The 57671-nt window shown below is 34.0% G+C and carries 60 protein-coding genes and 4 pseudogenes (1 of these 64 running past the window's edge); 48 read left to right on the plus strand and 16 right to left on the minus strand.

Annotation, left to right across the window (positions count from 1 at the left end; genetic code table 11):
* Both ACFQZ1_RS20785 and ACFQZ1_RS20790 read right to left on the minus strand, forming a co-directional pair.
* Positions 1 to 1209 (minus strand): collagen-like repeat preface domain-containing protein (locus ACFQZ1_RS20785; RefSeq protein ID WP_377884054.1); only part of this gene is annotated, 1209 nt, incomplete at its 3' end.
* A 114-nt stretch (positions 1210 to 1323) separates the two neighbouring features.
* Positions 1324 to 2286: a tyrosine-type recombinase/integrase gene (locus ACFQZ1_RS20790; RefSeq protein WP_377884055.1), complete on the minus strand. Its 963-nt coding sequence runs from the start codon at positions 2284 to 2286 to the stop codon at positions 1324 to 1326.
* A 119-nt stretch (positions 2287 to 2405) separates the two neighbouring features.
* Between ACFQZ1_RS20790 and spoVK the strand changes: the two genes are divergently transcribed.
* Entirely contained in the window at positions 2406 to 3353 is a 948-nt protein-coding gene (spoVK, locus tag ACFQZ1_RS20795) for a stage V sporulation protein K (protein WP_377884056.1), read from the plus strand.
* 44 nt (positions 3354 to 3397) lie between these two features.
* Here the strand turns inward: spoVK and sspL are convergent, their stop codons facing one another.
* The 3 genes from sspL to ACFQZ1_RS20810 form a co-directional block, all read right to left on the minus strand.
* Positions 3398 to 3532 carry a small, acid-soluble spore protein L gene (gene sspL, locus ACFQZ1_RS20800; protein ID WP_377884057.1) on the minus strand — a complete coding sequence of 45 codons (135 nt, stop codon included), beginning with the start codon at positions 3530 to 3532 and terminating at the stop codon, positions 3398 to 3400.
* Between the two features lie 12 nt (positions 3533 to 3544).
* Complete coding sequence (locus ACFQZ1_RS20805; RefSeq protein ID WP_176524747.1) at positions 3545 to 3682, minus strand: hypothetical protein; 138 nt, start codon at positions 3680 to 3682, stop codon at positions 3545 to 3547.
* Between the two features lie 229 nt (positions 3683 to 3911).
* Complete coding sequence (locus tag ACFQZ1_RS20810; RefSeq protein ID WP_377884058.1) at positions 3912 to 4544, minus strand: trimeric intracellular cation channel family protein; 633 nt, start codon at positions 4542 to 4544, stop codon at positions 3912 to 3914.
* 91 nt (positions 4545 to 4635) lie between these two features.
* On the opposite strand from ACFQZ1_RS20810, the gene hflX reads away from it, so the two are divergent.
* The 6 genes and pseudogenes from hflX to ACFQZ1_RS20840 all read left to right on the plus strand — a co-directional run.
* On the plus strand, positions 4636 to 5913 hold the full coding sequence (hflX, locus tag ACFQZ1_RS20815; RefSeq protein ID WP_377884164.1) for a GTPase HflX: 1278 nt from the start codon (positions 4636 to 4638) through the stop codon (positions 5911 to 5913).
* Positions 5906 to 7177: a methionine gamma-lyase family protein gene (locus tag ACFQZ1_RS20820; protein WP_377884059.1), complete on the plus strand. Its 1272-nt coding sequence runs from the start codon at positions 5906 to 5908 to the stop codon at positions 7175 to 7177. Before hflX ends, ACFQZ1_RS20820 begins: the two co-directional genes overlap by 8 nt.
* A gap of 171 nt (positions 7178 to 7348) precedes the next feature.
* Positions 7349 to 7741, plus strand: coding sequence for a MerR family transcriptional regulator (locus ACFQZ1_RS20825; protein WP_377884060.1), 393 nt, complete (start codon positions 7349 to 7351; stop codon positions 7739 to 7741).
* A 48-nt stretch (positions 7742 to 7789) separates the two neighbouring features.
* A complete protein-coding gene (gene glnA / locus ACFQZ1_RS20830; RefSeq protein ID WP_377884061.1) occupies positions 7790 to 9124 on the plus strand; it encodes a type I glutamate--ammonia ligase in 1335 nt (444 codons plus the stop codon).
* Positions 9125 to 9293: 169 nt separating this feature from the next.
* Complete coding sequence (locus ACFQZ1_RS20835; protein ID WP_377884062.1) at positions 9294 to 9422, plus strand: hypothetical protein; 129 nt, start codon at positions 9294 to 9296, stop codon at positions 9420 to 9422.
* A 62-nt stretch (positions 9423 to 9484) separates the two neighbouring features.
* Positions 9485 to 9589, plus strand: a pseudogene (locus ACFQZ1_RS20840) (dUTP diphosphatase); the annotation flags it as partial.
* Between the two features lie 101 nt (positions 9590 to 9690).
* Here ACFQZ1_RS20840 and ACFQZ1_RS20845 read toward each other — a convergent pair.
* The gene (locus tag ACFQZ1_RS20845) at positions 9691 to 9885 is read right to left on the minus strand and encodes a hypothetical protein (RefSeq protein WP_377884063.1); all 195 of its coding nucleotides are present in this window, start codon (positions 9883 to 9885) and stop codon (positions 9691 to 9693) included.
* Positions 9886 to 10092: 207 nt separating this feature from the next.
* A complete protein-coding gene (locus tag ACFQZ1_RS20850; protein WP_377884064.1) occupies positions 10093 to 10548 on the minus strand; it encodes a MarR family winged helix-turn-helix transcriptional regulator in 456 nt (151 codons plus the stop codon).
* An 898-nt stretch (positions 10549 to 11446) separates the two neighbouring features.
* On the opposite strand from ACFQZ1_RS20850, the gene ACFQZ1_RS20855 reads away from it, so the two are divergent.
* The 23 genes from ACFQZ1_RS20855 to ACFQZ1_RS20965 all read left to right on the plus strand — a co-directional run bounded on the left by ACFQZ1_RS20855 (position 11447) and on the right by ACFQZ1_RS20965 (position 36748).
* A complete protein-coding gene (locus tag ACFQZ1_RS20855) occupies positions 11447 to 11644 on the plus strand; it encodes a hypothetical protein (protein WP_377884065.1) in 198 nt (65 codons plus the stop codon).
* A 537-nt stretch (positions 11645 to 12181) separates the two neighbouring features.
* Complete coding sequence (locus ACFQZ1_RS20860; protein ID WP_377884066.1) at positions 12182 to 12922, plus strand: YveK family protein; 741 nt, start codon at positions 12182 to 12184, stop codon at positions 12920 to 12922.
* On the plus strand, positions 12871 to 13533 hold the full coding sequence (locus ACFQZ1_RS20865) for a CpsD/CapB family tyrosine-protein kinase (protein WP_377884067.1): 663 nt from the start codon (positions 12871 to 12873) through the stop codon (positions 13531 to 13533). Before ACFQZ1_RS20860 ends, ACFQZ1_RS20865 begins: the two co-directional genes overlap by 52 nt.
* A 365-nt stretch (positions 13534 to 13898) precedes the next feature.
* The gene (locus ACFQZ1_RS20870) at positions 13899 to 15725 is read left to right on the plus strand and encodes a polysaccharide biosynthesis protein (RefSeq protein WP_377884068.1); all 1827 of its coding nucleotides are present in this window, start codon (positions 13899 to 13901) and stop codon (positions 15723 to 15725) included.
* 57 nt (positions 15726 to 15782) lie between these two features.
* Entirely contained in the window at positions 15783 to 16937 is a 1155-nt protein-coding gene (locus tag ACFQZ1_RS20875) for a glycosyltransferase family 4 protein (RefSeq protein WP_377884069.1), read from the plus strand.
* Positions 16922 to 18031 carry a glycosyltransferase family 1 protein gene (locus tag ACFQZ1_RS20880; protein WP_377884070.1) on the plus strand — a complete coding sequence of 370 codons (1110 nt, stop codon included), beginning with the start codon at positions 16922 to 16924 and terminating at the stop codon, positions 18029 to 18031. Before ACFQZ1_RS20875 ends, ACFQZ1_RS20880 begins: the two co-directional genes overlap by 16 nt.
* A 5-nt stretch (positions 18032 to 18036) precedes the next feature.
* Positions 18037 to 18930, plus strand: coding sequence for a glycosyltransferase family 2 protein (locus ACFQZ1_RS20885; RefSeq protein ID WP_377884071.1), 894 nt, complete (start codon positions 18037 to 18039; stop codon positions 18928 to 18930).
* Positions 18931 to 18962: 32 nt separating this feature from the next.
* Positions 18963 to 20027: an EpsG family protein gene (locus tag ACFQZ1_RS20890; RefSeq protein ID WP_377884072.1), complete on the plus strand. Its 1065-nt coding sequence runs from the start codon at positions 18963 to 18965 to the stop codon at positions 20025 to 20027.
* A 47-nt stretch (positions 20028 to 20074) separates the two neighbouring features.
* On the plus strand, positions 20075 to 21232 hold the full coding sequence (locus ACFQZ1_RS20895; RefSeq protein WP_377884073.1) for a glycosyltransferase family 1 protein: 1158 nt from the start codon (positions 20075 to 20077) through the stop codon (positions 21230 to 21232).
* A 115-nt stretch (positions 21233 to 21347) separates the two neighbouring features.
* Positions 21348 to 22547, plus strand: a complete 1200-nt coding sequence (locus ACFQZ1_RS20900) for a glycosyltransferase (protein WP_377884165.1) — start codon at positions 21348 to 21350, stop codon at positions 22545 to 22547.
* A gap of 68 nt (positions 22548 to 22615) precedes the next feature.
* A complete protein-coding gene (locus tag ACFQZ1_RS20905; protein WP_377884074.1) occupies positions 22616 to 23584 on the plus strand; it encodes a polysaccharide pyruvyl transferase family protein in 969 nt (322 codons plus the stop codon).
* Positions 23585 to 23628: 44 nt separating this feature from the next.
* Complete coding sequence (locus ACFQZ1_RS20910; RefSeq protein ID WP_377884075.1) at positions 23629 to 24897, plus strand: peptidase; 1269 nt, start codon at positions 23629 to 23631, stop codon at positions 24895 to 24897.
* Positions 24898 to 24914: 17 nt separating this feature from the next.
* Complete coding sequence (locus ACFQZ1_RS20915) at positions 24915 to 26480, plus strand: lipopolysaccharide biosynthesis protein (RefSeq protein ID WP_377884076.1); 1566 nt, start codon at positions 24915 to 24917, stop codon at positions 26478 to 26480.
* Between the two features lie 699 nt (positions 26481 to 27179).
* Positions 27180 to 29723: a right-handed parallel beta-helix repeat-containing protein gene (locus ACFQZ1_RS20920; RefSeq protein WP_377884077.1), complete on the plus strand. Its 2544-nt coding sequence runs from the start codon at positions 27180 to 27182 to the stop codon at positions 29721 to 29723.
* Between the two features lie 569 nt (positions 29724 to 30292).
* Positions 30293 to 31342 (plus strand): UDP-glucose 4-epimerase GalE, encoded by a 1050-nt coding sequence (galE, locus tag ACFQZ1_RS20925; RefSeq protein ID WP_377884078.1) that lies wholly within the window; start codon positions 30293 to 30295, stop codon positions 31340 to 31342.
* Positions 31343 to 31404: 62 nt separating this feature from the next.
* Positions 31405 to 31713 carry a hypothetical protein gene (locus ACFQZ1_RS20930; protein WP_377884079.1) on the plus strand — a complete coding sequence of 103 codons (309 nt, stop codon included), beginning with the start codon at positions 31405 to 31407 and terminating at the stop codon, positions 31711 to 31713.
* A 43-nt stretch (positions 31714 to 31756) separates the two neighbouring features.
* A complete protein-coding gene (locus tag ACFQZ1_RS20935) occupies positions 31757 to 31993 on the plus strand; it encodes a serine O-acetyltransferase (protein ID WP_377884080.1) in 237 nt (78 codons plus the stop codon).
* A gap of 119 nt (positions 31994 to 32112) precedes the next feature.
* The gene (locus ACFQZ1_RS20940; protein ID WP_377884081.1) at positions 32113 to 32286 is read left to right on the plus strand and encodes a YwzD family small protein; all 174 of its coding nucleotides are present in this window, start codon (positions 32113 to 32115) and stop codon (positions 32284 to 32286) included.
* 127 nt (positions 32287 to 32413) lie between these two features.
* The gene (locus ACFQZ1_RS20945) at positions 32414 to 33019 is read left to right on the plus strand and encodes a sugar transferase (RefSeq protein WP_377884082.1); all 606 of its coding nucleotides are present in this window, start codon (positions 32414 to 32416) and stop codon (positions 33017 to 33019) included.
* A complete protein-coding gene (locus tag ACFQZ1_RS20950; protein WP_377884083.1) occupies positions 33006 to 33995 on the plus strand; it encodes an ATP-grasp domain-containing protein in 990 nt (329 codons plus the stop codon). Before ACFQZ1_RS20945 ends, ACFQZ1_RS20950 begins: the two co-directional genes overlap by 14 nt.
* A complete protein-coding gene (locus ACFQZ1_RS20955) occupies positions 33985 to 34680 on the plus strand; it encodes an HAD family hydrolase (protein ID WP_377884084.1) in 696 nt (231 codons plus the stop codon). Before ACFQZ1_RS20950 ends, ACFQZ1_RS20955 begins: the two co-directional genes overlap by 11 nt.
* A 31-nt stretch (positions 34681 to 34711) precedes the next feature.
* Positions 34712 to 35863 (plus strand): aminotransferase class I/II-fold pyridoxal phosphate-dependent enzyme, encoded by a 1152-nt coding sequence (locus tag ACFQZ1_RS20960; RefSeq protein ID WP_377884085.1) that lies wholly within the window; start codon positions 34712 to 34714, stop codon positions 35861 to 35863.
* A gap of 540 nt (positions 35864 to 36403) precedes the next feature.
* Entirely contained in the window at positions 36404 to 36748 is a 345-nt protein-coding gene (locus tag ACFQZ1_RS20965) for a helix-turn-helix domain-containing protein (RefSeq protein WP_377884086.1), read from the plus strand.
* A 408-nt stretch (positions 36749 to 37156) separates the two neighbouring features.
* Here the strand turns inward: ACFQZ1_RS20965 and ACFQZ1_RS20970 are convergent, their stop codons facing one another.
* The 3 genes from ACFQZ1_RS20970 to ACFQZ1_RS20980 all read right to left on the minus strand — a co-directional run bounded on the left by ACFQZ1_RS20970 (position 37157) and on the right by ACFQZ1_RS20980 (position 40499).
* Entirely contained in the window at positions 37157 to 38284 is a 1128-nt protein-coding gene (locus tag ACFQZ1_RS20970) for a nucleotidyltransferase domain-containing protein (RefSeq protein WP_377884087.1), read from the minus strand.
* A gap of 37 nt (positions 38285 to 38321) precedes the next feature.
* Positions 38322 to 40148, minus strand: coding sequence for an ABC transporter ATP-binding protein (locus ACFQZ1_RS20975; protein ID WP_377884088.1), 1827 nt, complete (start codon positions 40146 to 40148; stop codon positions 38322 to 38324).
* Between the two features lie 132 nt (positions 40149 to 40280).
* Entirely contained in the window at positions 40281 to 40499 is a 219-nt protein-coding gene (locus ACFQZ1_RS20980) for a hypothetical protein (RefSeq protein ID WP_377884089.1), read from the minus strand.
* A 491-nt stretch (positions 40500 to 40990) separates the two neighbouring features.
* On the opposite strand from ACFQZ1_RS20980, the gene ACFQZ1_RS20985 reads away from it, so the two are divergent.
* The 11 genes and pseudogenes from ACFQZ1_RS20985 to ACFQZ1_RS21035 form a co-directional block, all read left to right on the plus strand.
* A complete protein-coding gene (locus tag ACFQZ1_RS20985; protein ID WP_377884090.1) occupies positions 40991 to 41785 on the plus strand; it encodes a hypothetical protein in 795 nt (264 codons plus the stop codon).
* Entirely contained in the window at positions 41782 to 42054 is a 273-nt protein-coding gene (locus ACFQZ1_RS20990) for a PqqD family protein (RefSeq protein WP_377884091.1), read from the plus strand. Before ACFQZ1_RS20985 ends, ACFQZ1_RS20990 begins: the two co-directional genes overlap by 4 nt.
* Complete coding sequence (locus ACFQZ1_RS20995) at positions 42041 to 42514, plus strand: S24/S26 family peptidase (protein WP_377884092.1); 474 nt, start codon at positions 42041 to 42043, stop codon at positions 42512 to 42514. Before ACFQZ1_RS20990 ends, ACFQZ1_RS20995 begins: the two co-directional genes overlap by 14 nt.
* 363 nt (positions 42515 to 42877) lie before the next feature.
* Positions 42878 to 44815, plus strand: coding sequence for a lasso peptide isopeptide bond-forming cyclase (locus tag ACFQZ1_RS21000; protein ID WP_377884093.1), 1938 nt, complete (start codon positions 42878 to 42880; stop codon positions 44813 to 44815).
* Between the two features lie 14 nt (positions 44816 to 44829).
* Complete coding sequence (locus ACFQZ1_RS21005) at positions 44830 to 44955, plus strand: paeninodin family lasso peptide (RefSeq protein ID WP_377884094.1); 126 nt, start codon at positions 44830 to 44832, stop codon at positions 44953 to 44955.
* 89 nt (positions 44956 to 45044) lie between these two features.
* Entirely contained in the window at positions 45045 to 45977 is a 933-nt protein-coding gene (locus ACFQZ1_RS21010; protein ID WP_377884095.1) for a phosphoenolpyruvate carboxykinase (ATP), read from the plus strand.
* On the plus strand, positions 45978 to 46271 hold the full coding sequence (locus ACFQZ1_RS21015) for a lasso peptide biosynthesis PqqD family chaperone (RefSeq protein ID WP_377884096.1): 294 nt from the start codon (positions 45978 to 45980) through the stop codon (positions 46269 to 46271).
* 37 nt (positions 46272 to 46308) lie between these two features.
* A complete protein-coding gene (locus tag ACFQZ1_RS21020) occupies positions 46309 to 46791 on the plus strand; it encodes a lasso peptide biosynthesis B2 protein (RefSeq protein ID WP_377884097.1) in 483 nt (160 codons plus the stop codon).
* The gene (locus tag ACFQZ1_RS21025; RefSeq protein WP_377884098.1) at positions 46784 to 47971 is read left to right on the plus strand and encodes a nucleotidyltransferase domain-containing protein; all 1188 of its coding nucleotides are present in this window, start codon (positions 46784 to 46786) and stop codon (positions 47969 to 47971) included. Before ACFQZ1_RS21020 ends, ACFQZ1_RS21025 begins: the two co-directional genes overlap by 8 nt.
* An 11-nt stretch (positions 47972 to 47982) precedes the next feature.
* Positions 47983 to 49785 (plus strand): ABC transporter ATP-binding protein, encoded by a 1803-nt coding sequence (locus ACFQZ1_RS21030; protein WP_377884099.1) that lies wholly within the window; start codon positions 47983 to 47985, stop codon positions 49783 to 49785.
* A 22-nt stretch (positions 49786 to 49807) separates the two neighbouring features.
* Positions 49808 to 50021: pseudogene (locus ACFQZ1_RS21035) on the plus strand (type I glutamate--ammonia ligase); the annotation flags it as partial.
* A gap of 141 nt (positions 50022 to 50162) precedes the next feature.
* Here the strand turns inward: ACFQZ1_RS21035 and ACFQZ1_RS21040 are convergent.
* A complete protein-coding gene (locus ACFQZ1_RS21040) occupies positions 50163 to 51020 on the minus strand; it encodes a peptidoglycan-N-acetylglucosamine deacetylase (RefSeq protein ID WP_377884100.1) in 858 nt (285 codons plus the stop codon).
* 297 nt (positions 51021 to 51317) lie between these two features.
* Between ACFQZ1_RS21040 and ACFQZ1_RS21045 the strand changes: the two genes are divergently transcribed.
* The 4 genes from ACFQZ1_RS21045 to ACFQZ1_RS21060 all read left to right on the plus strand — a co-directional run bounded on the left by ACFQZ1_RS21045 (position 51318) and on the right by ACFQZ1_RS21060 (position 53001).
* Positions 51318 to 51629, plus strand: coding sequence for a PadR family transcriptional regulator (locus ACFQZ1_RS21045; RefSeq protein ID WP_377884101.1), 312 nt, complete (start codon positions 51318 to 51320; stop codon positions 51627 to 51629).
* 3 nt (positions 51630 to 51632) lie between these two features.
* Positions 51633 to 52178, plus strand: coding sequence for an HAAS signaling domain-containing protein (locus ACFQZ1_RS21050; protein ID WP_377884102.1), 546 nt, complete (start codon positions 51633 to 51635; stop codon positions 52176 to 52178).
* Between the two features lie 5 nt (positions 52179 to 52183).
* A complete protein-coding gene (locus tag ACFQZ1_RS21055; protein WP_377884103.1) occupies positions 52184 to 52543 on the plus strand; it encodes a DUF4097 family beta strand repeat-containing protein in 360 nt (119 codons plus the stop codon).
* A 65-nt stretch (positions 52544 to 52608) separates the two neighbouring features.
* Positions 52609 to 53001 carry a DUF4097 family beta strand repeat-containing protein gene (locus ACFQZ1_RS21060; RefSeq protein WP_377884104.1) on the plus strand — a complete coding sequence of 131 codons (393 nt, stop codon included), beginning with the start codon at positions 52609 to 52611 and terminating at the stop codon, positions 52999 to 53001.
* Positions 53002 to 53046: 45 nt separating this feature from the next.
* Here ACFQZ1_RS21060 and ACFQZ1_RS21065 read toward each other — a convergent pair.
* From ACFQZ1_RS21065 to lexA, 4 genes and pseudogenes are all read right to left on the minus strand, one after another.
* Positions 53047 to 53337: pseudogene (locus ACFQZ1_RS21065) on the minus strand (IS3 family transposase); the annotation flags it as partial.
* Between the two features lie 37 nt (positions 53338 to 53374).
* The gene (locus tag ACFQZ1_RS21070; protein WP_377884105.1) at positions 53375 to 53533 is read right to left on the minus strand and encodes a hypothetical protein; all 159 of its coding nucleotides are present in this window, start codon (positions 53531 to 53533) and stop codon (positions 53375 to 53377) included.
* Between the two features lie 66 nt (positions 53534 to 53599).
* A complete protein-coding gene (locus ACFQZ1_RS21075; RefSeq protein WP_377884106.1) occupies positions 53600 to 53884 on the minus strand; it encodes a helix-turn-helix domain-containing protein in 285 nt (94 codons plus the stop codon).
* 69 nt (positions 53885 to 53953) lie between these two features.
* Positions 53954 to 54574 (minus strand): transcriptional repressor LexA, encoded by a 621-nt coding sequence (gene lexA / locus ACFQZ1_RS21080; RefSeq protein WP_377884107.1) that lies wholly within the window; start codon positions 54572 to 54574, stop codon positions 53954 to 53956.
* Between the two features lie 141 nt (positions 54575 to 54715).
* On the opposite strand from lexA, the gene ACFQZ1_RS21085 reads away from it, so the two are divergent.
* Positions 54716 to 55372: a YneB family resolvase-like protein gene (locus ACFQZ1_RS21085; protein WP_377884108.1), complete on the plus strand. Its 657-nt coding sequence runs from the start codon at positions 54716 to 54718 to the stop codon at positions 55370 to 55372.
* Positions 55373 to 55417: 45 nt separating this feature from the next.
* Positions 55418 to 55657, plus strand: coding sequence for a DUF896 domain-containing protein (locus ACFQZ1_RS21090; RefSeq protein ID WP_377884109.1), 240 nt, complete (start codon positions 55418 to 55420; stop codon positions 55655 to 55657).
* Positions 55658 to 55701: 44 nt separating this feature from the next.
* Here ACFQZ1_RS21090 and ACFQZ1_RS21095 read toward each other — a convergent pair whose 3' ends face one another.
* Positions 55702 to 57291 (minus strand): bifunctional metallophosphatase/5'-nucleotidase, encoded by a 1590-nt coding sequence (locus tag ACFQZ1_RS21095; RefSeq protein ID WP_377884110.1) that lies wholly within the window; start codon positions 57289 to 57291, stop codon positions 55702 to 55704.
* A 161-nt stretch (positions 57292 to 57452) separates the two neighbouring features.
* On the opposite strand from ACFQZ1_RS21095, the pseudogene ACFQZ1_RS21100 reads away from it, so the two are divergent.
* Positions 57453 to 57671, plus strand: a pseudogene (locus tag ACFQZ1_RS21100) (PhnE/PtxC family ABC transporter permease) (its annotated part continues 406 nt past the right edge of the window); the annotation flags it as partial.

Raw genomic sequence — 57671 nt, forward strand, 5'->3', positions numbered from 1 at the left:
TTCGAGAGTATCTGATTGAGCTAGAAGCTCAGATTGCTCGAGAGTATCAGGTTGAGTTAGAAGTTCAGGTTGTTTGAGAGTATCTGATTGAGCTAGAAGCTCAGATTGATCGAGAATATCGGGTTGAGCTAGAAGTTCAGGTTGCTCGAGAATATCAGGTTGCTCGAGAATATCAGGTTGCTCGAGAACATCGGGTTGAGCTAGAAGTTCAGGTTGCTCGAGAATATCGGGTTGAGCTAGAAGTTCAGGTTGCTCGAGAATATCGGGTTGAGCTAGAAGTTCAGGTTGCTCGAGAATATCAGATTGAGTTAGAAGTTCAGGTTGCTCGAGAATATCAGGTTGAGTTAGAAGTTCAGGTTGTTCGAGAGTATCAGGTTGATTTAGAAGTTCAGGTTGCTCGAGAATATCAGGTTGAGTTAGAAGTTCAGGTTGATCGAGAATATCAGGTTGAGTTAGAAGTTCAGGTTGTTCGAGAATATCAGGTTGAGTTAGAAGTTCAGGTTGTTCGAGAGTATCAGGTTGAGTTAGAAGTTCAGGTTGTTCGAGAGTATCAGGTTGAGCTAGAAGATCAGGTTGAACTGGAGGTTCTGAATGCTCGAAAAGCTCAGGTTGTTCGAGAACATCTGATTGAATTAGAGGTTCTGAATGCTCGAGAAGCTCTGGTTGGTCAAGAATATTTGATTGAACTAGAGGTTCCGGTTGGTCTAGAAGAACCTGTTTGTTTTGAAATTGGCCATTCATTCCGATTGGCGTAATTTGCAGTAAAGCTATTTGTAATTCTTTTGTTTGCTCAATGATATTTTTAAATCTAGGATGATTTATGTTGGATAATTTTGTGATATTAAGTGAGAAGTTAAGTAAATTTTGTAATTCAATATATGCTTCACTTGCTGCAAAGGGTTTTTTGTTCAAAATAGTAATTAAATTTCCGACAATCGCAATGCCAGTTTCTCGTTGTGTAAGTGTTAAGTTTAAGCGTTTCAGCCCCCTTTTTATTGTTTCCGATATGTTTATGAGCTTCTTCGTGTTAGATTGTGATGGGTTTGAAAATACTGATGGAATTATATTAGTTAAGTCGCTTAGGACTTTCGGAAAAAGGTTGCTGTACCATCCTAGAGCAGGGGTATAATGAACAGCTGGAAGTCGGTAAGATTGTTTTGGAAAATAAGGTTTCGGGATTTTTTTCTGATTATCTTTAAAATAAGACATTGAAAGTCTCCTTTCTGATTGAGATAGTGAAAAACCTATCATAGTAGATGCAAGTAGTGTATAAAAAGGAATAGGAGAACGAGCAGTTTCTATAAAAAATGACAAAAACGCCTATTACGAGGCGTTTTCTTTTTGTTTTGCATAGTTATAATATCTTTTTAATGAAATCTTTGATTTAAAACCAATTCGTTTTATAATTTCTTGTTCTGGAACATGGTTTTGGATGAGGCGTAAAATAAATGTATTTCGTAAATGTTGACCAGAGATTCCTTTTCGCAGTCCAGCGCGTGCTACTTCAAGCCGAATCATTTTTTGTACAGCGATTTCCGTTAATGCTTTTGGAGCGTCATTTTCGTATACCCAGCGGAATGTATTTCGGTTAAAATCAAAAGCTACAAATAATGGATCTGCGCTATGGTATCTTGGGCGTACTGGTTCAGGAATTTTTTTATAGTAATGATATAATTTTTTTTTATCTTCTTCTGTTAAGGTAATGGTTCGTTCCATTCCAGATACAGCAGGAATAGATAATGTATTATTTTCAAAATGAACGTGATGCATATTTAGTGAAACGAGCTCTTGTAGTGATAAACCGTAATCAAGCAAAAGCATAATAATACATACATTTCGATCCATGAGTAATGGGCGTACAGGACGTTGTTTATCTGACAACCCTTCTAAAGAAGTTAAAATATATTTTAAACGTTGTTCCTCTTGTGGTGATATGAAATCTTCATCTCGTAATGCTCGATTTGGCTGTATAACAAGTTCCATATTTTTTAGTGGGCTAGGTAGGTTTAAAAAATCATACAGTCGATTTAACACAATGAAAACGCGGTGCATTGTTTTTTCAGAGTAATGACGTTTCATTTTTAAGTCTGAAAAATAATCTTCATAGTCTTTTGTACAAAGAGTCCCCCATATATTATTAGAAGAGATTTTTTTGTTCTTTTGTAACCAATGAACAAAATCTTCAATGTCGTAGACGTATCGCTTAATAGTTGAAGACTTCCGTCCCTTGTTGAATAAATACGCGGAGAAAGCTTGTACTGTATCATCAAGTTCTTTTGTTGTCATAGTCCCACCACCCTAGTTTTCTTACATTATACCAAAAATTTTCAGAAAAAGTTTATTTCTTGGGAAAGCGCAAATTTTGACAATAATCGTCAGTGAAATGATAAAGGTGAGGTGATTGTATGGAACAGTCGATGCGAAAGAAGAATAACAATCAAATTAACATTGTGCTAAATCACCGAAAAAAAATTTCTGTTTCTCCATCAGAACAAAAGCCGAATCTTTCAAGCGAAACTGTTACAAAGCATGAAATGTTGCAGCGAATTGAAGAAGAAATGAGCAAGCTTGTCGGAATGGAGGAAATTAAAAAAATTATAAAGGAAATTTACGCATGGATTTATGTAAATAAAAAACGGCAAGAAATGGGATTGAAATCAGAGAAACAAGTTCTTCATATGTTGTTTAAAGGTAACCCAGGAACAGGGAAAACAACAGTTGCTAGAATGATTGGAAAATTATTGTTTGAAATGAATGTTTTATCAAAAGGACATTTAGTTGAAGCGGAACGAGCGGACCTGGTTGGTGAATATATTGGGCATACTGCACAAAAAACACGTGATCTTATTCGAAAAGCAATGGGAGGAATCTTGTTTATTGATGAAGCCTATTCGCTTGCGCGTGGCGGTGAAAAAGATTTTGGGAAAGAAGCGATTGATACGCTCGTTAAACATATGGAAGATAAGCAGCATGCTTTTGTGCTCATTTTAGCAGGGTACTCACGTGAGATGAACCATTTTCTATCGTTAAATCCTGGTCTACAGTCTCGTTTTCCTTTCATTATCGAATTTTCTGATTACACAGTTAATCAACTGTTAGAAATAGGGAAACGTATGTACGACGAACGAGAGTATCAGTTATCAAAAGAAGCAGAGTGGAATCTTCGTGATCATTTAAATGCGGTAAAATATTCATCACATATTACTTCTTTTAGCAATGGACGTTATGTTCGTAATATTGTGGAAAAGTCCATTCGTACACAAGCGATGAGATTACTTCAGGAAGAAGCGTATGACAAATATGATTTAATTACAATTTCAAGTAGCGATTTAACACTTGCGGAAGAAACCTAAAGTTTTTAAATAGCTAAAAAACACGAAGCATAGTGCTTCGTGTTTTATTTTGTATTCTTTGTTTTTGCGCGTTGTTCTAATTGACTTTTTGGGCTTTGATCTGCTGTATCTGATGCAAGTCCTTGTGGATTAACGCTACTGTGTTTTCCTCGGTTGCTTTTGTTATTTCCTTTTGCCATCCTATATCACTCCTATTCTTCTTTGACTTTTTGTTGGTACTCTCTATGATATTTCTCCATTTTTTTGCTTTTTTCGTAAGCGGAATTTAAATCATGTCCAGATTGATCTACGGAGCTTCTTTGTGCACCTTTATTTACGTGTTTTGTCATTTATCTCACCTCTCTTTAAGAAATAGTATTTGCGGATAAGTACAAAAAACATGCAATAAAGTACAACTTCTATCAGTGGTATTTTTTTGTCTCTATGGATGGTCAGCACTGTTAATTAAGATTTCACATGTCGTTAGGGCGAAGTTAAATAGAAAAACCCTTTAGTTTAACTAAAGGGTTGATTTGTTATTTACCCCGTTATTCGTTGGGAGTAAGACTACTTCGCTGATTAAAGTTTCGCTTTATCACTGAAATGTTCTATCTTTTCTGCACTGCGATGTGGCAGATGCCATTTGTAATGAATAGAAATCATACGGAAACATACAATAAGAACGAATAAAACATAGAATGCCCAGTCGCTTGTAACAATTTTAGCTCCAATTAAAAATCCAGCTAAAATCGTCCAAAATGCATAAACTTCAGCTCGTAGTACGAGTGGTTTACGACGTGCTAATAAATCACGAATAATACCGCCGCCAATTCCTGTTAGTACAGCTGCGACAATCGTTGCACTAATTGGTAGATTTAGTTTTTTTGCATATAATGCACCTTGAATTGCGAAAGCAGATAAACCGATTGCGTCGGTAATATTTTCCCAGCGTTTCCAATGTTTGATGAGTTTGTTTGGGAATAAAAATATAATAGTCATTGATAAGATTGCGATTTCAAATAACATATCTTGTTTCCAAAACGCATCAATTGGATAGCCGATTAATAAATTACGTAGTGCTCCTCCCCCGAATGCGGTTGCCATTCCTAAAATATAAACCCCGAAAATATCGTATTCCTCTTCCATTGCGATGATTGCTCCGCTTAAAGCGAATGCAATTGTACCAATGATGCTAAATAAATCCCATGCCATGAAATTCTCCCTCACTAACTAGATGAAATGTTCTTACTCTGCTATTATATTAGAAGGTTTGATTTTCGAAAAGGATGAGTGAGTATATTTGATAGAAGAAAAAGAAAAAGTGATACTAGTTGGCTGTCAATTGCCGCAAGATGATGATGAACGTTTCGAACAATCGATGGAAGAATTAGCATCATTAGCGAAAACAGCACAAGCAGAAGTGTTGGTTTCAACGATGCAAAAGCGTTCTAAGTTTCATCCGGCAACGTATGTTGGGAAGGGAAAGTTAGAAGAACTTTCTCTACTTGCAGAAGAACTAGAACCAGATGTTATCATCTTTAATAATGAATTAACACCAAGTCAAATTCGAAATTTATCAGCACAGTTAGACGCGAGAGTCATTGATCGTACACAGCTTATATTAGATATTTTTGCTCAGCGCGCGAAGTCAAGAGAAGGTAAATTACAGGTGGAACTTGCGCAGCTTCAATATGCGTTGCCTCGTCTTGTGGGACAAGGACAAGCTTTATCTCGCCTTGGCGGTGGGATTGGTACAAGAGGTCCAGGGGAAACGAAGTTAGAAACAGATCGTCGTCATATTCGCTCTCGTATCGATGAGATTAAAAGGCAACTTTCAGGTGTGGTAGAGCACCGTAAGAGATATCGTGAACGCCGTAAAGAAAATCAGGTTTTTCAAGTTTCTTTAGTTGGATACACAAATGCTGGGAAATCTACATTATTTAACAGGTTAACGGCTGCCAATACATTTGAGGAAGATTTACTGTTCGCCACACTTGATCCGACGACGCGTAAAATGCAGTTGCCGTGTGGGTATACAGTGTTATTAACAGATACAGTTGGATTTATTCAAGATTTACCGACATCGTTAGTCGCGGCGTTTCGTTCCACATTAGAAGAAGTAAACGAAGCGGATGTTATTTTGCATGTTATCGATTCAGCTGATCCAAATTACATTGGGCATGAGGAGACAGTGAAAAAATTACTGCAAGATCTTGAGTTTGACCAAATTCCGGTGATTACAGTGTACAATAAAAAAGATAAGTTACATCCGAACTTCATCCCATTCCCAAAGAATGATTTTATTATGACGAGTGCTTTTGATGCGGCGGATTTAGAGAAATTAAAAAAAGTTGTAGAAATAGAAATGATGAAACGGATGGATTCATATGAATTAATGATTCCGGTAAGTGAAGGTAGATTGTTGACGCTTTTAAGAACAGAAACAGTATTAACAGAAATGGCGTTTCAAGAAGAAAAGCAAGCATACGAATGTACAGGGTATATTTTTGCTCACTCTCCGCTAAACGGACAAATCAATAGATATTCAGCAAGAAAAGGAGAAGAGAAAGAAGATGTTTAATCGATTGAAGAATGGGGAAAAGATTGCTCCAATTGTAAAAGAAGTTGAAATGCAAATTACAGACATACATAAACGTATTGATGAAGTAATTGAAAGTAATCAATTTCGTGTGTTAGAAAGTTTTCGTAGTCATAAAATTAGTGATTCACACTTTATTCCGACAACAGGATACGGCTATGATGATATCGGTCGTGATACGTTAGAAAAAGTGTATGCTGATGTGTTTGGAGCAGAAGCAGGTCTTGTGCGGCCGCAAATTATTTCTGGAACTCATGCAATTTCTACAGCGTTATTTGGAATTTTACGCCCTGGTGACGAATTGTTGTATATAACTGGGAAGCCGTATGATACGTTAGAAGAAATTGTTGGTGTTCGCGGGAAAGGTGTTGGCTCATTTAAAGAGTATAACATCGGTTACCAAGCAGTTTCTCTAACGGAAGAGGGGCGTGTGGATTTTGCTGCAGTGCAAGCGGCGATTCATGAAAATACAAAAATGATTGGTATTCAACGTTCGAAGGGATATGCAACTCGCCCATCATTTACAATTGCCGAAATTAAAGAAATGATTGCATTTGTAAAAGAAATTAAGCCGGATGTCGTTGTGTTCGTAGACAACTGTTACGGAGAATTTGTAGAAGAACTTGAACCATGTCATGTCGGTGCAGATTTAATGGCGGGTTCACTTATTAAAAATCCAGGCGGCGGCATCGTGAAAACGGGCGGTTACATTGTTGGGAAAGAACAATATGTAGAAGCGTGTGCATATCGTTTAACATCTCCGGGAATCGGAGCAGAGGCTGGTGCATCTTTATATAGTTTACAAGAGATGTATCAAGGATTTTTCTTAGCGCCTCATGTTGCTGGTCAAGCGTTAAAAGGTGCAATCTTTACAGCGGCCTTTTTAGAAAAGCTTGGTATGAATACATCGCCAACTTGGAATGCACCGCGAACAGATTTAATACAATCTGTTCAATTTGATGATAAAGAGCGAATGATTGCATTTTGCCAAGCAATTCAATATGCATCACCAATCAATTCGCATTTTACGCCGTATCCGAATTATATGCCAGGATATGAAGATGATGTGATTATGGCTGCAGGTACATTTATTCAAGGTGCGAGTATTGAATTATCAGCAGATGGTCCAATTCGTCCGCCTTATGTTGCATATGTACAGGGAGGCTTAACGTATTCGCATGTAAAGATTGCGATTTGTTCTGCTATTGATGCGCTTATTGAAAAAAATCTATTAGTAATTTCTTAAATGAAAGCTACCAATTTTGGTAGCTTTTTTGTATATAAGTAGGTAATTGAGACATTTTAATAAGGGTGAAAAAAATTTTAAAAAAATCATGTAAGAAAAGCTAACATCTGTTGACATGATACATAACATGATATAAAATGAGAATCAAGTTAAGGCGAAGGAGGAACTGAAATGACACAACATGATCGACGTTCTGCCCCGCTGTTTCCAATAAGTATAGTTATGGATTTAACTCAATTATCTGCACGTCAAATTCGTTACTATGAAGAACATAAATTGATTTCCCCAACCCGTACAAAAGGAAATCGTAGATTATTTTCATTTAACGATGTAGATAAATTGTTAGAGATTAAAGATTTGTTAGATCAAGGTTTAAACATGGCTGGTATTAAGCAAGTACTACAAATGAAGGAAAATCAATCAGAAGTGGTACAAGTAAGAGAAGAAGTGAAAGAAATTTCGAAATCTGAGCTTCGTAAAATTCTTCGAGATGAACTGCAGCATACAGGCAGGTTTAATCGAACGTCTTTACGACAAGGTGATATTTCAAGGTTTTTTCATTAATGATTGATAATTTCGAAAATGTTTAGAGGGACTAAGGAGGAATTTAAAATGGCAAAGTACACAAAAGAAGATATTTTCCGCTTGGCGAAAGAAGAGAATGTAAAGTATATCCGTCTACAATTTACGGATCTTTTAGGAAGTATTAAAAACGTAGAAATTCCAGTTAGTCAGTTAACAAAAGCTCTAGATAACAAAATGATGTTTGACGGATCGTCTATTGAAGGATTTGTTCGTATCGAAGAATCTGACATGTACTTATATCCAGACCTAGATACATGGGTAGTATTCCCATGGACTGCTGAAAAAGGAAAAGTAGCGCGACTAATTTGTGACATTTACAATGCAGATGGTACACCGTTTGATGGTGATCCACGTAACAACTTAAAACGTATGCTAAAAGAGATGGAAGAATTAGGATTTACTGATTTCAATCTTGGACCAGAACCAGAATTCTTCTTATTCAAAGTTGATGAAAAAGGAAATCCAACATTAGAATTAAATGATAACGGTGGATACTTCGACCTTGCACCAATGGATTTAGGAGAAAACTGCCGTCGTGATATCGTTCTTGAACTTGAAGAAATGGGCTTTGAAATCGAGGCATCTCACCATGAAGTTGCACCAGGACAACACGAAATTGACTTCAAATATGCAAGTGCAATTAAAGCGTGTGACGATATCCAAACATTTAAACTTGTTGTAAAAACAATCGCACGTAAACATGGTTTACACGCAACATTCATGCCAAAACCGCTATTTGGTGTAAACGGCTCTGGTATGCACTGTAACTTATCACTATTCAAAAGTGGTGAGAACGTATTCTATGATCAAAACGGTGATTTACAATTAAGCGACGATGCTCGTCACTTCATCGCAGGTATTTTGAAACATGCATCAAGCTTTACAGCGGTAACAAACCCAACTGTAAACTCTTATAAACGTTTAGTACCTGGATATGAAGCGCCTTGTTACGTAGCATGGTCTGCGCAAAACCGTAGCCCATTAATCCGTATCCCTGCATCTCGCGGCGTAAGTACACGTGTGGAAGTACGTAGCGTTGATCCAGCTGCAAACCCATACTTAGCAATGGCTGTATTATTAGCAGCAGGTCTTGACGGAATTAAAAATAAACTAGCGGTACCACCTGCAGTAGATCGCAATATTTATGTGATGACACCAGAAGAACGTGAACAAGCAGGTATCATTGACTTACCAGCTACATTAGCACAAGCATTAAAGGAATTAAAATCAAATGAAATTATTTGCGGTGCATTAGGTGAACATTTACTTGAGCATTTCATCGAAGCAAAAGAAATTGAGTGGGATATGTTCCGCACACAAGTTCACCAATGGGAACGCGATCAATATATGACTCTTTACTAAGAGTGAGAGGCCTTGATACTACTCGTATCGGGGCTTTTTTCTTTTTGTGGCTAAATCGATGTTTGAGATGTAGGAAGAAAAACAGCCACAAAAAAATCGGGAAAAATTTTTAACCTAAAACATCATGTGGAACGATATCGAAGTTTTAAACATTGAAGGGAAATACAAAGTGTATTTGAGTTCTGCAGCAAAACAATCCTTCCAAATCAATGATTTAGATCACTTTCATATTGAAGTTACACGAAACGATACGAGTGTAATTTCACAAGTAATCTGGACTGATGTTGGATTAGAATAAAGTTTGATTAAAAATGTATAGTGGTTATCAGTATTTTAAAATATTCTAGAGATTTTTAGTGTTTTTTTCGTTTATGTTACCTGTATAGGTACAAATACGATGATATTGTGCGGTCTTATAAAGAGAAGAATGCTGAGAGCTTTGAAAGACAGGATAATGGATATTAATTCAATTTGAATTTTGTATAAAAGCGTTATTTGAATAGAAAATGCCAGCTAAAACGTTCAGTAGATATTAGCATTTCAGCTAGTATTAAATGTTTTAAGTTTTAGAAACCTATTTTTTTAAACATCTTCCAATATGTTATTCCAATGACAGCTTGTGCAATTATGAATAGTGAACCGGTGAATAATTTTAGGTTATGATCTAATACACCTAATATTGCCATAATTAATCCGATTAAGATAAAAAGTACGCTTAGGAAAGGTGTAATTTTCATTAATATCTTAAGTCTTTTATTCATATACTGACCTCCTATTTTCAATGTATTTTAACTATTAAATTTATTTTACTATGTTTGACTTTCAAAATATAGAGGAGAAGCAAAGGGTTAACAGTATGAAAATAAACAAAACCGCTATTTTAAACACAAGAACAGCTAGCGTATGCTAACTGCTCAATTACTTGGAAAATAAAAATTAGATTTGGTTTTCAAAATGATTCGTACGAATTAATGAAACTGCTGTAGAGAAACTAATAAATCTTTATGGATGCGTAATAATGTTTGAATATCTTCTTCCTGAAGTTGTTCTAGTGCTAGTGCCATCGCTTTATAGGAAGTAGAGTTTTCGATGGATTTTTTTGATGTCTCTTGACCTTTTGTTGTTACTTTTAATTTTATTTCTCTACGATCTTCTTGTGATTGTTTTCGCTCGATTAATCCTAGATTAACTAACTCATCTACATTTACACTCACCGTACTTTTAGGAGCTGAAAGACGTTCTGAAATGTCTTTAAGGGTAATATTAGGAATTGCATAAATTGTGTTTAAGATACCAATTTGTTGTACAGTTAATCCTAAACTGGAGGCGTTTTGATGTGTGAACTTTATAATTTCTTTGTTTATTGTTACAAATGACTGGACAACTTCTCCTGCTTGTTTGAAACGTTGATTTTTTACACTCATATTATTAACTTCCTTTCTTTTTAACAATGTTCATAACGGAATGATTCACACTTGAACTATTTTAGTGTGAATCAATTTGAAGGAGAAGTCAATAAATGCTATTGATAGAAAACTTAATAAAAATTTCAATCGTAAAACTCCCTAGTCCTGCAGTATTAGGGAGTGAGTGAAAAGCTTGATGGAAGCTTAAATAAAAAAGAGCAAAAGATTTAGTTCCAATCACTAAGTGAATGTTTCCAATTATAAAAGAGCAGCTAGCAAAAGCTAACTGCTCATCTCCAAGGGGGATGGAGAATATTGTATTTACATTATTGACGGAATATTGAGATTTATTCAAGAGGAACAGAATTAGTTTATGTATAGATTGTAAGATGAATTAGATAAAAAATAATATAGTTGAAGCAAAGCAAGATAAAACCGTGATGATATGAAACATGTTTTTAAGTTTTCGGCGCTTCTTTTCATCTTCGGCAGCAAAAGAAATATATTTTTTTATCCCATATGTTAATATCCAAATCCCAAATGTTAATCCGAATATACCAACAAAAATCTGAAGAATTGGGAATGTAGTGGCATTCGAGACAATTGAAAGTAAAGTTCTAATTGATAAATAACACAATGTTATTAAAAGGGAAGCGTATATGATTGCGATGATCCATTTATTCATTTTAATCACCTCATTTTTGGGGGAGTAAATTTATGTAACAAAAGACATTATATCATGGTTTACATTTGATTGTATGCATGATTAAAACTCAACAAAATAATCCTTTTGTACACCATGTGTCAAGTATGATGTTAAGAAGGTAAGATAACACGTTCATTGATTGGAAATCTTTCCTAGGATATTCTAAATATAGAAATGCATGGGGACTGTCTAAAGGAGCGTGATTACTTCATGTTAGGAAAATGGATGAACAAAGTAAAAGAACCTAAATGTATACACAAATATAAATTCATTAAAACTCAGGACAGTGAAAATTTTAAAACAGGACAGATGGGGATAGCTAATTTTTATAAGTGTGAAAAGTGTGGAAAAGAAAAAATTGAATATAAATATAACAGTGATATAAATGGTGACTTTTGGGATTTATAAAATAATTTGTTTAAAGAAACGAGGATATAATAATGCGAAAGAGTCAACGAGACAAAGGAGTAAGAAGTAAACGAGAAATTGCTAGTTTGATAGGAGAGACTTGTGTATATCTCTCTGGGGCGGTGGATAGGTACTCTAATGATGTGAATGGAAAGGAAAGGTGGATTTAAGACTTTGCATAAATAGAAGGCAAATATAGAGGATTATTAGAAAATTTAGGAGAAGAATAAGGTAGAAGAAATAAAGTTTCTCAACATTTTGATAAAAAACGGGAGAATAACGAAGGAGAAAATGTTATATTATGAGGAGAAAAGAAAGAATTTGCAGAATAATTTATATTGACTTGTTCGTTATAAAGAACTAAACTTTATTTTAAATAGAACAAATTGTGTTTCATTTAATGAAGTGATGTTTTTATGCAAAAAAACTTTATCAAAATTTTCTTAAACATCTGAACATAAATCGTTTTATAAAGGTGTATAATTTAAAATTTAGTAATGCTTAGTTATCTTTATAAAAATGTTGCGGGGGGAAACTATGGAGAAGGAAATAAATGTTAGGAATTTATTTGCTGTTATACGAAGACGACTATGGATAGGTGTCGTGCTTACAATAATCATTACGTCAGTAGGAGCGGCTTATAGCATTTTCTTAAAAACCCCATTATACTCATCTTCTGCAAGAATACTCATTCAAACAAATAATGAGGTAATGAACACATTTACAGTAATGATAAATGAACCGGCTGTGATAGAGAAAGTAGCCGCAAAATTGGATATTAACAGATCAGCAAGCGCACTAAGCGGACAAATAAGTGCAGAAAGTATACAAGGTTCGCAGATAGTGAAAATTACTGTGGTTGATAAGAATTCCGAACTTGCAGCTGAAATTGCGAATACTACAGCAGCTGTTTATAAGCAAGAGGCTGCAAGCATATTAAAATTTAATGATGTTAGCATTTTATCGGAAGCAAAAGCAATGAAACACTCTGTACCAATAAACATCAATCATACTAAAACGATAATGATTGCCTTCTTTGTTGGTCTGGTATTAAGCATCGGCTTCATTTTCTTACTAGATTCACTGGATGATACGATTAAATCAGAGCGCACTATTGAAAAATTATTAGATATCCCTACTTTAGGGAGTATTTCTAAAATGAATAAGAGAAACATAGTAGGCAAACAGAGTAAAAGGGAACCTGTATCATTAAGGGGGCGAGACAATTGGTTTACAAAAGTAGAAGAAAAAGAGACAAAATCAAGGAAGAAAGCCTAGTTACTTATAATGCGCCGAATTCCAAAGTTGCTGAAGAGTATCGTACACTTCGTACGAATCTTCAGCTTTCATCTGTTACTCGTAAAGACAAGACCATCGTTATCACCTCCTCGAGATTTGGGGAAGGAAAATCAACTACTGTGTCTAACCTTGCTGTGTCTATAGCTCAACAAGGTGAAAAAGTATTGGTAATTGATGCTGATTTACGAAACCCGACAATTCACGAAATGTTCAGAATCGAAAACACGGTTGGACTGACAAATGTCTTGAGCGGTAAAGCAACAATGGAGGGAGCTGTTATGCAAACTGAAATTGGAAGGCTTAATGTACTGCCAAGCGGACCGATTCCGTTTAATCCAGCTGAGCTGCTGAATTCCATGGCAATGGAAATCCTAATTCAAAAAGCAATGGAGCAATACGATATCATATTATTTGATTCTCCGCCAATTTTAGAGGTAACAGATACAACCATTTTAGCTGACCGGTGCGATGGAGTATTATTAGTAATAAGCTGTAATCATTCTGTGAATGAGGACGCATTGGAAGCTAAAAGAATATTAAGTTTCACAAGAGGAAAATTAGTAGGGGCTATTTTAAATAATAAGGTTTAGGGATTTAATGCATATCTGAATTAAATAGCGTAAACATTTCATTACATTTATTTATAGGGCTATTACAATGAATTTTATGTTTAACAAGATAATCATTCTTTTAAATTATTTTGTTCTTTATAAAGAACCTGATGATCCTTTTTGGAGATTGGATGTGGTGATGTCTCCTTACCGATATCAATGGAGGCACTCGGTCATACTGTGGGTTAGAATAAACCTTAGATGCTAGTCATCAAGAGTGTGATGTGAGGACGGGTTAGATGCCCGAATTTTATTAAAGCTTTTAACTATGAGTTTTTGAAAAGATCTCATAGTTAAAAGCTTTAATTTTTTTCGAAGTAATAATTAAAAAGGAGGGAAAGTTTATGACATATCGGCAGAGGCTATCGTTATTGCTTTTAGTAGATTCATTTATTGTATTAAGTGCAATTTACCTTAGCTATTTTTTTGTAAATGCTAGTCTCCATGTTATTACATTATCATCAGTCATTAGTTCAATAACTTTGCTGCTTAGCCATCATTTTTTTGCTTTTATTTATAAGTTGTATAAAAAGGCATGGGAATATGCAAGTATAGGGGAATTATTAATTATTTTTAAAGCTATTACATTCTCTATCATTACTACAGCCTTTGTACAGCAAGTAACGATACATAAGATTTACTTTCGTTTGCTCGTTGTAACTTGGATGATTCATATTTTATTAATTGGCGGATCGCGTTTTCTTTGGCGAATGTATAGAGATGCATATTTTAAAAAGGATGACACAAAAAGGAGAACCTTAATTATTGGCGCTGGTTCTGCAGGAACAATGATAACAAGACAATTGTTAAAGAACAATGATACAGAATTATTACCTGTTGCATTTATTGATGATAATGTGAAAAAACATAATCTTGATATTCTGGGGATTCCAGTAATCGGTGGAGTGAATCAAATTGAGAGTGCTGTTCAAGACCTAAATATCGAGAGCATTATAATAGCAATTCCTTCGCTAAGTAAAAAAAGTTTGAATGCTATTTTTAAAGAATGTTCAAAGACGAAAGCGAAAACTCAAATTCTTCCTATGCTAGAAGATTTAGTAACAGGAAAAGTTTCAGTTAATGAATTCCGTGATGTTCAAGTGGAGGATTTGCTAGGGCGAGATCCAGTTGAATTAGATATGAATAGCATTTCAGAATACATAACCGACAAAGTTATTTTAGTGACTGGTGCTGGCGGTTCAATCGGTTCAGAGATTTGTAGACAAGTCTCAAAATTTAATCCGGAGCAATTAATTTTATTAGGTCATGGAGAAAACAGCATTTACTCCATTGAAATGGAATTGAAAGAGTTATATGGTAACACAAAAATTACATTTATTTCAGAAATTGCGGATATACAAGATAATAAGAAAATGATGTCGGTGATGAACAAATATCGTCCGCATGTTGTCTATCATGCTGCTGCTCATAAACATGTACCGTTAATGGAACACAATCCAGAAGAAGCTGTAAAAAACAATTTAATTGGAACGATGAATATTGCAGAAGCAGCAAGCTGGCATGATGTAGAGACATTTGTCATGATTTCCTCTGACAAAGCAGTGAATCCAACTAGTGTCATGGGAGCGACGAAAAGGCTGGCTGAAATGATTATTCAACAGAAAGATAAAATGAGCCATACAAAGTTTGTTGCTGTTCGTTTCGGAAACGTATTAGGAAGCCGTGGGAGTGTGATTCCGCTATTCAAAAAACAAATTCAAAACGGCGGACCAGTTACAGTTACTCATCCAGATATGGTTCGTTACTTTATGACGATTCCAGAAGCATCAAGACTCGTGATACAGGCTGGAGCTTTAGCTAAAGGTGGCGAAATTTTTGTATTAGATATGGGTGAACCAGTAAAAATCATTGATCTCGCTAAAAATTTAATCAAACTATCAGGAAACTCTATAGAAGAAATTGGGATAAAATTTACTGGAATGAGACCGGGCGAAAAGCTTTTTGAAGAGTTATTAAAAGATGATGAAATCAATGAACAGCAAATTTATCCGAGAATTTATGTGGGAAAAGAAACGAATATTTATATAGAAGAAATTGAAAAAGTTATTTCTACATATTCTGACTTGGATAAAGAGGAGTTACGAACAAAGCTACTATATTTAGCTAATAATCATGATATCTCAAAAATACCAATATCTATCTTTGGTTAAAGGACTGCGAAAACTGTAGTTTAATTGAAAATATAGTTGAATGGGTGTGTGATCTAAGTGTCTAAGAAAGTGTTGTTTTGTGCAACAGTAGACTATCATTTCAAAGCATTTCATTTGCCGTATATGAAATGGTTTACAGAGCAGGGGTGGGAGGTGCATGTTGTTGCAAATGGCAATATAGAACTTCCCTATGTAGCTAAAAAATATGACATTCCTATTCAAAGATCACCTTTTAAACTCCAAAACTTTCATGCATATAAGGAGCTTGCATCAATCATTAATAAAAATAAGTACAGCATCATTCATTGTCATACACCTCTCGGAGGAGTGCTTGCCCGCTTAGCTGCAAGAAAAGCAAGAAGACAGGGAACAAAGGTGATGTATACAGCTCATGGATTTCATTTTTATAAGGGATCCCCGCTTATAAACTGGCTTATATATTATCCAATTGAAAAAGTACTAGCTTCTTATACAGATTGTCTCATAACAATCAATAAAGAAGATTACAATCTTGCTGTGGATCATCACTTTAAAGCAGAGTGTATTGAGCACGTTCATGGGGTAGGAGTAGATATAGAACAATTTAGCCCGATAAAAGAAATGTATAAACGTAATTTAAAGATACAATTTGGTTATAAACCAGACGATTTTTTAATGTTTTATGCTGCGGAATTTAATAAAAATAAAAATCAGCAATTCTTGATTCGTTCGTTAGCTTTACTAAAAAGTGAAATTCCGAATGCAAAGCTTTTACTTGCAGGGACTGGCTTATTAATGGAAAGTTGTAAGACACTAGCTGCTCAGTTAGGAGTTACCGAAATGGTTCATTTTCTCGGTTATCGTACTGATATTGCTTCATTATTACCGATGTGTGATATTGCTGTTGCATCCAGTCTCCGAGAAGGTTTGCCGGTTAATATTATGGAGGCTATGGCTTGTGGTCTTCCGGTTGTAGCTACTGATAATAGAGGACATAGGGAACTTATTCTCAATAATGAAAATGGTTGGATTATAAGTCATAACAATATAGAGGAGATGTCCGATAAGATAAAATACCTTGCTCAAAATCCCAATTTGAGTATTCAGTTTGGGAATACCGGGCGTATTATGATTGAAAATAAATATGCCATTAATGAGGTATTAGAAGAAAAGAAAGACCTTTATGCTATGTACACGGGTGAAACGGAGGAGTTACAGTGGGCTGTCCATTAAGGATATTACACGTAGTTGTAAATATGAATCGAGGCGGGGCTGAAACTCTAATTATGAATTTATATCGAAATTTAGATCGATCTAAGGTCCAATTCGATTTTCTGACCTGCAAAGAAGGCGTGTTCGATGAAGAAATAGTAGAGCTAGGTGGAAAAGTCCATAGAGTTCCGTATATTACAGATGTCGGGCATATGAGATACATGAAAGCCTTAAACACTTTCTTTGCATCTCATCAAGAATATAGGATTGTACACTCACACATGGATAAAATGAGTGGGTTTGTACTCCGTTCGGCTAAAAAAGCAGGTATACCTATTCGAATTGCTCACAGTCATAATACGAGTAGCGAGGGCGGCGTTGCAGCCAAAATGTATAAATGGTACGCTGGGAAATTTATTTTATCATGTGCAACACATTTGCTAGCATGTTCAAATGCTGCTGCTCAGTGGTTATTCGCAGATAAAGCAACTGCAGCTAAACTCGTAAAGAATGGGATTGAATGTGATAGATTTTCATTTTCTCCTAATATTAGAAAACAAGTGAGAGAGGAATTACAACTCCACCAAGATACTTTCGTAGTTGGACATGTCGGAAGATTCGCGCATCAAAAAAATCATTCTTTTCTTATAGACATATTTGCTCAATTAATCAAGTTGAAACCGAATTCTATTCTTCTATTAGCGGGGGATGGTCCACTTCGCTTAGAGATTGAAAAAAAAGTAGAAGAGTTAAATTTAGGGAATAATGTAAAGTTTCTTGGGGTAAGAAGCGATATAGAAAAGCTACTTCAGGCGTTTGATGTGTTTGTATTTCCGTCTATTCATGAGGGTTTACCGGTTACCCTTATAGAGGCACAAGGGGCTGGATTACCTTGTATGATATCGGATGCTATTACACAAGAAGTTGATATGGGAATGAATTTAGTTGAATATATCTCTTTGACTGACAAAGAGATATGGATAGAAAAATTAAAAGGTATATCAGTTAGAAATTTACCAAGGGATATATTAGATCAAGCATTATCTAAAAAAGGGTACGATATAAAAAATACTGCGGGATTAACGCAAGAATTTTATTTAGCAGTGTCGAGGTGAATTATTTGAAGAAGTTAACTATTTTTACACCTACTTACAATAGGGCATACTGTCTTCACAATTGTTATAAGAGTCTAAAGCGTCAAACATGCAAGGAGTTTGTATGGTTAATTATAGACGATGGGTCCAGTGATGGCACAAAAGAGTTAGTGAGCAGCTGGATTGCTGAAAATCGTATAGAAATAAAATACCATTGGCAACAAAACCAAGGCATGCATGGTGCTCATAATACAGCATATGAGATGATCGACACAGAACTAAATGTATGTATTGATTCTGATGATTATATGCCCGATGATGCCGTAGAAAAAATTCTTTCTTTTTGGGAGAGACACGGAAGTGATGAAGTCAGTGGCATAATTGGACTTGACTCGTATACAGATGGACAAGTCATTGGTTCGAGATTACCAGAGAATATGAAACACTCAACACTTTTTGATCTCTATAATAAGCATGGTGTAACAGGTGATAAGAAACTTGTATATCGTACGGAATTGACGAAAAAGTATCCTTATCCAGTTTTTAAGGATGAAAAGTATGTAGGATTAGCATATAAGTATTATATGCTTGATCGGCAGTACGAGATGTTACTGATAAATGAAGTCCTTTGCTGTGTTGAATATCTGCCTGATGGTTCATCCATGAACATGCTAAATCAATATCGTAGAAACCCAAAAGGCTTTGCTTTTTATCGGAAGGAGCTTATGAAATTGTCATTTGTAAGCCAATCGTTTAAATATAGACAGGCTATCCACTATGTATCTAGCAGTCTTATATCAAAAAATAGAAGGTTCATGAGTGAGACACCGTGTAAAACTCTTACACTTTTCGCTATTCCGTTTGGGATTATGCTGTATTGTTACATCACAACAAAAACAAGAGTATCAGAAATAACATAGGATTTTAGTATTAAGTTGAAAGGAAATTACAAATGACTATACTTTGGATGAATCTTGCTATAGTATTTATGTTCTCTTTTTTTGCAAGATATTTTGCTATGCCTTTGACCACGGAGCCAGCATGGATAAAGCCGAATCAGTTTTTGACTTTGGTGACAGTTCTATCTCTTGTATTGGTATCGGGCCTTCGAAACAATATTGGAGATACATACTTTTATATGCATGGCTATACTGTTACTGATTTCACTTGGGAATATATTAAAAACAATAAAGACATCGGATTTAATATTTTTCAAATGATTTTACAAAAGTATACCGATGATCCTCAGGTCATGGTTTTTATTACAGCATTGATAACAAATGTACTAATCGTATTCATTCTATATAAGTATTCAAGGTTAATTGACTTAAGTTTATATGTCTATATCACGTCTGGGATGTACTTAACATCAATGAATGGGATTAGGCAATATTTAGCTGCTGCTATTGTTTTTGCTGCGACCAAATATATTCTTGATGGTAACTGGAAAAAATACATTCTCATTGTTCTGCTTGCATCAACATTTCATCAGAGTGCGCTTGTTCTCATACCAATATATTTTTTAATTCGAAGAAAAGCTTGGTCAACAACAACGTTTATCCTTCTTTTTTTAGCAGTGCTTATCGTTATAGGATTTAATCAATTTTCTGAGATTTTTTTCGCTGCGATAGGGGATACTCAGTATGGTCATTACAAGGATTTTCATGAAGGTGGTGCCAATATCCTTAGGGTTGCTGTTGAGGCTGCACCACTCATACTTGCGTTCTATGGTAGAGAAAGACTTAGAGAATTGTTTCCAAAGAGTGATTATATTGTAAATATGGCATTGCTAGGCATGGTTTTTATGCTTATTTCAACACAAAACTGGATTTTTGCAAGGTTTGCTATTTATTTTGGATTATACCAATTAATATTAATTTCTTGGGTTGTAAAGCTGTTCACTGAAAAGGATCAGAAGTTTGTCTATTATGCAATTTTAGTATGTTACTTTGTTTATTTTGTATATGAGCATGTCATTACTTTGAGGATTATCTATAAGAGTAACTTTTTGGGATAATAAAGATTCAATATATGGAATTGATTATAAGATTGGGGTAGGTTTCAATGGTTAAGGCCAAAAAGACCATAAGAGTTTTGCACATTGTCAGTGCTATGAATCGAGGTGGTGCTGAAACGCTGTTAATGAATATATACAGAAATATAGACAAATCACAAGTTCAATTTGATTTTGTTTCACACAGAACTGAGAAGTGTGATTATGATGAAGAAATAGCACTATTAGGTGGTAAAGTCTATAGAATTCCAAGTCTAGGACAAGTAGGGCCTTTTGCGTATATTAAAGAACTTACAAAGATAATGTCTGATAATCGATATGTAGCCGTACATGCACATACCGATTATCAAGGTGGCTTTGCCGCGGTGGCTGCGAAAATGGCAGGTATAAAAAAAAGGGTTTGTCATTCTCACAGTAATAATTGGCCTCAAGGATTTGGAATTAAAGCGAAAATTACCCTAAAGGTTTTGCAATCTATTATTAAATATGCTGGAACAGATTATTGTGCGTGTAGTATTGAAGCTGCACGTTTTTTATTTGGTAAAAGAATAATTAACGATAATAGGTTAGAATTGATCAAAAATGGAATAGATATTAGCCAATTTACTGATGTGGACATAAGAGATGTTGCCAGCGTGAGAAAAGAGCTTAATATACCAGATGAGGCGAAAATAATAGGTCATATTGGTCGTTTTTCAGAATCAAAGAATCATATTTTTATCCTACAAGTTCTAAAAGAAATTTTAAAGAGAGATGTAAATTTTATCGCTGTTTTAGTGGGCGATGGTCCGTTAAAAAGCTCTATTGAATTGAAGGCAAAAGAACTGGGTATTTACAACAATATAAGATTTTTAGGCGTGAGAACGGATATACCAAGATTGTTGAAAGCATTCGATGTTTTCTTATTTCCTTCTTTATTCGAGGGTTTTGGGATTGTAACGTTAGAAGCACAATGTTCAGGTACACCTTGTATTGTTGCGGATACGATACCTAGAAATACTGATATGGGCTTAGGAATAATGTCATTTATTAGTTTAGACGAAAAGCTTGAGGTATGGTCCGAAGAAATTAATCAAGCTTTATTAAAAGAAAAACCTGAAAGATCAAAGATAATTAACAATATATCAAAATTAGGTTTTGATATTAATAGTAATATTCCCGATTGGTTATCCTTATATGGAATAGAGTATGAGGAATGTATTGGATAATTTTGTTTTATCACCATTTTACATAACCCAATCTTGATTATATTTGCTAGGGAAAATAGGGAGCTACCATAAGGAATAATAGAAGTTAACAATTGATTTTGTGAGGTATTTGATGATGAAAAAGAAAAAAATACTAATCACTTCTTTTGATATGGCAATCGGTGGTGTAGAACGAAGCCTGATTGGATTACTAAATAAAATTGATTACAGTAGATATGACGTAGATTTAATGTTATTTAAACACGAGGGAGAATTTTTCTCTTTATTACCAAAAGAACCTAATTTATTACCGGAAATACCTCAATACACTACTTTTAGAAAATCCATTAAACAAATACTACAAGAGGGTAATACATCTATTGGTATAACAAGATTGATAGCGAGAGTAATGGGTACTTTACATGGTAAGTGTATACATAGTCAAGAACCTGGATACTTGATTATTCAATACGGATGGAAAATGTCTCTGTCATCTCTGCCGAGATTGGAGGAAGAATATGATGCTGCAATTAGCTTTTTGTGGCCGCATTATTTCATAGGCGATAAGGTCCGAGCGAAAAGGAAGATTGGTTGGATTCATACAGACTACTCAAACATACCGCTGAATAAACGGATGGAGTATCGAATGTGGAGACAAATGGATAATATCGTGGCGGTTTCTGAAAGTTGTAAGGATTCATTTCTTAGCGTCTTTCCTCATGTTAATAAAAAAGTAGAGGTTATCGAAAATATAATATCTCCTGAGTTTGTCCGTGAGGAATCTAATCAAGACGTCACACATGAAATATCAGTAAATCCTGGTCGTATAAAGCTGGTTACTGTAGGTAGACTTTCTCATGCTAAGGGGATTGATGATGCTGTGCATGCCTGCCGAAAATTATTGAATCAGGGGTATGATATTGAATGGTACATTGTTGGGTATGGTCCCCAAGAGACTGAACTTAAAATGTTGATAGATAAACTAGAACTTCAGGATAGATTCTTTCTACTGGGGAAGAAGACTAATCCTTATCCGTACATAAAAGCGTGTGATATATATGTACAACCATCTAGATATGAAGGAAAGGCTGTGACAGTTCGTGAAGCGCAAATTCTTGGAAAGCCTGTGCTTATAACTAATTTTTCAACTGCTAAAAGTCAGCTAGAGGATGGTGTAGATGGATGTATTTGTTCAATGGGTGTTGATGGAATTATTGAAGGTATAAAAAAACTGATTGATGATGTCGAATTCAGAAATAAAATTGTCAACAATACTAGCCAACGGAATTATGGTAATGAAGAGGAAGTAGAAAAGATATATAGGCTAATTCAGTGATAATGGATTAAATCATAAATCAAAAAAATTTTATTGGTTCATAATATATACTTGGAGGTGCTATTTTCATGGATAATGTTTTAGTGTTAGATACGTCGGTAGGTTCCCTTAACAAGGGAGACGACATAATAATGAAGTGTGTAAGGTATCAGCTGTCTGATATAACTAAAAATGCATATGTTTTAACATTACCGACTCATGTTTCACCATTTCATTGGTATCAAGTAGCAAGAGGATCACATAGGGTAAAAATTTATAGTAGTGCTAAATATAAATTTGTAGGTGGTTCAAATTTACTAACGATGGACATGCTTACTCATTTCCCACAGTGGAATATTAATATGTTTAATTATGGTCCTTTAAAAGGTAGTATTCTAGTTGGTGTTGGCGCAGGAAAAGGTAATAAGATAAATACATATACGAAAATGTTATATAAAAAAGTTTTATCACATGAATATATACATAGTGTTAGAGACGAAAGAACAAAAAAATTTTTAGAAGAAATGGGGTTTAAGGCTTTAAATACAGGCTGTGCAACATTGTGGTCCCTTACACCTGAATTCTGTACAGAGATTCCAACTAAAAAATCAGATTCAGTTATTTTTACACTTACTCATCATTCAAAAGATCCAGTAAATGATCAATTACTAATAGATGTACTGAACAAAAATTATAAGAATATTTATTTTTGGATACAGGACGCGAGTGATCTTTTGTATTTTGAAAATTTAAATAATACAGAAAATATAAAGGTTGTTCCACCTACTATAGAAGCATACGAAAAAGTACTCAATACAGATGTTGATTATATTGGAACACGATTACACGGAGGGATATTTGCAATGCGACATAAAAAGCGTGCAATCATTATCTCAATAGATGAAAGAGCTAAAGGAATGAGTGAGACATATAATCTAAATTTAATCGATAGAACCGATTTTGATAATCTTGAAAAAATGATTAACTCAGAAATTATAACAGATGTTAAGGTGAATTTTGAAGTGGTAAATCAATGGTTAAAACAATTCTCGAGTTAATGAATATTCAAGAATTTGAAGGGGTAACTTATTAGGAGGCTAAAATGAATAGTATAATTCTTGATAAAATCGTTGTAAAGAATAATAGAGTTGATTACTTTTTTAACATTAAAGGGAATTTACAAAAATATTTTAAAACAAATAATCATATGTTTCTCGAATATAACTATGATATATCTGATATTCCAAATAGTATTTTAGCTATTCCGTTTGTTTCTAATGTAATTCCTCTTGTGTGGATTACCGATTCAACAATACTGATAAATGAATTAGATGAATCCTTTTATGTATGTCTCAATAATATAAAAACTGCATATCAAAATATGTTTCCCAATGTTAGGTTTAAGGGTTCTATTGTTGTAGATAAAATTGTTGATAATACCTATACTCCTGAACTCGAAGCAGCATCCTTATTTAGTGGAGGTCTTGATGCACTTACTACATTTATAAGAATAAAGGATCAAAATCCATTACTAATTACTGAATATGGATGGTATGAAGAGGATATAGAGAACAGTGATGTGTGGGAGGCGGATAAAGAAAATGCTATAAATTTTGCAAAAGGTCAAGGATTAGAAAACATCCTTATACAATCTAATTACGGTACTTTTATAATTGCAGGGAACATTGACCATGACTTTAGGAATAAATTAGAGGATACATGGTGGCATGGATTACACCATGGCTTAGCAATCATATCTGCAGCTATTCCTATGGCTTTCAAGTTTAAGATCAAATGCATATACATTGCAAGCTCTAATTCTCCTCTATATGAAGTTACTTGCGCATCTGACCCAACAGTGGACAATGAAATAAGGTATGCATCGGGTGAGGTTTTTCACGATGGATATGAACTCAACAGGCAAGATAAGGTTAAGGTGGTTGTTGATCATTATTCGGCTATTAAGGAATCGATTAATATCAGAGTATGTTTTAAAAATGAAGAAAATTGTTGTAAATGTGAAAAATGCTTAAGAACTATTATGGGAATTATCGCTGAAGGGCAAGATCCTCGTGGTTATGGCTTTAATATTCCAAATAATCTTTTCCAGTACCTTAAAACTTCTTTGGATAATGAGGTGAAGTTTTTTACAGATACATTCATTGTGATTTATTGGAATATAATTCAAAACCGAATGAAGCAAAATTACAATAATATATTATATAAAGATTTACTAGAGTGGTTTTTAGATTACGATTTCAAAGCACAGCGAAGGAAATCATTACTTAAATATAGAGTAACGAAGTTCTTTCCTATTTTGAAGAGGAAGATAAGTACTAAATTAAGTAAAATGCTTGCACAAAACAATTAGAAATTGAAGGTATTATTATGAGAATACAAAATTCCCTAAAAAATATACTATTCGGTTTGTCCGGGCAAATAATTAGTATTGGTATGGGGTTCATTGTTAGAACCGTTTTTATTTATACACTCGGTATAGAATATCTAGGTGTGGATGGACTTTTTACGAGCATACTAATTATGTTGTCATTAGCTAATTTAGGTTTTGATACTGCTGTAATTTATAGTTTGTATAAACCCTTAGCTGAGAATGATATTCATAAAATACAGGCATTAATGAACTTATATCAAAAGGCATATAGATTAATCGGATTTATTGTTTTGTTAATAGGATTATCGATATTTCCATTCCTTCCTCATTTAATGAATGGCAAGACTACAATTAATAATATTAACATTATCTATTTATTGTTTTTGTTGAGTTCAGTTTCATCATATTATTTTGTGTATAAACAATCTATTATTATTGCCGATCAGCGTAATCACATTATTTCTAAAATACACATTGTATTTATAATAATATCAAACTTCTTACAAATTATTTTATTGATAAGCATAGGGAATTATATTGTAGTGCTTATAACTCAACTAGCACTAAGACTAATTGAGAATGTATATATTGCAAATAAAGCAAATAAATTATATCCGTATCTACAAGAGAAAAATAACGAAAAATTATCTAAAGAAGACAAAAAGCTTTTCTTTGAAAATTTGTATGCTCTATTGTTATACAGAATTAGTGGTGTAGTAATTAATGGAACTGATAATATTATTATCTCTAAATTCATTGGAATTACTTGGGTTGGGGTTTATTCGAATTATCTATTAATTATAAATACAATAAATACCCTTTTGGGCTATTTATTTTATTCAATTACTGCTAGTGTTGGAAATTTAAATGTAAAAGAAAATGAGGAAAAGAAATACTTTATTTTCCGGGTGTTAAATTTTGTTAATTTCTGGATATATGGATTCTGTTCTGTTTGCCTTTGGAATTTAATTAATCCACTTATAACTTTATGGTTAGGTGAGCGTTATGTATTTGATAAATACATAGTATTTGCTATAATATTAAACTTTTTTACTGCTGGAATGCAAAATGCCTCTACAATTTTTAGAGAAACCGCTGGTCTATTTAAAAAAGGAAAATACAGACCTATTATAGCAGCTGTTATAAATATAGCAGCTTCTATAATTCTTGCAAAACAAATTGGAATTGCAGGTGTATTTTTAGGTACTGTTATCAGTAGGTTATGCACTTACTTCTGGTACGATCCTTATGTTATATTTAAATTTGTTTTGCAAAAGCCGGTAAAGGCATACTTTATTAGGTATAGTTTGTTTGTATTGCTAGTTTTTGTTTCTGTAATAATAACTGATATTCTTGGTAATACTTTTCACATCAATACATTTATAGACATAGCAATATGGGGTATTTCATCTCTTGTTATTCCTAATATAATTTTTTATATAATATTCAGAAAATCTGAAGAAATCGAATATTTGAGGAGTATAATGAGACAAATTGCTAATAAAATTCTATCTAAGTTATTAACGAAAAAAAACAATTTTGGAAATGTTAAAAATGGTTGAATGGTAACATGAGGAATGATAGTTTTCCGGTCTAGAAAATGTAAATGACTAAGCAAAGAATATTCGATTTAAATTCAGCTATTATGGTTCTATATAATGAACGTGTGAAGTTAGTAAATTTATTTTAGTGGGAGAACTTATGAAAGACTGTGAAGATGATCTAGAAAAATGTATAAAAGATTTTTCTAGATCATTAAACAATCCTATTGAGAATTCTATAGTTCCATGTACAGCATATATCTTACAAATCTACAAAAATCCAGATCAAGTAAATAGGTTTATCAACCAAGATGTTTTTAAGCATGCTTTATGTTCAGATTAATGTTTTTTCAGACAATAATAATAAATTCGTAGTACAAAGCTCAGATCAGTATTTTGTAAATAGAGTAAAAATGTAGGACTTAAATCGGCGAGCATTCTATACTTGCGCTCATGCTCTTGCAATGTTTTTACTGTCTAAACTTGAAAATTTGAGATACAAAGCTAATCCATATTTATCTCCTTCTGTTCTTCTTGCTATTTTTAGTGCAGGCTGAAGTGAGGAATGGTGAACGTAGTGAAATTTCTAGTTGGATTTATATAAAGGATAAACGTTTATACTATTTTTCTTAAGAAATGTATTTTAATTCTATTAATATCCAATCAATTTACCTCACCAAACATAATATATAGAGAAACAAGAAAGAGGTGTAAATTGGTGTGGCTAATCTTGGAGATCTTAGTGACTTAGATTTAATAACCAAGCTGCCTTCTAATAATGATGTTTTGACTTATGATAGTACTGAATCAAAATGGGTTCCAAAATCTTTAACAGATACAAGTGATTTAAGCACATATGTGCTTGAATTAAATAGATGGAATGTTAAAAATGATGGAACTGATGCTGTTAATACTTCTCAAGGTATTAATAATGCTTTAGTTTGGGCTTCTCAACAAGGATATACAGAAGTTGTATTACCGAAAGGAACGTACTTGATTGATAAAAATAAACCTATTGAACCACAAAGCTACCTAACGCTGAATCTAAATGGTGCAACTTTAAAAATGGAAACAAATAACTTGATGGGATATGCGGTTGTGAGTTTCCGTAAAAATCAAGTGTACTCTAGGATTACAAATGGTATTATTCAAGGAGATAAAGATACTCATGATTACTCTAGCGGAGGAACACATGAGGGAGGACGCGGCATTGAATTAGGGGCTTCTGATGGAGGAAATAATACAAGATTTGTATCTTTAGATAATCTAGATATTTTAGATTGTACAGGAGATGCAATTACACTTAACAGCTCTTTTGGTCAGATTTCACCTTTTCCAACATCATTAGCTAGTTCATTTGAACAAGGTTCAATCAGTACAACAGATGGTTCATTAATAAATAGTACAACAAAAATACGCTCCACATTACAAATTGATATGACGCAAGCAGCTATTGTGAAATATGGCTACTTCGGTCTATATGGGAATGGATTTGGCGGGTTAGGTTCTGGTATAACATGTGATTATTATGATGTAATTTTTTATAATTCAAGTAACACATTCATATCTGCAAAAATTAATGTGCAATTTTTTGATGAAGTGGAAGTTCCTAGTGGAGCAAGTTATGCTAAAATCGTTCTTAACCAAAGTACTGTTCCTGCTCCTGCAAATTGTTTAATAAATGTTCGGGTCCCTTCTTTTCCTCAATATACCTATATTGAGAAATGCAATTTACACCATTGTCGTAGACAAGGGATTACTGTAGGTGGCGCAAAGAATGTGTACATTCGTGATAATGACATTCATCATATCGCAGGTACTGATCCACAAAGTGGAATTGATATTGAAGATGGATATGATTTGAACCAATATATCTATATTGAAAGAAACAATTTTCATGACAATCAAAAATATAACATTATTGTTGTAAATGGGAAATTTATTTATATAGCAAATAATTCTATCATGAATACCATTTCAAATGCTTATGCTGGGATAGCGATTAATGGTGGCGCAGATAGAGTAATTGTAACAGGGAATAATATCCGACTAGCAAAGGTCTTTTTATCAGGAGATGTTATTTTCTCTAACAATTATGTGTATGGAGCACAAATAAATGCTCAAGGTATATATGCGAATAGGTCTATTAATATATTTGATAATGTTTTTTTGAATAGTAAAATGATTATTGATACACCTTTCCCATATGTAGTTAAAGTGGATTCTTGTCGTTTTTTTAACGATGTAGATAAACTAAACTCCTTGTCATCATTGTATCAGTGGACTCTAGAGGTGGAAAATGAGCCACAAACGATATCGAACTGCGTATTTGAAGGACAAGATGTACTATATTTAAATTATTCAACAGCAGGAACATTTAAACCAGGTTGGATTTTTGAAAATACAATATTTAAAAATGTAAAAAACCCAACTTTATTTGCGGGAACGTATACAAATTGTTTCTTTAAAGACATTGTCCTTTTAGGGGCACAATCAAGTACAGTAAATTCGTTGGAATTAAGAGATTGTAAGATCATTAGTACGGATATAAATAATACATTACTTACGGTAAATAATTTCAAAGCATTTAAGATGATTAATTGCTATATTGAAAAACCGAATGGAACAGTCTTAAATATTCAAAATGTGTCTGATGATATCGTGTTAAGTGGAAATGTTATAAAAATTACAAATGATACTCTTCAAAGAGCCATTATTATTTTAGATGTAGCCTTTGCAGGTAAACAAGCAGTAATTCAAAATAATAATGTAACTTCTACGAATTTAACACAAGTTGGAATTGATAATAGAACAGCAAGTAGTACTCTTCAAATTGTAATGAAAAACAACATGTCAAATAATGCAACAATGATGATTACAGGGAAAGAATTTCTGCAAGGAAATATTATTAACGGTATAACAGATCCATACTACCAAATGTCAAGTATTCCAACATCAGGTTATTATAGATTAGGACAAGAAATAAGAAATTCAAACCCAGCTGCAGGAGGATATATTGGTTGGGTTTGTACTTTAGCTGGATATGCAAATGATCAAATATGGATAGCATCTAACTATTATTCAAAAGGTAGTAGAATTAATTTTGGTAATCATGTATATGAAGCATTAAATAATGGTACGTCATACACGACCCGACCTGCCTTTTCACCGATTTCTGGTAGTACAGTTACCGATAATAATATTACATGGAAGGAAATTGGGCCATTAGCAGTATTTAAAACATTCGGATCTATTAGCACATAATGTGTTTTTTCTCTTTTAGTTATTGTTATTAATATAGATAAAGGGGAAGCCACTATGCTTTTTTAATAAGCATAGTGGTTTTTCTTATTTACGCTTAGTTTTTTTAGGATTCTAGGAACAGCTATTGGATAATAACTAAAATGAATTGCATTTGATTTACGTAAAGCTAATAAACGGTATTTACCTTCTTTGATAATCACTCAAAAAACATATATTGGATCCATATGTTTTTTATATGTCAATTTTTACGGAATTTACATTTGCACCTAGATATCTTATTGTAATTTTTGGTTGGTTAATAGTACTGTGCCTTGGTTTATCATACGTAATAAATGTCTTATATAAGTCTGTAATATGAATTATTGACAAGAGGAGTTCCAGGGTGTGTAATAATCAAAAAGCAGTAGGTTAAGATGGTTTAACTTAAACCAATAAATTATAAAATTTTTTAGAGGACTGTACAGCTCAACAAATGAATTGAGCTGTTTTTTATTTTTAAATGCAAGAATCTAAGAAGCTTTAGGAGAAGAGGACATTAAAAAAGTAATAACTCTGGGAGGAAAGAATATATGAAAATCCTAATTACAGGCGGGGCAGGTTATATCGGCACTCACACATGTGTAGAACTATTAAATGCTGGATATGAAATCATCGTGGTAGATAATTTTTCAAACAGTAAGCCAGAAGCTTTAAATCGTGTTCGCGAAATTACAGGAAAAGATTTTACATTTTATCAGACAGATTTATTAGATAAGGATTCATTAGATATCATTTTTTCTAAAAATCATATTGATGCTGTTATCCATTTTGCGGGATTGAAGGCAGTTGGTGAGTCAGTTTCCTTGCCGCTTTGGTATTATGAAAATAATGTTTCAGGAACCCTTAAATTGTGTGAAGCTATGAAAAAATATGATGTAAAAAAGCTAGTATTTAGTTCTTCGGCTACTGTATACGGAATGCCGGAATCTGTACCTATATTTGAAGAATGTTCACTTGGAGCAACGAACCCTTATGGGCGCACAAAACAGATGATTGAAGAAATGTTACGTGATCTGTATGTGTCTGACCATGAGTGGAGCGTTGCTCTTTTACGCTATTTTAATCCTATTGGAGCGCATAAAAGCGGACGAATCGGAGAAAATCCAAGCGGTACCCCGAATAATCTTATCCCATATATTACACAAGTAGCTGTTGGGAAATTAAGTGAATTAAGTGTTTTTGGTAATGATTATCCAACATACGATGGTACAGGTGTGAGAGATTATATACATGTTGTAGATCTTGCAATTGGACATTTGAGAGCCCTTGAAAAGGTATCGAGATTTAAAGGGGTAGAAGCGTATAATTTGGGGACAGGATGTGGTTATAGTGTATTGGAAATGATTACAGCCTTTGAAAAAGCATCAGGTAAGAAAATTCCATATAGAATTGTAAATCGTCGTCCTGGTGATATAGCTATTTCTTATGCAAATGCAACAAAGGCAAAACTAGAGTTAGGTTGGGTTGCTGAAAAAGGAATCGAAGAGATGTGTAAAGATTCATGGAGGTGGCAGTTGAATAATCCAAATGGTTATGAAAAAGAGACTAATATACTAACTAGTACTGAAATTAGTGAATAAGAAAAATTATAAAACTACCTACGGATATTGCCCTTAGTTACAAGTATAAAAGGAGGAATCATATGATGAGTTTTAAAGAGCTAAAAAAATATTGGTATTCAGATTTATTTCGATACAAAGAAACTCAAATTGTCAATGTTAAAAAGTTAGTTTTGCGTCAATATATTTCTCCAAGGTATCGTTATACCTTTTGGTTGCGCTTATGTAGGTATTTAAGTCATAAAAATAAGTTGTATTCTCCTCTTTATTTAATAGCTATGATTATTCTTCAGCGATGTAAATATAAGTATGGTATTGAGATTTCACCTAAAACTAAGATAGGTACAGGATTTTATATTGGGCATTTTGGAGGAATCGTGATTAACAATTAAGTTGGAATAGGGGAAAATTGTAATTTGAGTCAAGATGTTACCATTGGAATGGCTAATAGAGGTGAAAAAAGGAGTAGCAATTATAGGAGATAATGTTTATATAGGCCTAGGAGCAAAAATTGTTGGGGCTGTTCGCGTAGGTAATAATGCAGCAATCGGTGCAAATTGTGTGGTAACCAAGGATGTACCAGATAATGCTGTTGTTGTAGGTGTTCCAGGAAAAGTAATTTCGATGAATAGTTCAAAAGGATATATTGGTAATACAAATTACAGCTTTTAGAACACTGTTATCATATTATCCCTTTCAGGTAGACAGTAAAAAAGAACTTATTTGTAATGTACTCAGTCTATCTAGTTTTTTATGCGGAGAAAGGTAAATAAAAAGTGGGGTTAGATATAATGAAGCTTTCTGAGAAACTAACTGAACAACAATTTAAAGAGATACTCATGTATATATACAAAAGGGGTCAAGAATCAAAAAATGTAGAGGTAAAATATTTAATAGAAGAAATTAAGCAACAACTCTTTTCGATTATGCACACATCAAAAGAATCTATAAATCTAAAAAAATAAGAGAGCAATAAAAAATTTGTTTTTAAGATTTATTATGAAATGATATAAGATGCATAACAAAAGCTTTCCATACTATTTATCTGCGAAAAAGCATTAATAAGAATCTGAGTTAGGGGTATGATTACTAATGAAACGGTTGCTTGATTTGGTTATTTCTTTGTTGTTATTGTTGTGTTTTTCTTCCGTTATTCTTGTAGTGGCAATCCTGGTTAGATTGAAATTAGGATCTCCTATACTATTTAAACAACAACGTCCTGGGTTATATGAAAAATCATTTAATCTTTACAAATTTCGTACAATGACCGACGCAAGGGATAATAATGGTGAGTTATTACCTGATCAAGTTAGGTTAACCTCATTTGGGAAATTTCTTAGAAAATATAGCTTAGATGAATTACCACAGCTTATAAATGTTGTAAAAGGAGATCTAAGTTTAGTAGGACCACGACCGTTATTAATGGAATACTTACCTTTATATTCTAATGAACAAGCTAAAAGACATCATGTAAAACCTGGAATCACTGGATGGGCACAAATAAATGGGAGAAATAGCATTTCATGGGATGAAAAATTTAAATTGGATGTATGGTATGTTGAGAATCAAAGTTTTCTTCTAGATTTAAAAATTTTATATTTAACCTTTAGTAAAGTCTTAAAATCAGAAGGTATACAAAATGGAAACCACGCAACTATGCCAATTTTTAAAGGGAGTATAGAACATGATGAAAAATAATATGAATATCTTGTTTACTAGTTCTGGTAGAAGAGTAGCTTTAATAAAAAAATTTAAAGAAGCTTTTAAGCAAGAAAAAATGAACGGGAACATTATTACTGCAGATTTAAAAGAAACTGCCCCGACTGTTTATTTTGGTGATAAGCATTTTATTGTTCCAAGAGTAACGGAAGAAAATTATGTAGAAGAGTTATTACAAATATGTCAAAAAGAAAATATTAGCCTAATCATTCCATTAATTGATACTGAATTGATCCTTTTAGCCGAAAATAAGCCGATTTTTGAAGAAATTGGTGTAAAAGTATTAGTTTCCGGTAAAGAACTAAATGAGATAGCTAATAACAAAGTAAATACTTATAACTTCTTTACTTCTCATAATATTCTTACTCCTAAAGTATATAGTGATGAAGAAATTTACAGAAAAAAGTATCAATTCCCAGTATTAATTAAGCCTCGTGATGGAAGCTCTAGTAAAGGTGTTACAAAAATTAGGAATGAAAAGGAATTGAATTTTTTCAAGGACTATATACCTAACGCGATGATACAAGAGTATGTTTCAGGAGAAGAATATACAGTAGATGTAATGGTGGATTTTGATGGTAATATTAAAACCATTGTTCCTAGATTACGTATAGAAACGCGAGCGGGTGAGGTAAGTAAGGGTGTTACTAAGAAAGATCATAAAATTATTAAAGCTGTGGAAAATGTAGTTAAAAATTTGCCCGCGCCTGTTGGATGTATTACTTTGCAATGTTTTAAAAAGGCAGATGGAGAAATTACGTTTATTGAAATAAATCCCCGTTTTGGAGGAGGAATTCCATTATCAATAGAAGCAGGAGCAAATTTTCCTCTATGGACAATTAAAATGTGTCAGGGGGAAGTTTTTGCAGAAAAAGATTTCAGTTGGAAAGAAAACTTAATGATGCTTAGATATGATGAAGCAGTCTTTACTGAGAGTATTCAATATGGTAATTAAGGCGATTGTTTTTGATATGGATGATACTTTATACAAAGAAAAGGATTATGTCATAAGTGGTTTTAAAGCAGTTGATAATTGGTTTAGAGAAAAATATAAGAAAATTGGATTTTATAATACTGCAATTCAATTATTTGATTCAGGAGAAAAAAAGTTTGTTTTTAATAAAACGCTTGAGAAATTAAATATTAATTATGATGAAAAATTGATTAGTAATATGTTAGAACAATATAGATTTCATGAACCTGATATCAAATTATTAGAAGAAGCGGAGTGGGTACTGAATAATTTAGTTAATAACGTTAAAGTTGGACTTATTTCAGATGGATATTTAGCTACCCAAGAAAAAAAGGTCAATGCGTTAAAGTTAAAAGAAAAGTTTCATTCCGTAATTCTTACTGATAGGTTTGGAAGAGAACATTGGAAGCCGAGTCAAGTTCCTTATGAACAAATAAGCAGGGAACTTCAAGTTCCTCATCATCAGTGTGCGTACATAGGAGATAATTTAAATAAAGATTTTATAACTGCTAAGAAATTGAAGTGGACAACAGTCCATATTGATAGAGAAGATGGTGTCTACTATAACGTTAGAGTTGAAGAAGATTATAATGCCCACTATACAATTGATAATTTAAGAAAACTTTCAAATATACCTGTATTAAAGCATATGTTTTTAGGTACGTAAAATCTAAGTATGTATAAAAGGTTGTGATTACATGCAAACGGTTAAAAATAAAAAACGAATCTATCTCTCATCACCGCACATGAGCGGAAATGAACAAAAATATATTCAGGATGCATTTGATACAAATTGGATTGCTCCTCTTGGTCCGAATGTAGATGCCTTTGAAAAGGAACTTGCAACTTTTGTTGGCGTAAAGGATGCTGCAGCGGTTAGTTCAGGCACTGCTGCTATTCATTTGGCACTGCGGTTATTAGAAGTTCAAAAAGGAGATAAAGTGTTTTGTTCAAGTCTTACTTTTGTAGCAAGTGCAAATCCTATTATGTATTTAGGAGCTGAATCAATATTTATTGATTCAGAGCCGGAAACATGGAATATGTCGCCTCAAGCATTGGAACGTGCGTTACGTGATGCGAATAAAGAAGGTAAATTACCCAAAGCTGTTATTGTTGTTAACTTATATGGGCAGAGCGCGAAAATGGATGAAATTCTTTCATTATGTAATGAATATGATGTTCCTGTCATTGAGGATGCAGCAGAATCTCTCGGTTCTACATATAAAGGAAAAGCAAGTGGAACATTCGGGAAATTCGGTATTTATTCATTTAATGGCAATAAAATCATCACAACTTCTGGTGGAGGAATGCTTGTTTCCAATGACGTAGAGGCATTAGAGAAAGCGCGGTTTTTAGCAACTCAAGCAAGAGATTTAGCACCTCACTACCAGCATAGCGTGATGGGATACAATTATCGAATGAGTAATATATTAGCCGGTGTTGGAAGAGCTCAATTAGAGGTGTTAGAAGAGAGAGTTCGGGCTAGAAGGTTCATATTTGAGCGGTATTACCGAGAATTATCTAGTATACCTGGGTTTGACTTTATGCCTGAACTAGAAAATACTTGTTCGAATCGTTGGCTTACAACTTTAACGATTGATGAAAAAGAAGCAGGTATATCTATAGAATCACTATTGGGATCCTTGGCTGAAGAAAATATTGAAGCTCGTCCTGTTTGGAAGCCGCTTCATATGCAGCCGCTTTTTGAAGGGGGAAAATATTATCCTCATAACGAAAATAATCATGTGGATGAACAATTATTTAAAATGGGTGTTTGTCTTCCTTCTAGTTCCAACATGACAGATGAGGAATACCAAAGGGTCATTCAATGTATCAAAAATGCTTTATAAAATAAAGCACCTTCTGAATGACATGTCTACATTCAAGAGGTGCCTTTATATGAATTATTACGTTTGAAATGGGATTAAACACGAATAAAAGTAGTTAGGTTTATCTTTTTCTCGTGATGTTTTCTTCTTTTGTGAAACTTTTCCTTTAATTGAATATCAAGGCAATCTCTATAGAGAATATAATTATAAGTATACATAATCTTATGGTAATTGCTCTTTGCCTTTTTATATGAAAGCGTTAAAAGTGAAAACATAGTGCGGAACCTCCTTGATAAACTTTATGAGCGCAAAGAAGTATGTATTCAATGATGTGTAACCCATTAACTGTTTTGCGTTGCTATTTCTTAATAATTTTATTTATGATGATTGTACATTTCTTTTTAAAGAATAGTATTTTTATATTGAGTTTCTTATTACGAAAATAATTTATGAACATCAACCTTATATATATTAACAGTTTTTAAAAGAAGGGTAAATCTTAGTTTCCCTTATAGAGAAGTGTATGATATAAAAAATGGGGCTAAGGAGGGGTTTAAACGAATGATTGGAAAAAATATTTATCAGTTTCGAAAAAATAGGGGGCTTACTTTATCTGAACTAGCAGAAAGGGCTGGAATTTCCAAGTCCTATTTAAGCAATATTGAAAGAAATATAAACCAAAATCCGTCTATCCAAGTGATGGAAAAGATAGCATTGGTATTGGAGGCAGATCTCAATACATTACTCGAAACGAAAACAAATGTGGAAAAGAAACAGAAGATTGAAAGAGAATGGATTGATTTTGTTTATGAATTAAAAAAAGCAGGGGTTGATAAAGAGGAGCTTGGGGAATTTAAAATATTAATTGATTTCATTAAATGGCAGAATTCAGGAGTAAACAAGTAATGGAACTGTACATTCTTGTTTATGGTAGTTTCGTTATTATGATAGATTTTATGTTATGTAGTGTGCTGTAAAACTTATCTCCATGCAGAATTTACGCATAAAAAGACAGCCTCTCCTTATGATAACTCCGCATAAACATGTCTTGCAAAAGTTGTTTTATTATGTTGACAGTAGCACTCTGCTTATTTTTTCACTTCTATCTTTTCAGGTTGAATATGGTAAATTTTATTCCATGAAAAATTGTAAGCGCTTTTTCTGTCTTTAATCTTACCAGTAATACCCCACCTTAAAGTTTGGAGGAAAATAAGGAATTTAGGTGGGGAATAAACTGTTGGTATGTACTTGATTTGACTGGCTTTTATCAAGGAAGGGTGAAGACCTGCTTTTCACTATTATAAAATAGGAATCTTATTGCTTCTCAATTCTCTGACGACGTAATATAGTGTTTAAAAAATTATACCCCCTCTTTTTATATAATCTTACATATTCAAAGAAAAGATGCCTCTCCATGCTATTTGATCCCAATTCGAAAGAGAGCTCTATTTTAGAAGGCAGTATCCAGTTGTATATGGCTATTAGACAATGTTTGATTGTATCAAAATCTAAAAAGTTGAAGTAAGCAAAATTTATGTATTGCTTAAATGATTTAAAATCTCTGTCTCTGATTGCTTTGTATTCCCACCATAAGTTGTCTTTTCTATTGAGAGGAAGCTGTTTTACGTTTTCTAATTGTGGAAACAAATTATAGACAATCGCTAAAGTTCTAAGGACTCTTTTTAAAGTTTTGTGAGAAGCTGCTTCTTTAAATAAAACAGCATAATCAAGTTTGTCATGTAACGCGTATATCATTTGAATTATATCTATAAAATACTTTAAAGAATTTAAATTATGCTTCCAACCGTGAAGGCAAATCATATAAAAGGTGTGATAATCAGAAAGTTCTTTTATATAGTTATATGGTTTTAAAGATTTTGCTTGATCCCAAAATTCTTCTATTTGAAGGTTGGATGTGTTTTCTTTTAATAGATCCCAATGTATCTCAACCGTTAGGGGAATTGTTGATCCAGGCAATGCTTTACTAAAGCTACAATGGAAATGAGAAGGGATATATTCTTCTTCAACTGTAAATCCTAGTGATTTTATGCAATCAATGGCTTTTTTTAGATTATTTGCTTTGATTAACAAATCAATATCTGATGTAGACCTAGCTCCTATGTGACCAAAATATTTTTCTGCAAATATCACACCTTTAATTGGAATAACATCAACTTCAATTTCCTCAAATTTGTTTAGAATTTGTTCTGTTTGGTTTTTAATAAATAAATTTAGGTATAATGTTTCATTGTATTTTTGAGTCAACTGTTCTTGAAAAAAGAGGGGTGTTTGATTAAGTATCCTTTGTTGTTTTAATAAATAATAAATTTGGGAGTGAATTTCAAAAAACTCAATATCCTCCATGGCTTGCTTATAAAATTCTTCGTCAGTTGGTACAGGAATTTGTGAATCATATAATGCTTGTATTAAATGAACAATCAAGGATTTCAACACCTTTCTGCATTAGATCAATATTAATTTAAGCATTTAAAGTTATCGTATTGTTTTCTTTTGCTTGTTGAGAAACTTGCATATGGTATAAGTCACGATACAAACCGTCTTTGGCTACGAGCTCCTCATGGCATCCTGTTTGTACAATTTTTCCCTCATCCATTACGATAATGCAATCTGCATTCTGAATCGTTGATAATCGGTGTGCGATGACAAGCGTCGTTCGATTCATCATTAATCGATCTAAAGCTGTTTGTACTTGTTGTTCAGTTTGGCTGTCTAGTGCGGATGTCGCCTCATCTAACAAGAGAATAGGTGCATCTTTTAATAGGGCCCTTGCTATGGCAATTCGCTGTTTTTGTCCTCCTGACAGTTTTATACCTCTTTCACCAATTTCTGTGTCATATCCATTCGGCAGAGAAAGAATAAACTCATTGATATTAGCAGCCTTTGCAGCATCAATCATTTCCTTCTCAGTAATAGTGGTACCTGGACGCGCTAATAGCAGATTTTCTCTTATTGTTCCACCGAAAAGAAAGGTTTCTTGAGGAACATGGGCAATCGAACTTCTTAATTCAGAAGGAGAGAGATTTTCAATTGCTATATCATCAATCAAAATGCAGCCCAATTGCGGTTTATAAAAACCTTGCAGTAAATTAAATAGAGTTGTTTTCCCTGCACCGCTTAAACCAACAATTGCAGTTACTTTTCCTGCGTGAATCTTTAAATTAAAGTGTTTAAAGATTATTTGTTGTTCATCGTAGCTGAACGTGATGTTTTGGAACTGAATTGATTTTATTACTGGTTTAGCTGGGGAATAGGTTGCTATATTCGTAGATTCAGTTGGTAATTCCAAAATCTTTAGGAGCCTTTCTACAGCTGTAATCGATCTTTGAAATCCTGCCCATTGACCAGCTAGTCCTGTTAACGGATATACTAAATGATTAACTAGATTGATAAAGGTTAATAATGAGCCTACTGACATGACTCCATCTGAAACAAAATATGCGCCTAAACAGAGACTGATAAGAAATGTGAAGGAGCTTACAGCTTGGCCGCCTGCATAAAACCATCCACCTAGTTTTGTGTTATCTAATTCTAGAGAATATAGCTGCTGGTTCTGCTGGGTGAATTTTTTATATAACAATTTTTCCATTGTAAATGAACGAATCACAGAGAAGCCAAGAAAAGTTTCGTTAAGCAGGTTATTCATCGTACCTAGTAGGCTATGTATGAGTCGACTATTTCGCCGAAGCAGTAGACCGAAAACGACACCTGCTAGTGCTGCGAGAGGCGCAACTAATACACTCAATAAAGCTAATTTCCAATTGATATAAACTAAATAAATAAAAACAGTAATATAAATAAGAGGAAGTCTAATCAAATTAATAAGACTTCTTCCTATAACTCCATTAATATTATGAATATCATTAGTAAAGTGAGATAATAATTCTCCTGAACGGAGGTTAGAAACATCTTTGGCAGGGAGCAGTAATATATGTTTAAATAACTGTTTTTTTAAATCTCGTTTCACACCGTTTGTTGCGACAGATTCGAAGTAAGTATCAAAGAAACTTGACGTAATGCTTATGAATGTTAGGATGCATGCTAGCGGAACTAGCAATTTTATACGATGAAAGTCGCTTCGTACAGCTGCGTCTAAAATATTTCCAAAAAGCCAAGCGAACGCTAAAGTAAGGAAGATATCAATAAATAGTAAAAAAAGGAGAACCATATACGCCTTGCGATGTCTCATAATATAAGGCCTTAATAAGGAAAAGGTTTTTTGCATGTCTCCCATTGTAAAGTATTGTTTCATTGTATCTAGTATCGCTTGTTTTTTTCGTCCGATCATATGAACCCCTAATTTTATATTTTTTCTTTTTTATATATTCTCTATCATAGATATGAAAGCTGATAGTATTTGTGCCAGAGAATTCAATTGTAAAGGTAACAATGAACACTCTGGCAGACATGTATTTATTATTTAATTGCCTTTTCCGCCGCCATGGCCACCGCCATTCCCATTATGCGGACCTGTGTATGGAGGGTTCGGATAGTTTGTTCCTCCATTTCCGTTTCCTGGGTGATCTACGTTACCGTGCCCTTTGTTCCAGCTTTGAGCGGTTTCAAAGCGGATAGGTTGACTGCTTAATACCATAGGTCGAGTATAGGATTTTTGTCTATTTAGATTCTCTGTCTTCATTGATTTACCCCCTACTATAAAATGTAGCGCTTCGTGTTCATTATAAAGAACAGTTAATTCAAAGTAAAGATATATAAAATGACATTTTCTGAATTTTTTATTATATTAATAAGTAATTATCTTCAACCTCAAGATTGTCAGGAATTGAAGGGAATATATGGGGAGAAAATACTATTGAAATGTACTATTTTGTCATATTTTCGATCAATGAGGATGAAGAACCACCCATTGATGGAAGTCTCACTTTATACTTGTATTTCACTACTGCAAAATAGAGGATTTATTCTTGGGATTAAATTTAAAACAAAATTTCTAATTATATAAAAATATATTTACAAACAGAATATCAGTGTTTAAAATGAAAACAAATTCATTATATAGAACACTTTGGGGTAAATTGTTCAACTTAACGAATTGAATGTAAGGTTTTATTAAAGGAATTAAAATTTTGTCACATGTATAAACCAATACGAAATATAGGAGCTCATGCTATGAAAAATGTATTAGTTCAAATAGGAGAACATATTGTTTCAATCTCTTCTACATCTGAAAAGTTAATGGATTGGATAAAGACACATTTTCAAATTGCTGAAGGAAATCATGTTGCAAAAATTAAATCACCCAATTTATCTATTCATATTGAAGGCAATTATGGAGTCTCTTTTGTGGATTATAATGTAGAAATTTGTTCCGATTCAGACAAGATTACGTATCAGCGTGCTGATTATCTCATTAATGTTAACAGTATATATAATGAAGCAACGATTTCAGTTTATGATGAACTAGCTTTAAAACATGCTTTACATAATCTATATAGTGCTTTTATCATCCATAATCGTTGGGGACTGTTAATTCATTCATCTTGTGTGGATCATGAAGGAAAAGCTTATCTATTTAGTGGTCAATCGGGAGCGGGTAAATCGACAGTTGCTAAGTTATCAGCACCTAGACCGCTTTTATCCGATGAAGCCACTATTGTGAAAATAGATGAGAATGAAATTAGAGTATTTGATTCTCCATTTCGAAGTGAATTAACGACATCTTATGCCTATCAATCTTGTCATCTTTCGTCAATTTATCTTCTAATTCAATCGTTAGATGTGAAAGCTTTACCAGTGAAAAAATCAGACGCTATGTTAGGGATAATGGATAAAGTTTTTTATTGGCACCACGACTCCTTAGAAACAGCAAAACTATTAGATATGTGTAAACAATTAGTAGATAAAATTCCGGTTTATAAGATGTATTTTCAAAAAAATGATAGCTTTTGGGAGTTGATATCATGAGTTTAAAATATGAATGCACAAACGACATAAATATTGTAGAAATTGACAATGAGTGGATTATTATGAATACAGAAAATTTTACGGTAACAAAGGTAAATGCTATTGGTGCTTATATTTTAGAAGAAGTAAGAGGACAAAGAGAGTTTGAAGATATCATTTGTAATATTGCAGATAATTACGATGTTGATTTAAATACAGCAAGATTAGATGCATTGGCTTTTCTAGAAGAATTAAAAGGGATAGGTTTAATACAAAATGGAAGAGTGTAGTCTCCAAATTTCAGGTATAAAATACTTGCTTCAAAAACAAGGATGGGTTGATATTCCTTCCTCTGGAGTCAGTATGTATCCTTTGATTAAAGAGGGGGATATTTGTAGGTTTGTCCCTTTAGGGAGTAAGGAATTAAGAAAAGGGGAAGTTGTACTTTTCGTATCAAATCAAGGACAGTTAGTAGGGCACAGATATTATGATAATTTTGTTGAAAATGGTGTGCTTTACTATAAGTGTAAGGGAGATACAAATGTTTCTGTTGATTCCCCTGTGAAAAAATCTCAATTAATAGGAAAATTAGTTTGTATTAAAAAAAAGAAATTTCAATTGAATTGCGACGGTTTCATAGCTCGATTATGGAGATGCATTGTTTTAACTTTGCCTAGTTTACCAAGATGGTGTAGAAAATATCTATACTTGTGGACAAGGTTAAAGAGTAAACAGGGGAGTTCATTATAAAGAATTTAGAAATTATAATAAGTTGAAAATTCAGTTTATTTATTGACATAGTAAAGATGAAATGATAATTTTATCTTAATAATATTCTTCTTTTATGAAATTAAAAAACAGCTATATATTGAAAAATAGATAGTAAAATCAACTATAAATCTTTACTTGTTGTTTTTTGTTGAACTAAACATAAATGTTCTTTAAAAAGAACATAAATAGAGCGACAAAATGTAGGTAGTTGTGGAGGAACTGTCTGTAAAAGCCCAATTCGTGAGAAGTAATTATCAGTGGAGAATGAATTAAGTTAAGCTGATGAGAGCTTTACTTGATTCGATTGGGCTTTACTTACTTGTTGCATAATGGGAGGAAAAAATGAGTGCTATAACTGGGATTTTACATTTTAGTGATGAGCCTATAACGATTGAATACGGCACAAGTATAATGAAGGATTTGCAAAAATATCCTGCTGATGATGTTCAAACATGGCACAAAGATAACGTCTTCCTAGGTTGTCACGCACAATGGATTACACCAGAGTCCATTGGTGAACAATTGCCTTTTTATGATTACGAAAGACAATTAGCGATTACAGCAGATGCCATTATTGATAATCGTGATGAGTTATTTGAAAGGCTACAAGTGGATTATGCGGATAGAAAAAGGATGACAGACAGCGAATTAATTTTGCTCTCCTATCAAAAGTGGGGGGAAGAAATTCCTAAGTATTTAATAGGCGATTTTGCTTTTATGATTTGGGATGAAAGAAACCGAAAACTATTTGGAGCAAGGGACTTTTCTGGGAGTCGGACTCTCTATTTTTATCGTGGTCAGCAACGGTTTGCTTTTTGTACGATTATAAAGCCGTTATTTACTTTACCATATATCGAGAAGACTCTGAACGAGCAATGGCTTGCTGAATTTTTAGCTATACCAGTGAACTTCGAATCGGTAGATCCTTCTTTAACAGTCTATAGACATATAGAGCAGGTACCTCCTTCACATACTATCTCGGTGGAGGACGGTAAAGTAACACTTTTGAGATATTACACACCGGTTGCTGGAGAAAAGCTCCGGCTTAAGTCGAATGAAGAATATGAAGAGGCATTTCGAGACGTATATCAAAGGGCAGTAAAGACGCGTTTACGCACTCACCATCAAGTAGGAGCTCATTTGAGCGGAGGACTGGATTCAGGTTCTGTTGTTAGTTTCGCTTCAAGAGATTTACGCAAAGAGAATAAGAAATTACATACGTTTAGTTATGTTCCGGTAGAGGGATTTGTAGATTGGACACATAAAGGTAGGGTAGCTGATGAAAGGCCTTTTATTCAATCGACTGTACAGCATGTAGGAAATATAAAGGATCATTATTTGGATTTTACAGGAAGAAGCCCCTTATCAGAAGTTGATGATTGGCTTGAAACATTGGAGATGCCATATAAATTTTTTGAGAATACTTTTTGGTTAAAGGGTGTTTATGAAGAAGCCCATCAACAAGGAATAGGTGTGCTTTTGAGCGGACAAAGAGGTAATTGGACTGTATCGTGGGGGCCCGTTTTAGACTATCAAGCTATGCTTTTGAAAAGGCTGCATTGGATTCGCTTTTTCCGTGAGTTGCATTTATATAGTAGAAACATAGGAGTAAAAAAATCGCGAGTCTTTGCAGTAGTAAGACAAAAGGCATTTCCATTTTTAAATCAGTTATTTTCATCGGAAGACCAAAGTCTTTTCCCAGTAATAATCAATCCAGAATTTGCAAAAAAAATGAACGTTTTAGATAAGCTCAAAGAGCATGATATCGATATGACGGGTTCCTCCATTTCAACTGCATATGAAATGAAAAAGCAACAATTTGAGCAATTGTACTATTGGAGTATAAATGGGACGTATGGAACGAAATTATCTCTACGTTACTCTTTATGGGACCGTGATCCAACGAATGATTTACGTATAATTCAATTTTGTTTATCAGTTCCGGAAGAGCAATATGTCCAAAATGGTTTAGATCGGGCTCTTATTCGAAGAGCAACAAAAAACTATCTGCCTGATAAGGTTAGGTTAAATCAACGGGTTCGAGGTGTTCAGGGAGCAGACGGGGTATATCGTATGGCACCTGCTTGGAATACATTTATTGAGGAACTTCAACAGCTTAGCACAGATCCTATAATCTCTGAATTTCTAAATGTAGAAGTAATTAAAGCAGCAATTTTAAAGATTCGAGAAGAACCGCGACCAGAATACGCGTTTGATTTAGACTTTAGAATTTTAATGCGTAGTCTAATCGTTTATCGGTTTATAAAAAAATTCACTTGAAAGGGGGTGATACCATGAAAAAAGAGTGGCAAAAACCAGTACTAGAAGTACTTGATATTAACATGACGATGGCTGGACCTGGACATAAAACTCCTGATGCTGTTCAACCTGATCCAGACGATCCTGTAAAGTACAGCTAAATTATGAAAAATTTTTAAAGCCCTTATATAGTCTGAAATCATATAAGGGCTTTAAAAAACAATTTTGTTGAAAATGTGGAGTGAACAAGATGATAAATACCGTAAGAAATGTGGTATATAAAGCTTTCGGATTAAGAATAGTAAGCGAAATTCCTCTACCAGAATTACCTCAAATGAGTGAACAGAAGGATATGGCAGATATCACAATTGAAATTGCCGATTTATCTGGACAATGGCGTAAATATACTGCTGAGCAACAACAAAGGTTTGTTGTTGAAGAAAATGTAGTGATGTTTCAGGTCCCTCATACTGCTATATTTTCTATACAAGAAGGAAAAAAAATTATTGTTTCACCTATGCCAGGGGTGGAAGAAGATAAAATACGGCTTTATATTCTTGGAACTTGTATGGGAGCGTTATTAATGCAGAGAAAAATACTCCCATTACATGGAAGTGCGATAGCCATTAACGGGAAGACTTATGCTTTGGTAGGTGATTCGGGGGCTGGAAAATCAACTCTAGCTTCAGCCTTTTTGCGTAAAGGATATCAACTTTTAAGTGATGATGTGATTGCCGTGTCTCTTTCATATGAAAATTCTCCATTTGTTATGCCGTCTTATCCGCAGCAAAAATTATGGCAGGAGAGCTTAAATGAGTTTGGAATGGAAACAACTCACTATCGTCCGTTGTTTGAAAGAGAAACGAAGTATGCCGTACCTGTATCTTCCCAATTCTTTGCTGATCCATTACCTCTTGCAGGTGTGATTGAACTAGTTAAAACGGAGAATGAGAGCATTGAATTGCTTCGAACTGAAGGACTTGAGCGTTTGCACACCTTATTTCGGCATACATTTCGCAACTTTTTAATCCCACGTTTAGGATTGATGGAATGGCATTTTGCAAATTCTGCAAATATGGTAAATAAAATTGATATGTTCCAGTTAAAGCGTCCCATTTCAAGATTTACAGCTCACGAACTTGTATCTCTCATTTTAAGTTCTTTAAATAAAGGAGGAATATAGATGATCGATGCTCAAAAGATTTCGTTAAAGTGCCAGGTTGTACAAAGTAAAGGAAACATCGTAAGTGATATGGATGGAGAAAAAGTAATGTTAAATGTTCAAAAAGGAAAGTACTACAATTTAGGTGAAATGGGAGGGGAAATATGGGATCTTATTGAAGAGCCAATCACGGTTGATCAGTTGGTCAATAAGTTAACATCTAATTATGATGTAGAACGAATAGAGTGTGAAGAACAAGTTCTTTCCTTTTTAGAACTTTTATTCAAAGAGCATTTAATTCATATTGAAGATTAGTTTTATACTTTTTACTAGATCTGTTCGGAAGGGATTCATGAATATTGTGAAAAAACTAAGGATATTTTTATCGTTGAATACGAAAACAAAGCTTTTATTTTTAGAGGCTTTTATTTTTTTAGGGTGGGCTCGTGTTCTTAAAAGTATACCATTTTCTAAAGTTGCACCTTCTTTAGGCGATCACATGAATGAAACACCTTTTACTCACATTCAGTTACACAGAGAGGTATTAAAGAATGTGTCTCATGCTATACATATTATGAGCCGTTATACGTTTTGGGAAAGCCAATGCCTTGTTAAGGCTATAGCTGGGATGAAGATGCTCGAGAAACGTCAAATTGAAAGTACCCTTTATTTAGGAACTGCTAAAGATGATAATGGAAAATTGATTGCACATGCATGGTTACGCAGTGGTCCTTTTTATGTTACTGGATCGGAAGGAATGGAGAAATTCACTGTCGTTGGAAAATTTGCAAAAAGGATAAGCGAGGACACTATTAAAGGAGAATACAATGAGTGATGATTTTAGACTTAATGTGGAATTCATGTCTAAGGAATTAAAATTCTTGCTTGAAGTTTTGAAGTTGAAAGATGACGATGTCATGCCAGTGAACAGTAATAAATGGTTTAAAGACATTGATTGGAATAAATTTCTCGAACTAGTAATGCATCATCGCGTCTATTCATTTATTTATTCAAAGGTGAAAGAGATAGATGAAAAATTGATTCCTTCACATGTTGTTCAAACTCTGTATCGATTGTTTAAAAAAAATACGTTTCAAATGTTGCATTTAAGTGCTGAGATGGAACAAGTAAGTAAACTATTTACCGAGAATGAGATTCGTACCCTTTTTTTAAAAGGACCAGTAGTTGCTCATGATCTTTATGGAGATATCTCTTTGCGGACATCCTGCGATTTGGATATTCTGATTCCTATTCATAAGTTGGAAGAAGCGGAAAGCCTTCTTTTAGAGCAGGGCTACGTGAAAGATGATTATATTCAAACGATATTAAATGACTGGAAATGGAGACATCATCATATAACATTTTTCCATCCTCAAAAGCAAATCAAACTTGAAATTCATTGGAGGCTACATCCTGGTCCTGGAAAGGAACCAAGTTTTGAGAAACTGTGGGAACAAAAACGAAAAAGCACGCTTACGAGTTATCCTGTGTACTTATTAGGAAGTGAGGACTTGTTTCTATTTCTTGTTTCTCATGGAGCACGTCATGGATGGTCTAGACTGCGTTGGTTAGTAGATATAAAGCAAATGGTAAAGCAAGGGCTCGATTGGAAAGAAGTTAAAAAGTTATTCGAAAAATATCAATGTGGGCATGTAGGAGGACAAGCACTAATTCTATCTGCTGAGCTTTTAAATGCAACAATCCCTGAAGAAATAAAAGTGTTAACAGACCAGAGGCGGTCAAGACTCTTGGCACAAGATGCATTATTTTATATTAGACAAATGATAAATCTACATACAGATCCTGTTCCAGATGAAGTAGCTACGTATCACAGTCGGCATTTATTTTCATTAATGTCAAATCGACAAAAGTTTTTATTTATTATTAGCAATCTTTACCCTTATCCTATTGATGCTAAAACGTTACCACTACCTAAACCCCTTCACTTTTTGTATTTTCCTTTACGTCCTTTTTTATGCTTCTGGAGGAAAACACGGAAACAAGCTTTAACATAGGGGGGATAAAAATGAAACATATTTTATACTTTATGAAGCAATTGCATTCATTTGCAGGAAGAATTCTTTATGTGAATCTTTTCGGAATGGTTTTGATTAGTTTACTTGAAGGTATAGGGCTTCTTTTATTAATTCCTATGATAAGTATGAGCGGAATTGTCAGTATGGGGAGAGAGGATTCTCCTATTTCTTTTATTTTTAAACTTTTGCAGGAAGTTCCTAAAGTAACTAGCTTATCTTTTATGCTAGGTATATACGTTTTAGTAGTCGTTAGTCAAAACCTTTTACAAAGAAATTTAACCATTCGAGATGTGAAAATTCAACAAGGCTTTACTCGGCAGTTAAGATTGGACATTTATAGTGCTATTTTGCAGGTGAAGTGGAGTTTTTTTCTAGAAAAAAGGAAAACTGATCTTATAAATGCATTAACTTCAGAATTAGCACGTGTTAGCTATGGGATTAATCTTGTTTTGCAGTTTTTAGCTTCTATCGTTTTTACCTTCATACAGATTTGCATTGCTTTTTGGTTATCTGTTCAAATAACTATATTTGTTTTATTTTGTGGTTTGTTCTTTTCAATCGTCTCTCGTATTTTCATTAAAAAGGCTAGAATACTAGGGAGCAAAACATCTGAGTTATCGCAAAGTTATCTTTCGGGTATAACAGACCATTTTAATGGGATAAAAGATATAAAAAGTAATACTTTAGAAGGATCACAGTTATTATGGTTTCGCTCCTTAACGAAAAAAATGACAAACGAACAAGTTGAATACATGGAAATAAGGTCAGCTTCCCAGCTTTTTTATAAAATTTCGTTGGCTGTTCTAATTGTAGTTTTTATTTTTTTATCTGTGACGTTATTTCATGCTCAATCAGCGCAATTATTGTTAATTATTCTTATTTTTTCTAGACTATGGCCAAGATTTACAAGCATTCAATCCAATCTGGAACAACTAGCTGCAAGTATTCCTGCTTTTAAGTCGTTAATAGAATTACAGGAGGAATGTAAGAAAGCAGCGGAATTGCAAGATATAGAACAATGCTATAAATATGTAAAACCAATGTCTATAGAAAAAGGGATTGAATGCCGGAACGTATTTTTCCGTTATAATCAAAAAGAATCCTTATATGCTCTTCAAAATATTAATTTACAAATTCCGTCTAATTGTATGACAGCTATTGTCGGACGTTCAGGTGCTGGAAAAAGTACATTGATCGATATTTTAATGGGACTTATGCAGCCGGAAAAAGGACAAGTATTAATAGATAGTACTCCTCTCACAAGTGATAATTTATTGTCATTAAGAAGGTCCATTAGTTATGTACCGCAGGATCCATTTCTATTTAATGCAAGCATAAGAGAAAATTTGCTAATGATTGAACCGGATGCAAGTGAAGAACAAATTTGGGAGGCGTTGGAGTTTTCAGCAGCGGCTGAATTTGTAAGGAGGCTTCCGCAAGGGCTTGATACATTCATTGGAGACCGCGGAGTTAGGCTTTCTGGAGGAGAACGTCAGCGACTTGTGTTAGCACGAGCAATTTTAAGAAAACCTTCGATTCTCGTTTTAGATGAAGCTACTAGTGCTCTAGATACGGAAAATGAAGCGAAAATTCAAGCTGCTTTAGAAAGGTTAAAGGGAACGATGACTATTATCGTGATTGCCCATCGGTTATCAACGATTCGCAATGCTGACCAGGTGATTGTTTTAGACAAGGGAGAAATTGTTCAAAAAGGAGCATTTCACCAATTAGCAAAAGAAAAAAGAGGCATGTTTAGTAAACTGTTAGGAACTCAAGTAGAAGTTAGTGTCTAAAGATAGGAAGAAGTAAAGGCGATTATTAACAGCAGACTTTGACAGAATTGAAAATAAATTAATGGCACAATCTGCAGTAAATTCCAACATTTATGTGATGACAATAAAAGAATGTGAAAAAGTAGGCATCGTTAATTTTACAAGCATTAAATAAATTAAAATTAAATGAAATCATTTGCGGTACGTTAGGTGACCATTTACTTGAGCACTTCATCGAAGTGAAAGAAATTGAGTGAGATATGTTCCACACGCAAGTTCACCGCTGGGAATGTAAATATAAAAAGTGGGAAGCTTTGATATTATATGGTATCAGGGCTTTTTTATTGTGGATCATAAGTGAGGAATGAAGAAAAACCCCCACTTATGGAAGTTACACGTTATTTCCTTTGTTTTGAAGTATTAAACATTTTTGGGAGAGTCACGAACCGTGCTCCTTGAGATATAAGGTCAGGAATGAATTTGTCAAGAGCGTCTACAGAACCTTGCAGTTTCCCACCTGGTGCAGCGTGTTGCAAGAAAATACTTCCGGGGAAGGTATTCCCTAATACTGTGTTAGTAATTACCTGAGCGTTTAACCCTTTCCAATCTAACGTATCTACACTCCATTGAATAATCATAAAGTTTTGTTCGGAAGCCCATTTAACCTGATTTTCCTTAATAATACCATAAGGCGGACGGATAAATTTAGGGGAGTATCCGGTTAGCTTTTGTAATATTTTTTCTGTATTTAAAATCTGTTCATGATATTGTTCATCACTTATTTTCGCTAAGTTAGGATGGTTATAAGTATGATTTCCGACGATATGTCCTTCGTGAACAATCCGCTCTACAACTCCAGGGTATCTTTCGGCATTTTCACCTAATAGAAAAAATGTAGCTTTCACACCATGTTTTTTTAATTTGTCTAATACTTGAGGAGTATATAAGAGATCGGGGCCATCATCAAACGTGAGAGCCACTTCGGATTTATTATAAGGTCCTGAAAAAGCGTATGCATATTTTTCAACCCAAGGAAAAGGCGTCCATGATCCTCTCGTTGCTTCTTCTTTGGCTTGAATCTGAAAAGGAAACGGGGCTTGTGATGAAGCAGGAACTGATTTCATATAATCTAAATTATAAAATGGATTCTGAATTGATGAATATGAAACATTTGAAGGAAGAAAGCAAGGCGACATATGATTGTAGGGAGTGCCTTGAAAAGGCAATACCACTTTGGCTAGATGAAAAGAATACATTATTGAAATACCTCCTTAGGAAAGATAGAAATCTCTCTAAAATTTTTATATGTCAATAATTACAGTTTGGTTAGGAAAGAAAAAAGTACGAGTAGTTTGTTTATCACCCGTATTAATGGGTGATAAGATCTATATTTCAATCGAGTGGGAGAGATAAAGAAAGCTTTTGTTTGACTTAATTCTTATTTTATTTCAAAAAATTGGAATAGTACCTTGTAATATTCAGTACTAAATGGTATATTGTGGTTAATTAAGTACCTTGCATTGAACAGTACTGAGTAGGAAGGAGGATTGCCTTTGAATGTTCAATTTAAAAAAGGTGTATTGGAGCTTTGTGTTCTTGCGCTTGTAAGGAAACGAGATTGCTATGGCTATGAATTAGTTCAGCAAATTTCAAATAAATTTTTAATATCAGAAGGATCGGTGTACCCATTGTTACGTCGTCTAACGAAAGAGGGGTACTTTCAGACATATTTAAAAGAATCATCGGAAGGGCCTCCGCGGAAGTATTATCAGTTAACAGATCAAGGTGCAGAGCAACTATATACGCTTGTGACAGAATGGCGTGATTTTGCAAGGGGAGTACAAGAAATTATTGAAGAGGTGTAGCGAATGACTAAAGAACAATTTTTTCATGAATTATCAGAACACCTTAGAAGACTGCCAGAAGAAGAACGGAATGATATTTTGTATGATTACGAGGAGCATTTTCAATTTGGAATAGAAGAAGGGAAAACAGAAGCGGAAATTATAAAAGCGCTCGGTTCGCCTAAAACAATTGCTAAGGAAACGTTAGCATCTCATCGCTTAGAACAGGTGAAGCATAATCCAACTTTTTCAAATGTAGCAAGAGCGATTGTATCAATCATTGGACTCAGTTTTTTTAATTTAGTTGTTGTATTAGCTCCGTTATTAACAATCGGAAGTCTTATTTTGACACTTTGGACAGTTAGTGTTGTATTTGTTTTTTCACCTTTACTTGTGTTAACAAAAATTATTTTTGCTCAAATTTTTATTTTATCTGATGTATTCGTTTCTATTCTACTCTTCGGTATTGGTTTACTTTTAGGTATTGGTGCGTATTATTGTACAGTTTGGTTTAAAACGCTTTTTGTCAAATACGCCAATTGGAATTTAAAAGTAATTAAAGGGGAGTAGATAAAATGAGGAAGATTGTATTCATAGCACTTGTTTGTATTGTAATTGGAGGAATTGGTTTATTTTTTACAGGATCAGCCTTTTTTATAAAATCTGTGAATGGGTCAGCGGAAACAAAGAAATTAGAACAGAAACAATTTAAAAATGATCAAATTAAAAACATTAACGTTGACACAGATGTAGGAGATGTTGTAATTGAAAAAGGACAGACTGATGCATTTGAAGTTCGGTATAGCGGTGATCAGGAAAAACGAAAGTTAGACGTAAATGAGAACGGCGAAACGTTACAAGTGGAAGTGAAACCAAAAAGAAACATATATTTGACTTTTCCTTTTTTTCATTTGGTTTTAAAGATGAAAGCTTAACAGTTATTGTACCTGAACGTGTATACAATAAAATTGAATCAGAGTCGAGAGCAGGAAAGATCCACATGCAAGATATTCAAAGTGAAGAGATATCTGTGCATGCAGCAGCAGGAGATGTAGAAATGAAGCAAATGAAAGCGCAGAAGGTAAAAGTTTCATCTAGTGCGGGAAAGGTTGTTCTTCATAAAGTAGAAGGGAAAGTGCATGCAGAGTCGGCCGCAGGAAGTGTAGAAGTAATGCAGCATAATCCGCAATATAGTGTTGAAGCGGAGTCGTCAGCAGGAGATGTCAATATTCAGCTGCAGGAAATGCCGAAAGATGCTGTTGTGAAGGGCTCTTCTCATGCAGGAAATGTAAAGATTTTCGGGAAAGAAAATAAAGAAATTACTTTAGGTACCGGGAATGTACAGATTAGCGGGGAAACAGCAGCAGGGTCTGTAAAAATCGAGGCAAATTAAAAACAGACCAGCTTTGAACTGAACCCAAAAAGTTAGACACGGGTGTTAGGCAGCTCTCTGGGCATGAATCCGGTATTGAACCGGGCTCATGCCTTTTAATTTTACTTTAATCCGTTTGTGGTTGTAATAATCAATATAGTCCTCTAATTCTTCCCTAAAATGCTCCATACTTTCAAACTCTTTGAGATATAGTAACTCACTCTTTAATAAGCCGAAGAAGTTCTCCATGACTGCATTATCTAGACAATTGCCCTTACGAGACATACTTTGTACAATGCCTTGTTCCTTTAACACGTGCTGGTATGATTTCATCTGGTAATGCCAGCGATCTTTACTAAGTCAATGACTTTCCATTCATGCCTTAACTCATAAATCACTTGCGCTTTGTCTTGTTCTGTAACTTTTCCTTTTCTTGAATTAAGGCATGTAACTTTTTTAAATACGCATTCTCCATACGTAAACGCTCATTTTCCGCTCGTAACGCTTCTTCTGATCCTTGTACTGGTTGAGTCTTCTGTGGCTTTTTATTCATGGTTGGACGCCCCTTTGCCTTTAGTTGTAGAGCGTCAATCCCTTGTGTATCCACGAGATATTTCCACTACCAGACTGTTCGAGCAGAAGGAACACCAAATGTCGTAGCTGCTTCTAAATAGGACGCTCCCGTATCGTTCATATACTTGATTACGTCCATTTTAAAATGAATATCATAGTTTGTATAGGTTGAAAGCAATCCCTCTGTACCGTGTTTTCGGTAGTGTGCAACCCAACTCTTGAGTGGGCTAAGACTTACATGAAACCGATTCGCGACGGTTTGAAGAGATTCTGATCCCTCTAAATACGCTAGAACGGCCTGTAATTTTAATTCAAAAGAATATTTAGTCATAGAAAAAACTGCACCTCCAATTGTTAGTTGTGTCTAACGATTGGGGTGCAGTTCATAGCTGGTTTGTTTTTAATGTAAATGACGATAGACACCAATTACTTTTCCGATAACAGAAACGTTATCTAAAATAATAGGTTCTAAAGAAGGGTTTTCTGGTTGCAAGCGGAAATGGTCTTTTTCTTTGTAAAAACGTTTTACCGTAGCTTCATTATCTTCCGTTAAAGCGACAACGATTTCACCATTATAAGCAGATTGTTGCTGGCGAACAACAACTAAGTCTCCATCTAAAATACCTGCGTCAATCATACTGTCTCCGGAAATGCGCAACATAAATACTTGATCTGAGCCGGAAACGAGGTTTGCCGGAAGTGGAAAATGTTCTTCTACACTTTCAACTGCTGTAATTGGTAAGCCAGCTGTAACTTTTCCGACAATTGGTACGTGAACGACTGGTTGTGTATTCGTTTCAATGCGATCGTTTTCTAAAATTTCAATAGCTCTCGGTTTCGTTGGATCGCGGCGAATGTATCCTTTTTCTTCTAAGCGAGATAAATGTCCGTGCACAGTAGAGCTAGAAGCAAGACCAACGGCCTGACCGATTTCACGTACGGAAGGTGGGTATCCTTTTTCTTGTACCTTTTGTTTAATGAAATCGAAAATGTCTTGCTGTCGTTTCGTTAACTTCTCCATGTTTTTCACACCTCGTTTTCTTTAAATTTTCTTACTTGTATTATAACATGCGAAAAAATATTCTACAAACATAAGTTCGAACAAATGCTTAGTTTGTGATACACTATGATGTGAAAAGTGAGATAGAGAAGAGGGTATGAAATGAATGCGATTATTTATGCACGTGTGAGCACGACGAAAGAAGCGCAGGAAACATCATTAGCACGCCAAAAAGATGAATTATTGCATTTAGCTAAGCAATATCAGATGAATATCGTAAGAGTAGTAGAAGAGAAAGCGAGCGGATATAGCATAGAACGAGATGGTATTTTAGAAGTGTTAGATACCATTCGTGATGAACATGTTGATGTGCTTCTCATTCAAGATGAAACACGTCTTGGGAGAGGGAATGCGAAAATTGCTTTAATGCATTGTTTACACAAAGAAGGAGTAAAAGTATATACACATGCGCATAATGGCGAATTACAGCTTTCTGACTCAGATTCAATGGTACTTGATATTATTGGTATAGTAGAAGAATATCAGAGAAAGATTCATAATTTAAAGATTAAACGCGGAATGAAGCGAGCTGTAGAAAATGGATTTCGTCCAGAGAAAAACTTAAAGAATCGTCATTTAAGTACAGGGCGGGAGAAAATAGAAGTACCTATCGAAGAGATTGTTCGTCTGCGCCGCAATGAATTAACATTTGAAGAAATTGCAGCAACGCTTCGTGGTTTTGGTCATGATGTATCAAAAGCAACGGTACATCGCCGATATGTGGAGTATACGAAGCAATTGCTTGATAAACAAGAGTAACTATTGTATGATAATAATCAGTTTTTAGTAGAAAGGGGATTCGAGATGCTAAGTCACGAACTCATCGAACGCATTAATTTCTTAGCGAAAAAAGCAAAAACAGAAGGTTTAACTGAAGAAGAGCAACGTGAGCGTCAATCGCTCCGTGAACAATATTTAAAAGGATTTCGTCAAAACATGTTAAACGAATTGAAAGCAATCAAAGTCGTTAACGAAGAAGGCAAGGATGTTACGCCGAAGAAATTAAAAGAATTAAAAAAGCAAGATCGTGCAAAGTTAAATTAAAAAGATGGGCGTAGCCCATCTTTTTTGAGTTTCATAAAAAATTGTCATTTGATAACTTTCCAATTATGATTAGTCGTCGCTTCGATCGTTTGTCGTTCTAATATGTAATTCGCAATGAGCTCAGACATATCAATTGATATATCCTTTATAATGGGCTTATTTTGATACATGAAATAATTTCCACCGCCACTTGCACGATAATTATTCATGACCACATCATACTCTTGATGAAATTGAATCGGAGATCCTTCATATTGTAAGGAAACAACCCTTTCCCCAACTGGTTTTGAAATGTTTAATATGTATGAAATTCCTTCCCACATATCGTAATTATAATGCTGTGGTTTTGGTTCGATATATGTAGGATTTACAATGATATTTCCATTTGTATCTAATGAAAAATATTCAGCAGATAGCTCAAGGGCCTCTTTTATATCTTTTCCTGTAACACGAACGACCTTTAACGTATTGGGATAAATATAATTTGAAACAATATCCCTCATTGTAATGTGGTTTGGAAAGCCGGAAGATTCATTATGAAATAGGCTTGTACAAGAAATATTCACTCCAGCTGCATCCATTTGTACTTTATTTATAAATTCGATGAAGGGATGATCTTGCAAACGAGTTTGCATCGCATCGCGAATCACCATATCACCAATAATAGTACCAATGGGCTGATCTAACCAACGCTGAGTTTGTTTTTCATATGTAGAGACCAGTGAAAGTACCATTCCATCTGCTGAAACATTTTCCGTAGATAACAATTTAGAATAACATTCCTCGACAATCCATTGGGTATTATTCTTTTTTAAGGAGACATGTACTTTTCCTAATGATTTCCCATTGCTGCCGGCCTGTAGGACGGTTACACCATTTATTTTTGTATGAGCAATATAGCGATGTTGGTGTCCTGTTAACAAGACGTCGATTCCTTCTACTTCTTGACATATTGCATATCCTTGATTTTCTCCAGTTAAAACTTCTGTTGGCTCTCCAGTTTGTAGATCTCGTTCAAACCCTCCGTGATATGACACAATAAATAAATGAGGTTGTTCCAGTTTCCGAATATAAGAAACCCACTTTTTTGTTGATTGTAATGCATCTTCAAAAGTTAAATTTTCAATATGCTGCGGTTGTTCCCAGTTTGGGATGTAGTGAGTTGTAACCCCTAGTATCGCAATTTTTATATTAGGATGGATATGTTTAATGATATATGGTTTTCCAAAGTAGGGCTCCATTGTTTTTTTATCTAAAATATTAGCAGCTAGGTAGGGCATCCTTGCATTTGTAACTGCTTTGTTTAATAAGTCCATTCCATAGTTGAATTCATGATTTCCAATAATTGCTGCATCATAGCCGATATGATTGGCGACGATGGACATGGGGTGTTCTTCATGCTGCATATATTTGGCGTAGTAATAAGTAAACGGAGTTCCTTGAATGAAATCACCGTTATCGATCAAGAGTACATGTTCATTTTGGATACGTTCCTGCTCAATACGTGTTGCGAGTTTTGCTAATCCAAATTCTGCTTTTTCGTTATTTTGATAGTGAATAGGGTAAACCATACCATGTACATCACTTGTTAGTAAAATATTTACATTTACGACATTGTTCGAATTCAATAGCATCAACCTTCTTTATTGTTATCTTATGATAAATCATAACAAATAATCTTAATGAAATATTTTCTGAATGTTTAAAAAGTGTAAAATTTCCGTGAATTAATGTCAGTGCAAGAAAAAATGTGTTATATTTCTACATGTTTACAAAAAATGTTTATAATTTTGAAAATTGGAGTCATGTTTCTTTGTCAGACGGAGAGGATTTATTGCACGGGCTTGTTGATACGCTAGCGATTGCTGCTTTAGGAACGTTTATATATGCCTTTCTTTGTGTGCCGTTTGCATTTTGGGCAGCAACGAATATGAGTACAGAAAAAGTGACTTCCGGTTCAGGGAAATTTGTATTAAGTTTTATTCCAACATTCCCTGAATTGGTCATGGCACTT

This window comes from Bacillus sp. CGMCC 1.60114 (genome assembly GCF_042676365.1).
Taxonomy (GTDB): domain Bacteria; phylum Bacillota; class Bacilli; order Bacillales; family Bacillaceae_G; genus Bacillus_A; species Bacillus_A rhizoplanae_A.

What these genes read in the sequence shown, in the direction of transcription:
- lexA (WP_377884107.1), bottom strand. Translation starts at nt 54,574, where the DNA reads ATGGAGAAGTTAACGAAACGACAGCAAGACATTTTCGATTTCATTAAA.
- ACFQZ1_RS20820 (WP_377884059.1), top strand. Translation starts at nt 5,906, where the DNA reads ATGTTTAATCGATTGAAGAATGGGGAAAAGATTGCTCCAATTGTAAAA.
- ACFQZ1_RS21085 (WP_377884108.1), top strand. Translation starts at nt 54,716, where the DNA reads ATGAATGCGATTATTTATGCACGTGTGAGCACGACGAAAGAAGCGCAG.
- ACFQZ1_RS21030 (WP_377884099.1), top strand. Translation starts at nt 47,983, where the DNA reads ATGAAACATATTTTATACTTTATGAAGCAATTGCATTCATTTGCAGGA.
- ACFQZ1_RS21050 (WP_377884102.1), top strand. Translation starts at nt 51,633, where the DNA reads ATGACTAAAGAACAATTTTTTCATGAATTATCAGAACACCTTAGAAGA.
- ACFQZ1_RS20860 (WP_377884066.1), top strand. Translation starts at nt 12,182, where the DNA reads ATGGAGAAGGAAATAAATGTTAGGAATTTATTTGCTGTTATACGAAGA.
- ACFQZ1_RS21070 (WP_377884105.1), bottom strand. Translation starts at nt 53,533, where the DNA reads ATGAATAAAAAGCCACAGAAGACTCAACCAGTACAAGGATCAGAAGAA.
- galE (WP_377884078.1), top strand. Translation starts at nt 30,293, where the DNA reads ATGAAAATCCTAATTACAGGCGGGGCAGGTTATATCGGCACTCACACA.
- ACFQZ1_RS20870 (WP_377884068.1), top strand. Translation starts at nt 13,899, where the DNA reads ATGACATATCGGCAGAGGCTATCGTTATTGCTTTTAGTAGATTCATTT.
- ACFQZ1_RS21055 (WP_377884103.1), top strand. Translation starts at nt 52,184, where the DNA reads ATGAGGAAGATTGTATTCATAGCACTTGTTTGTATTGTAATTGGAGGA.
- ACFQZ1_RS21000 (WP_377884093.1), top strand. Translation starts at nt 42,878, where the DNA reads ATGAGTGCTATAACTGGGATTTTACATTTTAGTGATGAGCCTATAACG.
- ACFQZ1_RS20985 (WP_377884090.1), top strand. Translation starts at nt 40,991, where the DNA reads ATGAAAAATGTATTAGTTCAAATAGGAGAACATATTGTTTCAATCTCT.
- sspL (WP_377884057.1), bottom strand. Translation starts at nt 3,532, where the DNA reads ATGGCAAAAGGAAATAACAAAAGCAACCGAGGAAAACACAGTAGCGTT.
- ACFQZ1_RS20895 (WP_377884073.1), top strand. Translation starts at nt 20,075, where the DNA reads ATGGTTAAGGCCAAAAAGACCATAAGAGTTTTGCACATTGTCAGTGCT.
- ACFQZ1_RS20930 (WP_377884079.1), top strand. Translation starts at nt 31,405, where the DNA reads ATGATGAGTTTTAAAGAGCTAAAAAAATATTGGTATTCAGATTTATTT.
- ACFQZ1_RS21075 (WP_377884106.1), bottom strand. Translation starts at nt 53,884, where the DNA reads ATGACTAAATATTCTTTTGAATTAAAATTACAGGCCGTTCTAGCGTAT.
- ACFQZ1_RS20810 (WP_377884058.1), bottom strand. Translation starts at nt 4,544, where the DNA reads ATGGCATGGGATTTATTTAGCATCATTGGTACAATTGCATTCGCTTTA.
- ACFQZ1_RS21040 (WP_377884100.1), bottom strand. Translation starts at nt 51,020, where the DNA reads ATGTATTCTTTTCATCTAGCCAAAGTGGTATTGCCTTTTCAAGGCACT.
- ACFQZ1_RS20960 (WP_377884085.1), top strand. Translation starts at nt 34,712, where the DNA reads ATGCAAACGGTTAAAAATAAAAAACGAATCTATCTCTCATCACCGCAC.
- ACFQZ1_RS20980 (WP_377884089.1), bottom strand. Translation starts at nt 40,499, where the DNA reads ATGAAGACAGAGAATCTAAATAGACAAAAATCCTATACTCGACCTATG.
- ACFQZ1_RS21015 (WP_377884096.1), top strand. Translation starts at nt 45,978, where the DNA reads ATGATCGATGCTCAAAAGATTTCGTTAAAGTGCCAGGTTGTACAAAGT.
- ACFQZ1_RS20825 (WP_377884060.1), top strand. Translation starts at nt 7,349, where the DNA reads ATGACACAACATGATCGACGTTCTGCCCCGCTGTTTCCAATAAGTATA.
- ACFQZ1_RS20850 (WP_377884064.1), bottom strand. Translation starts at nt 10,548, where the DNA reads ATGAGTGTAAAAAATCAACGTTTCAAACAAGCAGGAGAAGTTGTCCAG.
- ACFQZ1_RS20910 (WP_377884075.1), top strand. Translation starts at nt 23,629, where the DNA reads ATGAATAGTATAATTCTTGATAAAATCGTTGTAAAGAATAATAGAGTT.
- ACFQZ1_RS20855 (WP_377884065.1), top strand. Translation starts at nt 11,447, where the DNA reads ATGTTAGGAAAATGGATGAACAAAGTAAAAGAACCTAAATGTATACAC.
- ACFQZ1_RS21095 (WP_377884110.1), bottom strand. Translation starts at nt 57,291, where the DNA reads ATGCTATTGAATTCGAACAATGTCGTAAATGTAAATATTTTACTAACA.
- spoVK (WP_377884056.1), top strand. Translation starts at nt 2,406, where the DNA reads ATGGAACAGTCGATGCGAAAGAAGAATAACAATCAAATTAACATTGTG.
- ACFQZ1_RS20915 (WP_377884076.1), top strand. Translation starts at nt 24,915, where the DNA reads ATGAGAATACAAAATTCCCTAAAAAATATACTATTCGGTTTGTCCGGG.
- ACFQZ1_RS20975 (WP_377884088.1), bottom strand. Translation starts at nt 40,148, where the DNA reads ATGATCGGACGAAAAAAACAAGCGATACTAGATACAATGAAACAATAC.
- ACFQZ1_RS21025 (WP_377884098.1), top strand. Translation starts at nt 46,784, where the DNA reads ATGAGTGATGATTTTAGACTTAATGTGGAATTCATGTCTAAGGAATTA.
- ACFQZ1_RS21090 (WP_377884109.1), top strand. Translation starts at nt 55,418, where the DNA reads ATGCTAAGTCACGAACTCATCGAACGCATTAATTTCTTAGCGAAAAAA.
- glnA (WP_377884061.1), top strand. Translation starts at nt 7,790, where the DNA reads ATGGCAAAGTACACAAAAGAAGATATTTTCCGCTTGGCGAAAGAAGAG.
- ACFQZ1_RS20955 (WP_377884084.1), top strand. Translation starts at nt 33,985, where the DNA reads ATGGTAATTAAGGCGATTGTTTTTGATATGGATGATACTTTATACAAA.
- ACFQZ1_RS20905 (WP_377884074.1), top strand. Translation starts at nt 22,616, where the DNA reads ATGGATAATGTTTTAGTGTTAGATACGTCGGTAGGTTCCCTTAACAAG.
- ACFQZ1_RS20950 (WP_377884083.1), top strand. Translation starts at nt 33,006, where the DNA reads ATGATGAAAAATAATATGAATATCTTGTTTACTAGTTCTGGTAGAAGA.
- ACFQZ1_RS21020 (WP_377884097.1), top strand. Translation starts at nt 46,309, where the DNA reads ATGAATATTGTGAAAAAACTAAGGATATTTTTATCGTTGAATACGAAA.
- ACFQZ1_RS21005 (WP_377884094.1), top strand. Translation starts at nt 44,830, where the DNA reads ATGAAAAAAGAGTGGCAAAAACCAGTACTAGAAGTACTTGATATTAAC.
- ACFQZ1_RS20890 (WP_377884072.1), top strand. Translation starts at nt 18,963, where the DNA reads ATGACTATACTTTGGATGAATCTTGCTATAGTATTTATGTTCTCTTTT.
- ACFQZ1_RS20805 (WP_176524747.1), bottom strand. Translation starts at nt 3,682, where the DNA reads ATGACAAAACACGTAAATAAAGGTGCACAAAGAAGCTCCGTAGATCAA.
- ACFQZ1_RS20900 (WP_377884165.1), top strand. Translation starts at nt 21,348, where the DNA reads ATGAAAAAGAAAAAAATACTAATCACTTCTTTTGATATGGCAATCGGT.
- ACFQZ1_RS21060 (WP_377884104.1), top strand. Translation starts at nt 52,609, where the DNA reads ATGCAAGATATTCAAAGTGAAGAGATATCTGTGCATGCAGCAGCAGGA.
- ACFQZ1_RS20845 (WP_377884063.1), bottom strand. Translation starts at nt 9,885, where the DNA reads ATGAATAAAAGACTTAAGATATTAATGAAAATTACACCTTTCCTAAGC.
- ACFQZ1_RS20990 (WP_377884091.1), top strand. Translation starts at nt 41,782, where the DNA reads ATGAGTTTAAAATATGAATGCACAAACGACATAAATATTGTAGAAATT.
- ACFQZ1_RS20940 (WP_377884081.1), top strand. Translation starts at nt 32,113, where the DNA reads ATGAAGCTTTCTGAGAAACTAACTGAACAACAATTTAAAGAGATACTC.
- ACFQZ1_RS20965 (WP_377884086.1), top strand. Translation starts at nt 36,404, where the DNA reads ATGATTGGAAAAAATATTTATCAGTTTCGAAAAAATAGGGGGCTTACT.
- ACFQZ1_RS20790 (WP_377884055.1), bottom strand. Translation starts at nt 2,286, where the DNA reads ATGACAACAAAAGAACTTGATGATACAGTACAAGCTTTCTCCGCGTAT.
- ACFQZ1_RS20995 (WP_377884092.1), top strand. Translation starts at nt 42,041, where the DNA reads ATGGAAGAGTGTAGTCTCCAAATTTCAGGTATAAAATACTTGCTTCAA.
- ACFQZ1_RS21010 (WP_377884095.1), top strand. Translation starts at nt 45,045, where the DNA reads ATGATAAATACCGTAAGAAATGTGGTATATAAAGCTTTCGGATTAAGA.
- ACFQZ1_RS20945 (WP_377884082.1), top strand. Translation starts at nt 32,414, where the DNA reads ATGAAACGGTTGCTTGATTTGGTTATTTCTTTGTTGTTATTGTTGTGT.